Below are 56,134 nucleotides of genomic sequence, written 5' to 3'. Positions count from 1 at the left end.
GGCGAGCAGGGCCGTGGTTTCGCGCACGCATGCGCCAGGCGGTGGTGGTACCCACCGCGAAGCTTGCCGCGAGGTGGGTGAGGGGCTCGCCCTTGTACAGGTGGACCAGGACGAGCAGGGCTTGCTGCGCCGGGGCCAGGCGCCGCCGTCGGGAGCCGGCCTTGGCGCGGTGGGTGTGGATGGTGCGGGCGGCCAGGTTCGGGGTCCGGCGTGACAGGGGCAGAGCGGCACGGTAGAAGAGCATGTGGAGCCTCTGGTGGGGCAGGTTTTCTTGGTCGTTAACCGGTCTGCCAGGGGCTTCTTGCTGTCAGGGGTGGTTCCGCGCGGGTGGTACGGGCCTGTGGCCAGCAGCTTCAGGGTGAAAAGAGCTCAGTACCTGTAGGAACGCGTCCCGAGAACGTGTGGCGGGGCCGACCGGATCTTCCGGTCGGCCCCTTCCCGTGCCGGTTGTCTCCGGTCTCCGTGATGGCCGGGTGATGACAACGGTGACGGCGCTTCGCGGGCACGGGCCGGTGGAACTCGCCGAACATCTCAGGGTCGAAGCGGACCCGGAAGGGTTCCGGTCGACCGTTCGCCGGGTCCGAGAATTCATCACAGTCACCATCCGAATCGGAAAGGCGACCTGTGAACTCATGCGGAGGGCGCACCCTCTCCCGGATGGGTGCCGGGGTCGCCCGGGTCGGTCCGGTCCCGTGTTCCCCGCCGGTCCGCGATCGCTGATGCGGTCACCGGTTCCTGGGAATCGCTCCGTTAGCCGTGCTGCGCGGCCCGATCGCGTCCGGCCGACGTCGCCTGTGGCCAGTGCAGGTCGAAGGCGGGGCGGTCGCTGCGGATGCGCGGCATCGAGGTGAAGTTGTGCCGGGGCGGCGGGCAGGCGGTCGCCCACTCCAGGGAGTTGCCGTACCCCCACGGGTCGTCGCTCTCGACCGGCGCCGAGTACCGGACGGAGTACCACACGTTGTGCAGGAACAGCAGGGTCGAGGCTCCCAGCAGGAAGGAGCCGACGCTGGACAGGATGTGCATCCAGGTGAACCCGTCGGTGGGCAGGTAGTCGGCGTAGCGGCGCGGCATGCCCCGCACCCCCAGGTAGTGCTGGATCGCGAAGGTCATGTGGAAGCTGAGGAACAGGACCACGAAGTGCCACCTGCCGATCGTCTCGTTGAGCGTGCGGCCGGTGAACTTGGGCCACCAGAAGTAGAACCCGGCGAACATCGCGAACACGACCGTGCCGAAGAGCACGTAGTGGAAGTGGCCCACCACGAAGTAGCTGTCGGTGACGTGGAAGTCCAACGGGGGCGAGGCGAGGACCACCCCGGTGAGACCGCCGAACAGGAACGTCGACAGGAAGCCGATCGCGAACAGCATGGGCGGGGCGAAGGTGAGCTGTCCGCGCCACATGGTCCCGATCCAGTTGAAGAACTTGATGCCGGTGGGCACGGCGATGAGGAAGGACAGGAACGAGAAGAAGGGCAGCAGCACCGCGTTGGTCGCGAACATGTGGTGCGCCCACACCGTCATCGACAGCACCGTGATGGCCACGGTCGCCGCCACCATGCTCTTGTAACCGAAGACCGGTTTGCGGGAGAAGACCGGGATGACCTCGGTGATGATGCCGAAGAACGGCAGGGCCACGATGTAGACCTCGGGGTGGCCGAAGAACCAGAACAGGTGCTGCCACAGGATCGCGCCGCCGTGCTGCGGGTCGTACACGTGGGTGCCCACGATCCGGTCGGCTCCCAGGGCGATCAGGGCGGCGGTGAGCACCGGGAACGCGATCAGGACCATCACCGCGGTGAGGAGGACGTTCCAGGTGAAGATGGGCATCCGGAACATGGTCATCCCGGGTGCGCGCATGACCAGGATCGTGGCCATGAAGTTGACCGAGGCCAGGATCGTGCCCAGGCCGCTGACGAGGAGCCCCATCACCCACAGGTCGCCGCCCAGGCCCGGGGAGCGGACCGCGTCGGACAACGGGGTGTAGGCGAACCAGCCGAAACTCGCCGCGCCTCCCCGGGTGAGGAATCCGCCCATGACGATCAGCCCGCCGAAGAGGAACAGCCAGAAGCCGAGCATGTTCAGCCGGGGGAAGGCCACGTCCGGCGAGCCGATCTGCAGGGGCACCAGCACGTTGCCGAAGCCGACGAAGAGCGGTGTGGCGAACAGCAGCATCATCACGGTGCCGTGGATGGTGAACAGCTGGTTGTACTGCTCGGCGGTGACGAGCTGGAGACCGGGCCACAGGAGTTCGGCGCGCAGGAGCATCGCCATGACCCCGGCGGCGACGAAGAAGCCGAAGGAGGCCATGATGTAGAGGTAGCCGACCACCTTGTGGTCGGTGGAGGACAGCCAGGAGGTGACGATCCGGCCCATCGGCTGGGAACCCACCGTGGCCGCTGACGCGCTGGACTCCGTTCCCTGGCGGGGCTGTGTCACCGGGACTCCTCTGGGTTGCCGACTCGATTGACTACCCTAGGTCATGAATTTATGACTCTTAGTGTTGGTAGTGTCGGTGTCCGGGATTCCCGGGCCGAACGGGGGCGCGGCGCCGTTCGGGACCGTCCCGCTTCGCGACGAGGCGTGAAACGCCCGAGAAGACGGCACTTGGGCCACAATTGGCGCGGAAGCGTTCAAGATCGGGCCGTGGCGGATAACCTCTCATCATGAGTGTGCGGCGGATTATGGGTATCGAGACCGAGTACGGGATCTCCGTGCCAGGCAACCCCGGGGCCAACGCGATGGTGACCTCCACCCAGGTGGTCAACGCCTACCTGGCCGCCTCGGCGGCGCGGGCGCGCCGCGCCCGGTGGGACTTCGAGGAGGAGAACCCGCTTCGGGACGCGCGCGGGTTCGACCTGGCACGGGAGGTGGCCGACCCCACACAGCTCACCGACGAGGACCTGGGTCTGGCCAACGTCATCCTCACCAACGGCGCCCGGTTGTACGTCGACCACGCCCACCCCGAGTACTCGGCGCCCGAGGTCACCAACCCGCGTGACGCGGTGCTGTGGGACAAGGCCGGGGAGCGGGTCATGGCGGACGCGGCGGCGCGGGCGGGCGCGACCCCGGGGATCGACCCGATCCAGCTGTACAAGAACAACACCGACAACAAGGGCGCCTCCTACGGGTGCCACGAGAACTACCTGATGGACCGGTCGACGCCGTTCGGTGACATCGTGCGGCACCTGATCCCGTTCTTCGTGTCGCGGCAGGTGGTGTGCGGCGCGGGCAAGGTCGGGATCGGCGCGGACGGCCAGGGGACGGGTTACCAGATCTCCCAGCGCGCGGACTTCTTCGAGGTCGAGGTGGGGCTGGAGACGACGTTGAAGCGTCCCATCATCAACACACGGGACGAACCGCACGCCGATCCGGACCGGTACCGGCGGCTACACGTCATCATCGGTGACGCCAACATGAGCGAGATCTCCACGTACCTGAAGCTGGGGATGACGGCGCTGGTGCTGGCGATGGTCGAGGACCGGTTCATCAGTGTGGACCTGTCGTTGGAGACACCGGTGGCGGACCTGCGGGCGATCTCGCACGACCCGGGGCTGACGCACCGGGTCCGGCTGCGCGACGGGCGGCGGATGACGGCTCTGGAGTTGCAGGCGGAGTACCTGGACCAGGCGCGCAAGTACGTGGAGGACCGGTTCGGCACGGACGTGGATCCGGACACGGCCGACATCCTCGATCGGTGGGAGTCGGTGCTGGGCCGTCTGGGCAACGACCCGATGGACCTGGCCACGGAGTTGGACTGGGTGGCCAAGCTCAAGGTGCTGGAGGGGTACCGGTCGCGCGACGGGCTGGACTGGTCGCACCCCAGGCTCCAGCTGGTGGACCTGCAGTACTCGGACGTACGCGCGGACAAGGGCATCTACAACCGGCTCGTGGCTCGGGGGCGGATGCGGCGACTGTTGGAGGAGCCGGAGGTGACGCGGGCGATCACGGAGCCGCCGGAGGACACGCGGGCCTACTTCCGGGGCCGGTGCCTGGCCAAGTACGCGGACGAGGTGGCGGCGGCCTCGTGGGATTCGGTCATCTTCGACGTGCCGGGGTACGACTCGCTCCAGCGGGTGCCCACGTTGGAGCCCCGCCGGGGGACGAAGGAGCACGTGGGGCGGTTGCTGGACCAGTCGCCCACGGCGGCGGACCTGGTGGCGATCCTGACCGGGCAGCGGTCGTAGCCGGCTCCGGCCCGGGGCGCGTGCGGGCGGCGCCGGGGGTCAGCCGTCGGCGGCGGTGAGTTCGCGGGGATGGCAGTCGGCGCAGTCGGACCTGCACGCCGACCCGTAGTTGTTCATCGACATCGACTGACAGCGCGTGCACACCAGACGTTTCCCGCCGGGCGGGACGTGCTGCCAACGGTGCTGGCCCCGTCGGCAGATGCCGGACGGTCCGATCGTTGTCTCCTCGCGCGTGGGCATGGTGGAACGGTAGCGGAGGCACGCCTGTGGGCGCCAGCGCACTCCCGGCGGTGCCGGTGCGCGGTGTCAGGCGTGCCAGGTGCCGTCGTGGCAGGGCATCGGCTCCAGGTTGAGGGCGGTCCACAGTTCGAGCCGGGTGCGGGCCTGCCCCAGGCCGCGTCCCATGACCCGTTCGGCGACGCGCAACCGGGCGCGCAGCGTGTTGCGGTGCACGCCCAGGTCGCGTGCGGTCGCCTCCACCTGGGCGCCCTGGTCCAGGTAGTGGCGCAGGGTGTGGACGAGGTCGGTGCCGTGCCGGGCGTCGTGGTCGCGTAGCGCCCCCAGGACCGCCCGTTGGAAGGCGCGTGCGCCCTCGGGCGGGACGCAGGAGCGCAGGAGGCCCCACGCTCCGGTGTCGTCGACGTGCCGGTACCCCTCGGCGGCGGACTGGCGGGCCCGGTCCAGGGCGGAGGGCAACTCGGCGGGCCCGCGCGCCTGACAGGCGCCCGCGCCGCGGGGGGCGCCGGAGGGGTCGCGCAGGGCCGACCAGAGGCGTTCGCCGTGGCGGGGCGGCGGGCTGTGGGGCAGGACGGCCACGACGCCGCCGTCGACGGCGCACAGGCCGGCGCGGTGCGCGGCGTCGGTGTCGCCGAGGACGTCGGGCAGGGTGTCGGACACCCGGTCCGCCAGGGCGTCGGGTTCGGCGTCGGGCAGGTACACCACCTCCCAGGGCGGGTCGGGGAGGGTGAGCAGGGCGGGCGGCAGGCCGGGGGCGCCGGTGAGGGCCGCGCGCAGCAGCGGCGCGCGTTCGCGGTGCCGGATCCTGCGGGTCTGGACGGAGTGCAGGAGGTCCACGGCGAGCAGGGAGGCGGCGTCGTTGGCGAGCATCCGGGTGTGCGGACAGACCGGTGCGGGGCTGCGGAGGGCGAGCCAGCCCAGGGCCCGGCCGGTGGCGCCCAGGGTCTGGAGGAGGATCGACGCCTCGCCGTCGGCCAGGACGGTCATGCCCCGGGGGCGCCGCGCCCGGTCGAGGGCGGCGGCCCGGACGCGTGCGTGCCAGGGGGGTTCGGCGCGCGGTACGGCCGCGGAGGTCGTGCCGTCGCGGTCCAGCAGCAGGGTGTGGCCGTCGGTGGCGGAGGCGAGTTCGCGCAGCACACCGGAGGGGCCGGTGCGCAGCGCGGCGCGCGCCATGGCGTCCTGGGCGGCCAGGACCCGGTTCTGTTCGCGGGTGCGTTCGGCGGCGTGGTGTTCGGCCACGGTCTCGACCACGGCGATGAAGGGGGTGTCGCCCTCCACCTGGAGCACGGGCAGGTCGAGGCGGTCGCCCTCGGCCAGGATCTCGGGTGGGACCCCGTGGGCAGGGGTGTCGACGGCCACGGCCAGCGCCGCGCACCCGGCGTGGTGGAGGCGGCGCAGGTAGGCGCGGCGTTGTTCGGGGTCGGCGCCGAACCCCATCCCCGAGGTGAGGACGAGTTCGCCGCCGCGCAGCCAGCGCACGGGGTCGTGGAGTTCGGTGACGTGGGCCCAGCGGATGGGGCGGTCGAGTCCGCTCCGTCCGGCGACCGCCCGTACCTCCAGGTCGGGGTCCGCGGTGATGTCGCGGGCGGTGATCGTCATGACTGCCTCCCGGGGTGTGCGCCGCGCACATTTGTCACAGGGTGCCATGTGCGCCATGGCCCGGCACGCGGTGGTGGGGGGTGTTTACCGTCTCCCTGACACATCCGCTCTGGCCGGCGGCGGACCCCGAGGGGGCCGCCCGGGGCCCGGGACGTACCACGGAGGACCCATGACCGACCGGACATCCCCCGCGGCCGCGCATCCGGCGCGCGCGGCCGTCGCCGCGTTCGTCGGGACCACGATCGAGTGGTTCGACTTCTACGTCTACGCCACGGCGGCGGGCCTGGTCTTCGGCACGCTGTTCTTCCCCGGCGACATCGACCCCACGGTGGGTTTGATGGCGTCGTTCGCGACCTTCGCCGTGGGGTTCTTCGCCCGCCCGCTGGGCGGGGTGGTCTTCGGGCACTTCGGTGACCGGTTGGGGCGCAGGTCGGCGCTGGTGACCACGCTGTTGATGATGGGCGCGGCCACGTTCTGCGTCGGGTTGCTGCCCACCTACGCGCAGGTGGGGTTCGTCGCGCCGCTGCTGCTGGTGGTGCTGCGCTTCGTGCAGGGCGTCGCCGTGGGCGGTGAGTGGGGTGGTGCGGTCCTGATGGCGGTCGAGTCCGCCCCCGAGGAGCGCAAGACCTTCTACGGGTCCTTCGCCCAGCTCGGCAACCCGGCGGGGGCGCTGCTGGCGACCGGGTCGTTCGGCCTCATCACCGCCTGGGATTCCGAGCTGCTGTACACGTGGGGTTGGCGGCTGCCGTTCCTGGCCTCCTGTCTGCTGGTCCTGGTCGGTCTGGTGGTCCGTCTCAAGGTAGAGGAGTCGCCGGTGTTCGAGGCGGTGCGCGAGAGCCGTCCGGTCGAGCCCGAGGGGCCGCCGCTGCGCGAGACCCTGCGCGGCTCCTGGCGGGCGGTGCTGCTGGGGATCGGTGTCCTGCCGGTGGCCGTCGGCGGCTACTACGTCGTCACCACCTTCCTCCAGGCCTACGGCGTCACCGAGGTGGGCCTCAGCGAGCGGCTCATCCTCAACGGCCTGACCCTGGCCGCGTTCGTGGAGCTGGTCGCGACCCTGGCCACGGCGTGGCTGGGCGACCGCTTCGGCACGGCCCGGATCGTGACGGTCGGGTTGGCCGCCGTGGCGGTGCTGGCGCTGCCGCAGTTCCTGGTTCTGGGGACCGGGAGCGCCGTGCTGATCGTCGTGATGCTGTGCCTGATGCGGGTGGCGATGGCCGCGGTCTACGGGCCGATCGCGCGTGTGCTCGCGCAGATGTACCCGCCGCGGGTGCGCTACACCGGCATCTCGGTGTCCTACCAGGTCGCCGGTGCGCTGTTCGGCGGTCTGTCGCCGTTGGCCTGCACCGCCCTGTTCGCCGTGACCGGGAGCATCCTGTCGGTGGTCGCCCTGCTGGTGGTCATGGCTCTGGTGAGTATCGCCTGCCTGTCCCGGGCGCCCCGGTACAGCGACGCCGAGGCCGTCGCGGTCTGAGCCCCCTGACCTTGCACGCCCACCGCCGGGCCGGTCGGCCCGGTGCGCCGTCCCGATTGAGGAGAACCGCACCCGTGTCCGCTCTGATCATCCACAACGCCACCGTCCTGACGATGGACGACGCCAATCCCCGGGCCGAGGCCGTGGCCGTGCGCGACGGGCGGATCCTGCTGGCGGGGGCCGCCGATCCGGTGCGCGCGGCGGCCGGTCCGGGGGCGCGGGAGGTGGACGCGGGCGGCCGTACCGTCATCCCCGGGTTCATCGACCCGCACAACCACCTGTTGTCCACGGCCGAGTCGTTGGCCGCGGTGGACGCACGCTATCCCCGGGTGGGCAGTGCCGCCGACCTGGTCGCGGTGATCGCGCAGGTGGCGGCGCGCACTCCGGCCGGGCAGTGGATCCGCGCGTTCTCCATGGACGACGCCAAGTACCCGGGTGGCCGTCCCACGCGCCGCCACCTGGACGAGGCCACCGGTGAGCACCCGGTGATCGTCTACCACGTTTCCGGTCACCAGGCCGTGGTCAACTCGGCCGCGTTGGCGTGGAGCGGGATCGGTGAGGACGTCCCGGACCCCGAGGGCGGTTCGTTCGTGCGCGACGAGGGCGGCCGGTTGACCGGCATGGTGCTGGACTCGGCGATGGAGCTGCTGTTGCCGCTGGCGGTCGACATCGGCTGTCACGGGCCCAACTTCCACACCGACCTGCCCTCCGAGCAGCTGCTGGGCTGGCTGGCGGAGGCGGCGGGACCCTACCTGTCGGCGGGGGTGACCACGGTGTGCGATCCGCAGGTGTCCGCCCGCGAGCTGCGGGTGTACCGGGCGGCCCGGGCCGCGGGGACGCTGCCGTTGCGCACGTTCGGCATGCCGTTGTCCCATCAGTTGGACGCGCTCACCCGGGCCGGGTTGGCCAGCCCCTTCGGTGACGACTGGCTGCGGTTGACGGGGATGAAGTTCTACTCCGACGGGACGCTGCTGGGCGGTACCGCGAAGTTCACCGTTCCCTACGGGGAGCGCGGTGAGTTCGCGGGAAGCCTCTACCACCACCCGGACCAGTTGGTGGACCTGGTGACACGGGCGGCGCGGGAGGGGTGGCAGGTCGCCGTGCACACGCAGGGCGACGCGGCCATGGAGCACACGCTGGCGGCGATCGCCTCGGCCGCGCGGGTGTCGGGACCCGACCCGCGTCCGCGGGTGGAGCACTGCGGTTACCCCACACCCGAGCAGGCCAGGCGGTTCACCGAGTACGGGGTCATCCCGGTCAACCAGCCCAACTTCCTGCACGACAGCGGCGGTGACTTCCTGCGCCGTCTGGGCGAGCGGGCGCACCGGCTCCAGCCGATGCGCGAGGAGATCGACCTGGGGCTGCGTCCGGTGCTGTCCAGCGACTCCTTCGTCTCCAGCCTGCGTCCGATGGACACCGTGGCCAACGCGGTGTGCCGGACCACGCGGGAGGGGGAGCCGATCGGGGTTGAGCAGGCCGTCACGCTGCACGAGGCGCTGCGGGCGCACACCCTGGACGCCGCCCACGCGGTGGGGATGGAGGACCGGTTGGGTGCGCTGCGGCCCGGTTACCTGGCCGACGTGGTGGTGCTGGACCGGGACGTGGAGGCGTTGCCGAGCGACCGTCTGCGTGAGGTGGGCGCGTGGCTGACCGTCCTGGACGGGCGGATCGCGTATCGGGCGTAGGGGGAGGCGCCCGGGGCGGTCTGCGCGGCCTGACCCGGTTCGCGTCTCCGTCCGGCCCGAACGGGGGTGTCCCCGTCCGCGCGACGCGCGGACGGGGACACCTGGGGGAGGGGGTGGGGGATTGGTTTCTGGGTTTCGTCCCCCGGGGCCACCGCGGCGCGGAGGCCCTGGGGAGGCACCGCCTAGCTGGTGCGCAGCCGCACGCCCCAGGCGCGCTCCATCGGGTCGACCTCCTGGTAGAAGGTGGTGCCGCCGCTGCTGCAGTTGCCGGAGCCACCGGAGGTGACGCCCTGCGCCTGCGTGCCGGAGATGAAGGAGCCGCCGGAGTCGCCGGGCTCGGCGCACACGGTGGTGCGGGTCAGGTAGTAGACGGTGCCCTGCGGGTACCGGACGGTCTGGTTACGGGCCTGGATGGTGCCGCAGTGCCAGCCGGTGGTGGAGCCGGAGCGGCAGACGGACGAGCCGATCGGGGCCGCGTTGCTGCCCGTCACGGTCTGGTAGCCGCTGTAGCGGTAGACGAGGTTGTACAGCGTGAAGTTGGACGTGCCCCGGACGAAGGCGGCGTCGTTGCCGGGGAAGACGGAGCGCTCGAAGGTGCCCCGCCCGTTGCCGATGGTGACGCCGGTGCCGACGTTGCCGCAGTGGCCCGCAGTGACGAAGCCGGGCTGGCCGGAGCTGTTGGTGGCGGGGAAGCCGACCGAGCAGCGGCCGCCCGAGCTCATGTAGTAGGCCAGACCGCCGATGATGTTGGCGTAGGTCTGGGGCTGCTCGGAGACCTCCTGGATCTCGATGACCGCCGGGTCGACGCCCGTGCCCTCGACGAGGGAGTCGACGTCGACGCCCGTGCCCTCGACCACCTCGACGACCACGCTGTCGCTGGTGACGTCGGGGTACCAGCCGACGACGTCGCTGCCGGCGTCGGTGGCGTTGAGGTCCTCGACGATGTCGGCCAGACCGTCGGCGCCGTAGGAGACGACCTCGGCGCTTGCACCGGTGGCCTCCACGGCCTCGACCGCGTCGGTGTCGGTCACCAGGACGGTGAGCTCGTGGGTGTCGGTGTCGAAGAGCGAACCGCCGTAGGCGGCTCCGGCCGCTTCGGTGGCCTCCTCGTCGAGTTCGATGGCCTCTTCCTGCGCGTTGAGGAGTTCCTCGGCCTCGAACGGGGTGAGGTCGAGGTCCCTCTCCATCGCTTCGAGCATGGTGGCGGCCTCGTCGTCGGGGACGGGGGCCTGGGGGACGGGTGCGGTTCCGGCGTTCACGCCCGGGGCCATGGTGATGACCAGTCCGAAGGCGAGTGCGCCGGTTCCTATGGCGGAGATAACGGGGGAGGGTCGCATTGGTCCCTACTCTCCTGGGGGGATGGACGGGGGAAGGGACGGTCCGTGGGGAGGACCGTCCGAACAGGGAGGCGAGGGGGCTCGCCGCCCTGCCGTTCACCGAGACACTCGGTAAACGATTTCACACCATAAGTGGGCAAATTGGCGAAGGAAAGACCCTCTTTCCGTGAAACCATTCAGAGCTGTGTGGGATGAGCCGATGACCATCTGTATGGGTCGTGGCTACGCGTAGTCGCCGTGCGTGCGACCTTGGCTTTCCGCGTCCTCTTGCTTGCCCAGAGTGATCATCGTCTTCGTGCAAGGGGGGCTGATTGGCCGGATTCGGCCAATTGCGTTCCGGGGTGTTCGTCACTCCGCTGTCACGCGTCCGCAACACGCGAGGTTGGAGAGGTGTCCCGTGTCCACCGGTGTCCGGGATGGAGCGGGGATCGGGTGTGCCGCGGGGGAATCCGGTCGACGCACCCTTCGCGATCTGGTAAAGGGAATGGCGTCGGCGGCGGAGCGGCCCGTGTCCGGGCTCGGGGGGCGATCCCAGGTAACTAGCGAGTATCGGGCATCGGGAAGGGGGTTGAGCCGCTCGTCGTTGGGCCAAGATAAGGGCGAGAGCCCCGAACGGGAGGTAGCCAGTCATGGCGACGAAGGACACCGGCGGCCAGAAGCACGCATCACGCCGCGAGACCGAGGTCGAGGAGGCCGAGGCCGCGACGGACGTCCAGGAGAAGAAGGACAAGCTGGACGAGGAGGTCGACGACATCCTCGACGAGATCGACGACGTGCTGGAGAGCAACGCCGAGGACTTCGTCCGGCAGTTCGTGCAAAAGGGCGGTCAGTAGGCGTCCCGCGGCGGTTCGCTGACAGCGCACTCGGGCGCCGCCAGCGCCGCCGCGCGCACGACTAGGGTCGATTCCAGCGGCCGGGGACACCACCCGGCCACCGACAAGAGAGACCAGGCGTCCCATCCGCCCCCACGACGGGGTGGGACGCGAGTGGAGGGAGTCGCGTGTTCGAAGGGTTCGAGGGCGGACGGTTGCCCGCCGCGTTCATGAGTGCGGGAACCTCGTCCTTCACCGAGTTCGTCCGATCGGTCAGCCCTGAGCTGTTGCCCGGACACCACCTGCCCTCAGGCGAGGGGACCGAGCACCTCACGCCCGACGCGACGACCATCGTCGCCCTGACCTTCCCCGGGGGCGTGGTGCTGGCCGGTGACCGACGTGCCACCCAGGGCAACGTCATCGCCAACCGGGATATGGAGAAGCTGTTCCGCACGGACGAGTTCTCGGCGGTCGCCATCGCCGGGTCAGCCGGTATCGGTATCGAGCTGGCCCGCCTCTACCAGGTGGAACTGGAGCACTACGAGAAGATGGAGGGCCGCGTGCTCTCCCTGGAGGGTAAGGCGAACAAGCTCGCGCAGATGGTCCGGGGCAACCTGGGCATGGCCATGCAGGGCTTCGTCGTCGTCCCCCTGCTGGTCGGCTACGACGAGAGCACGGGCACCGGCCGCGTGTTCAGCTACGACGCCGTGGGCGGTCGCTACGAGGAGCACCGCCATCACTCCATCGGCTCGGGGTCCGTCTACGCCCGCGGGTCGATCAAGAAGCTCTACAAGGACGACCTGGACGAGACCGGCGCGATCAAGGTGGCCCTGGAGGCCCTCTACGACGCCGCCGACGACGACTCCGCCACCGGAGGCCCCGACCTGCACCGCAAGATCTTCCCCCTCGTCGACGTCATCACCGAGGACGGGCACCGTCGCGTCCCCACCGAGGACGTCGCCGCCCTGGCGACGGAGGTGGTCGAGGGCCGGGCCGCACACCCCGACGGCCCGACCGCGACGTTGCGCTGACCCGGCCGAAGACCCCACCACGACCTCTCACGACTAGGTAAGGAAACGATCCGCGGTGTCGATGCCGTTCTACGTCGCCCCCGAACAGCAGATGAAGGACAAGGCGGACTACGCGCGCAAGGGCATCGCGCGCGGCCGCAGCGCCGTCGTCCTTCAGTACGAGGGCGGGATCCTCATGGTCGCGGACAACGTGTCGCGCACCCTGCACAAGATCAGCGAACTCTACGACCGCATCGGTTTCGCGGCGGTCGGCCGCTACCCGGAGTTCGAGAACCTGCGCCTGATGGGCGTGCGGTTCGCGGACGTGCGCGGCTACCAGTACGACCGCCGCGACGTCAGCGGACGCCAGCTCGCCAACATCTACGCCCAGACCCTGGGCACCGTGTTCAGTGAGAGCCTCAAGCCGTGGGAGGTGGAGATCGTCGTGGCCGAGGTCGGTGACACCGCCGCCGAGGACGAGATCTACCGCATCACCTTCGACGGTTCGATCGTCGACGAGCGCGGTTTCGTCGCGGTGGGAGGCTCCTCCGAGAACGTCGCCACGGCGCTCAAGGAGCGGTTCGTCGCCGACGCGCCGCTCAGCGCGGCCCTGCGCGCGGCCACGCGCGCCCTGTCCAGGGAGAACGGCGAGGAACGTGAACTGGAGGAGGCCAACCTTGAGGTCGCGGTCCTGGAGCGGGACCGCCAGCACCGGAAGTTCCGGCGTATCCACGGCCGACGTCTGACCGCCCTCCTGGAGGAGGGCCGGACGGGCGGCAACGGGTCCGCGGGCGCCTCCTCCGGTGGGGCCGCCGGGTCGTCGGGTGGCGGCTCGGGCAGCGACGCTGACTCCGGTGCGGACCAGGCCGACGAGTGACCTGAGAGACGATCGCGGTGCGGCGCGGCGGACGCGCCACACCGGCCGGGTGGGTGTGGACGGCGCGGCCCCGTCGTCCACACCTCGGTGACGGGAAGTTGGTGAGGCCGCGTGGAACGACGGATCTTCGGTCTGGAGAACGAGTACGGAGTCACGTGCACCTTCCGGGGGCAGCGCCGCCTGTCGCCCGACGAGGTCGCCCGGTACCTGTTCCGAAGGGTGGTCTCGTGGGGGCGCAGCAGCAACGTGTTCCTGCGCAACGGCGCCCGGCTGTACCTGGACGTGGGCAGCCACCCCGAGTACGCCACACCCGAGTGCGACAGCCTCGCCGACCTGGTGGCCCACGACAAGGCCGGTGAGCGCATCCTGGAGGGGTTGCAGGTCGACGCCGAGCAACGCCTGCACGAGGAGGGCATCGCCGGGGACATCTACCTGTTCAAGAACAACACCGACTCGGCGGGCAACTCCTACGGTTGCCACGAGAACTACCTGGTGGGCAGGCACGGCGAGTTCGGCCGCCTAGCCGACGTGCTGATCCCCTTCCTCGTCACCCGCCAGATCATCTGCGGGGCGGGCAAGGTCCTGCAGACCCCGCGCGGCGCCCTGTTCTGCGTCAGCCAGCGCGCCGAACACATCTGGGAGGGCGTGTCCTCGGCGACCACGCGCTCGCGCCCCATCATCAACACCCGGGACGAACCCCACGCCGACGCCGAACGCTTCCGCAGGCTGCACGTCATCGTCGGCGACTCCAACATGAGCGAGACCACCACGCTGTTGAAGCTGGGCTCGACCGACCTGGTGCTGCGGATGATCGAGGCCGGGGTGGTGATGCGGGACTACACCCTGGAGAACCCGATCCGGGCGATCCGCGAGGTCAGCCACGACATGACCGGTCGGCGCAAGGTGCGGCTGGCCAACGGGCGCGAGGCCAGCGCGTTGGAGATCCAGCGCGAGTACCTGGAGAAGGTGCAGAGCTACGTCGACCGGCACGGCACCGACGCCGTGGGCAAGCGGGTGCTGGAGCTGTGGCAGCGCACGATCGAGGCGGTCGAGACGCAGAACCTGGAGCTGGTGGCGCGGGAGATCGACTGGGTCGCCAAGTACCTGCTGCTGGAGCGCTACCGGGACAAGCACGACCTGTCGTTGTCCTCACCGCGCGTGGCCCAACTGGACCTGACCTACCACGACATCCACCGCGACCGCGGACTGTTCTACCTGATGCAGAACCGCGGGCAGATGGACCGGGTGGTGGGGGATCTGAAGATCTTCGAGGCCAAGTCGGTGCCGCCGCAGACGACCCGCGCCCGGCTGCGCGGTGAGTTCATCCGCCGCGCCCAGGAGCAGCGGCGCGACTTCACCGTCGACTGGGTGCACCTGAAGCTCAACGACCAGGCGCAGCGCACCGTGCTGTGCAAGGACCCGTTCAAGTCCGTCGACGAGCGGGTGGAGAAGCTCATCGCCGGAATGTGAGCGTCGCGGGTTCCGCCCGGGGGAGGTCAGGGTGGCTCCGGGCGGGGCCGCGCCGTCCGGACGGGGTTCTCGGGGTGGCCGCACGCCGACCATTCGGTAGTGTGACCCTGTCCTGAGCCCGAAACCAGAGGTTGTGACCCATGCACCGACGTGCTGCCGCCCTCGCGGTGCCACTGACCGCCCTCACCCTGGCGGTCTCCAGCTGCGGATCCATCCCCGAGGAGTGGCGCACGCCCGCCTTCCTCAGGATGGACGAGGAGCAGCTCGACCCCCGGATCCCGGAGGTGACCGGGGAGGTCGGGCAGGAGCCCGAGATCACCTTCCCCGACGTCGAACTCCCCGACGAGGAGATCTCCGGCGTGGTCGCCACGGGCTCGGGCGAGGACGAGCTGGTGCGTGCCGACGACCTCCTCGTCGCCAACGTGGTCCAGTACCAGTGGACGGCGCCCGGCGAGGGTGAGGCGGTCGAGGGACAGTCCAGTTACGAGACCGGGGCGCCCGACCTCATCCGGATGAACCAGATGCCCGAGTACATCACCGACTCGCTGGTCAACCAGTCCGTCGGCAGCCGGGTCGTGTACGTGTTCCCGCCGCTGTCGGAGGAGGAGCGGACGCAGGCCGAGGCGGCGGGTCAGGAGGCCCCCGAGGGGGCCAGCGTGCTGGTTCTGGACGTGATGGAGCGGTTCGGCAACGGCTCGCTCGTCCCCGGCGAGCAGACCAGCAACGGCGGTGGCGACCTGCCGACGGTCACGCAGGACGACGTGAGCGCGCCGGTGATCGACATCCCCGACACCGACCCGCCCGAGGACCTGACGGTGGAGCCCCTGATCGAGGGGACGGGCCCCGAGGTCGAGGAGGGGCAGCAGGTCATCGTCCAGTACACCGGCATCCGCTGGGAGGCGGACGAGGACGGCACCCACGAGCCCTTCGACTCCACGTGGAGCCGGGCCGGTGAACCCTTCGACGCGACCCTCGCCGAGGGCAGCCTCATCGAGGGCTGGGTCAAGGGCATGGTCGGCCAGCGCGTGGGCAGCCGTCTGCTGCTGGTGATCCCCGGGGACATGGCCTACGGGGAGACCGCGGAGGAGGCCGGGGGCGGCCCCGCCGGAACGCTGGTGTTCGTGGTGGACCTGCTGGGCGCCTACGACAACCCGCCGCCCGCGGAGGAGACCGAGGGCGAGGGGTCGGCCGAGGGCGAGGAGGGCGCGCAGGACGAGCCCTCCGAGGAGCCCTCCCCCGAGGACGAGCCGTCGGAGGAGCCCTCCGACAGCCAGGAGTAGGACCGGACGGACCGACACCCGATCGTCGGGAGCCCCCGCGCGGATCCGCGCGGGGGCTCCCCGTGTGTCTACCGGTCGGACGCCGCCCGTGTCCGGGACGGGGTGAGGCGACGGCGGTCGCGGTCGAGCCGCGTGACGGTGACGGTGACCGGGTCGCCTACCCGGACGGCCTCGTCGGGCGTTTGGACGGGAGGGTGGGCGAGTTGGTCGAGGGGCACCAAGCCCACGATGTCATCCGCGACGCGCACGAAGGCTCCGATGGGTGCGAGTTTGATGACCGTGCCCGTCAGGAGCGTCCCCTCACCGGCGGTGGCGGCGAACTCCTGGAAGGGGTCCGGTTCCAGGTCACGCAGGGAGAGGACGGCCTCGCCCAGATGAGTGTCGGAGAAGAGGTGCCTGGCGGTGACCCGCTGTCCGACCTCGACGACTTCGGACGCGTCGTCGAACCACCGCCAACTCAGGTAGGGGCCTTGATGAGTTCCACACCCGGGTAGAGGGGGTGCGGTGGTCCGTCGTCCAGCGCGACGAACACACCGAAGGGTCGTAGGTCCGCCACGACACCGGACAGGAGGTCACCCGGGCGCAGTGAGGTCAGGAAGGCCCGGAGTTCGGGGTTCTCGGTGGCGGCGAGGGAGAGGCGGATCCGCCCCTGGTCCGGGCCGAGGCCGATCACCTCGGCGCTGACGCGCTGCCCGAAGCGCACCACGTCGGGGGAGGCGCCCCGCCAGGACAGGTCCAGGGGTCCGATCCGGGCCGTCGTGTCCGGGGGGAGGCCGTCGAGGTGGCAGACGACAGCGCCCGCCTTGGTCACATCCGTGACGGTTCCCGACCGGATCTGCCCGGCCCGGACGTCTGCCACCGGGTCGTTCGCGTTCGGGGGGCGTGGGGCCGTGGCGTTCGTGTCCGGGGGGTCGTCGGCCGGTGTCCGGCGCTCAGCCGCTCTCGGAGGTTCTTCAGGGGGTCATGCGCGTCCGGTGGTCGGTCGGCTTCACGGCTCCCACCCTCTCATGAGGGGGAGGCCGGGCCGTCGGGTTCGTCCCCGCGCCGACCGCCGCCGCCCGTCCGTCCACAGGGCGGCAGGTGGGGCTTGCACGGCTGGTCGATGTCGGGGGAGGCTCGGATTCGGGGGCGCTCTCGCCGCCGCGGCGCTGCTCAGGCGCCCCCGATTCCCAGACTAACGGGCACGTCGCCACCTCCGCCGGTGCCTGTGGACAGCCACGCGAGTCAACGACCGGGGCGCGGACACCCCCTGTCTGTCGCCCTCCGCCGCCCCCAACCGACGCCCGCCGCGCGGACACGCCCTTGGCACGGTCATCCACGCCGTGGCGGGGAAGGATACGTAGAGTCGGTCCCATCGGTCCACGGGCGAGGGGGGAACCATGCCAGACCGACGACGTTACTGCTACGTGTCCGGGCTGCGCCTGGGCGTCCCGGCGCTGGAGGAATTGTGCGCCCGGGGGCGCCCGCCCAGCCTCGTCGTGTCCTACAACGCCGAACTCGCGCACCGCTGCGGCTACGCCGACTTCGATCCGCTGACCCGGCGGTTGGGCATCCCACACCTGCGCGCCGCCGACATCAACTCCGACGAGGTGCGCGACGCCCTGTCCACGCACGGCATCGACCTCATGATCGTCGCGGGCTGGTCGCAGCTGGTCCACGAACAGCTCCTGGACTCCCTGCCCCTGGGCGGCGTCGGGCTGCACCCCTCCCCGCTGCCGGTCGGGCGGGGCCGCGCCCCCATCCCCTGGACCATCCTGCGGGACATGCGCGCCAGCGCCGTCACCCTCTTCCACCTGAACCACGAGGCCGACTCCGGCGACATCGTCGACCAGCTCTGGTTCGACGTCGCCCCCGACGTGACCGCCACCGGCCTCTACGAGCGCGTCGCCCACCTGCAGGCCGAGCTGCTCGTGCGCCACCTGGACGGCCTCCTGGACGGCACCGCGCCGCGCCGCCCGCAGACCGGTCACGTGTCCGTGTGGCCCCGTCGGCGCCCCTGTGACGGCCTCCTGGACTTCACGGCCTCCGGGGCCGACGTCGACCGCATGGTGCGCGCGCTCGCCGACCCCTACCCGGGGGCCTTCGCCCGGTTCGGCGGCGCCCACATCACCCTGTGCGGGGGCGTGTTGACCGACGCGATCGCCGGGGGCGCCCCCGGGCAGATCGTCTCCGCCGGCCCCCGCCGGGAGTGGGGTGTCACCTGCGGCGACGGCACGGTGTTCGTTCCGGACGCGCTGCGGGTGGACGAGGGGGTGCGCGCCGACCCCACGTCGTTGGCGATGTTCCGCCCGGGCGCCTACTTCGACGTTCCCTCACCGCACATGCTCACCTCCGCGCGGCCCGGTTCGGTCCCCCACCCGGCGCCCGACAGCGACTCGCTCCTGCGCGCCTGAGCGCCCCTCACCCCTCCAGGAGGGCCGCGGCGTGGCGTCCCGCCGCCGCGGCGCTGAGGAAGGCCGCCCGGTCCTGCTCCAGTCCCCGGCCCATCGTGGACACCTTCACCGGCAGCGCCCGCAGGTGTTCCTCCAGGCCGGTGACGTCCACCTCCACGAGGGTGTGCCGACCGGCCAGCGCGGCGGCCTGGACGCGCAGGCGCTCGCCGAAGGCTCCGGGCAGCCGGGGAACGACCACGTCCGCTCCGGCCAGGGCCACCCGGCCGTAGGCGGTCAGGCTGTGGTGGGACACCCCGCGGTGTCGGTCCCTGGGGTCGGCCTCACTGACCCGCAGTGACGCCACCGCCCGCCCGTCCAGGGCGGCGACCGCGTTGACCGCCTCACCGCAGGCCACCCCGGAGAACCCCCACGGGGTGCCGGTGCCCAGGTTTCCGGGCCCCTGGCACACGACCGCCACATCGGCCGCCAGCACGTGCCGGGCCGCCAGGAGCCCGGAGTGCACGGTCACGGTCTCCAGGTCGCCGCCGAAGGACTGTCCGGTGGTCACGCACCCCGCCAGCAGCCCCTCCTCCCGCAACACCCCCACGGCCTGTGAGAACGCCGCGGGTAGGGCGCCGCCGTCGAGCATGACGTGGACGACGCGCGCCTGGGGGAGCGCCGCGCGCACCCCCGCCACGACGGCGGGCAGCGCCGAGTGCAGGTCGGCGACGACGACGGGCATGCCGTCGACGCCGGTGGCCTCGCGCAGTGTCGCGTGGTGGGGGGAGCCCTGTTCGTCGGCGCCCAGGACGGTCGCCTGCAACGGGGTGTAGCGGGCCTTGACCAGGTGGCCGGGGCCGCGGGGGTCGGTGGGAAGCCGGTCGGGAACGGCGATGACCAGCGCGTATCCACCGGTGCCCAGGCCCAGGTCCAGGGCGCTGGTGTTGAGCAGGACCGTGTCGCCCACCCGGGGGTGTCCGACCAGGTCGGTGTAGGCCAGCGCGCGGCGGGTCGCCGTCTCCGGTCCGTCCCCGCCGTCCAGGGCCACGACGCACGGGAGGACCCCGGGCCAGGAGGGCAGGAGCTGACGGACTTCACCACGGCGCCACCGGATCATGTTGGGCACGGTACCTTCGTTGCTGACACCGGTGGCGGAGCGACGCGCGAGGCGCGGCCCGCGCCGGTCGATCCACCACACACGTCGAGAAGGGTGCTGGCGATGTCGCGCAGGAAGACGGAACGGCAGCTGAACCTGGTCATCTGTCTGCTGTCCACGCGCCGCCATCTCACCGCCCAGGAGATCCGCAAGACGGTGCTGGGGTACGCGGAGGCCGAGAGCGAGGCCGCGTTCAAGCGCATGTTCGAGCGCGACAAGCGCGAGCTGCGCGACAGCGGTATCCCCATCCAGGTGGGGACCGGTGACGCGGTCAGCGGCGAGGAGGGCTACCGCATCTCGCGCACCGACTACGAGCTTCCCGAGATCGAACTGCTGCCCGACGAGGCGGTGGTGCTCGGTCTGGCGGCGCGCGCCTGGCGGCACGCGGCCCTGGGCGAGGCGGCGGCCAACGCCCTGTTCAAACTGCGGTCGGCGGGGGTTCCGGTGGACAGCGAGGCCGCTCCCGGGCTGTCCCCGGCCATGCGCACCGACGAACCGTCCTTCGGCCCGGTCTGGCAGGCGGTGCGCGACCGTCGGCCGATCGCGTTCGACTACCGCAAGCCGGGCCAGGAGACCGCCGAGCGGCGCGAGATCGAACCGTGGGGCATCGTGAACCTGCGCGGTCACTGGTACGTGGTGGGCCACGACCGCGTGCGCGGGGCGCGCCGCGTCTTCCGGCTCGGCCGGGTGCGCGGCGAGGTGACGGTGCTGCGCGGCGGCCCCGACGTGGTCGTTCCCGAGGGGGTGGACCTGCGGTCGGTGGTGGCGGGCCAGCGCGCCGAACCGGAGCGCTCCGCGGTCCTGCGGGTGCGTACCGACGCCGCCCACGAACTGCGGCGCCGTGCCCAGCGCGTGGTTCCGGGGGAACGCGACACCTCCGGTGGCGGTTGGGACACCCTCACCCTGCCCTACGCGGACACGCCCGACCTCGTGCGGCGGGTGGCCTCCTACGGCGCGCGGGCGGTGGTGGTGGAACCGGCGGAGGCCCGCGCGGCGATCGCCGAGCACCTGGCCGCCACGGTCGAGGCCGGTGACCGGGCCGACGGGGCCGAAGGGGTCGTGCCCGACGAGGCTCCGGGGGCGCCGGCGCGGGGTCCGCGGTCGGCGGACCAGCTGCGCCGCCTGCTCATGCTCGTGCCCTACGCCCTGGGACGCGACGTGCGGGTGCCCGAGGTCGCGCGGCACTTCGGGCTCAGCGAGAAGCAGGTCGTGGCCGACCTGAGCCTGCTGTGGATGTGCGGCCTGCCCGGGTACACGCCGGGTGACCTGATCGACGTGGACCTGGACGCGGCCAGGGAGACCGGTGAGATCATCATCGGCAACGCCGACACGCTGGCGCAGCCGCTGCGGTTGACCGCGGACGAGGCCGCCAGTCTGGTGGTGGGCCTGTCGCTGCTGGAGGCGCTGCCCGAGGCGCAGGGCCTGGAGGGTGACGCGCTCAAGCGGGTGGGGGAGAAGTTGCGGACGGCGGCGGGGGCGGCGGTGGCCTCGTTGGCCGACGCGGTGCAGGTGCGGGTGGAGGTGGACGAGCAGGTCGCCGACACCCAGCGGCGCTGCGCCGACGCGCTGGCCTCGGGACAGCGCCTGCACCTGCGCTACCTGTCGGGCTACCTGGACCAGGTGACCGAGCGCGACGTCGACCCGATGGGGCTGGTGGTGCAGGACGGGTACCCGTTCCTGGAGGGCTACTGCCACCTGCGCGGGGACGTGCGCCTGTTCCGTCTGGACCGGGTCCTGGACCTGAGCGTCCTGCCGTACGCGGCGCGGGTGCCCGAGGGGGTGGGGCGCCGCGACCTGTCGGCGGGGGTGCTCCAGCGCTCCGAGCGCGACACGGTGGTCACCCTCGACCTGGAGCCGTCCGCGCGGTGGGTCACCGAGGACTACGTGTGCGAGTCGGTGGCCGAGCTGCCCGGGGGCGGGGTCCGCGCGACGTTGCGCACACCCGCACCCGCGTGGGTGGTCCGGTTGGCCCTGGGGCTGGGGCCCGCCTGCCGGGTGGTGGCCCCCGCCGAGGTCGCCGAGGAGGTGCGCGCCGAGGCCCGGCGGGCGCTGGCGCACTACGGGGCGGGCGCGCCCCGGTAGGCGCGGAGGTTCCGCCGGCCGGGACCTCCCCGCTGTTCACCGGGGGGTGGGGTGTAGGTCATGGCGAAACGGATATGGTGGTGAGCATGATCGCCCTCGCTGTCCTTTTCGGTACGGTTCTCGCCGGGGCCGTCGTCGTCGGGGCCCTCACCGCGAGGGCCCTCCGACACGCGCGCGTGCTCTCCGCCGAGGTGAACCGGGCCACGGGCGCGTACCAGGCGAGCACAGCCGACCTACGCGAACGCGTCAACCGGAGCGGAACGTCGACGTGATGTCCGCGAAGCGCGGGACGCGTACTATCGAAGGCGCTCGGTTGCGCCCCACAGAGAGGTAGAACCATGGGAGCCATCAACGGACCCACCATCGCCATTCTGGTGATCCTGGCGCTGTTGCTGTTCGGCGCCAAGAAGCTGCCCGACCTCGCCCGGTCGGTGGGTCGCAGCGCGCGCATCCTCAAGGCCGAGAGCAAGGGCCTGATCGACGAGGACAACAACGAGTCCGGCGACGACAAGTCCGCCCAGCAGCACACCGCCGACGCCCAGCAGCAGCCGCAGCAGGGGTACCCGCAGCTGCCCCCCGGCCAGCGGATCGTCAACGAGTCCGGTGAGGCCCAGTCCCGCACCTACGGCAACTAGCGCGCGGTCCGCTGGACCGGCTCCGCTGGCGCCGGTCCGGACCCCTGTGCCCGGAGGGCGCCGCGGGCGGTGCCCGTCGGTGGGACCCGTGCGTTCCCGGGGCCCGGTACGCGCGGTCGGTTCGGGCGCGCGGCTGATGGAGTAAGCGGGGTTCCGTCCGCGCGGGGCGGAACCGGACGAGAGAGAGTGACCACACGATGAGGGCACGAGGCCGGGCGGCCAATCCTGAGGCCCGGATGCCGCTCATGGACCACCTGCGTGAGCTGCGCGGCCGCCTGACCAAGGCGCTGATCGGCCTCCTGCTGGGGGCCGTCATCGGGTACGTGTTCTACCAGCGGGTGTGGGCCTTCCTCACCGAGCCCTACTGTTCCCTGCCGGAGTCCTCGGCGTTCGACGCCGAGGGCTGTTCGCTCATCGTCACCGGCCCCTTCGACGCGTTCTTCGTCGCGATGAAGGTCTGGCTCGTGGTCGGGGCCCTGATCTCCGCGCCGATCTGGCTCTACCAGCTGTGGGCGTTCGTCGCCCCGGCCCTGCACAGCCGGGAGAAGAAGTACGCCTACATCTTCGTCCCGCTCGCCGCGGTGCTGTTCGTCGGCGGTGCCGTGCTGGCCTACAACATCACCTCCCTGGCGCTGACCGTCCTGTTCGGGTTCCTGCCCGAGGACGCCGACCCGATGCTGACCGTCGACCAGTACCTGGACTACATGATCATCATGATGGTCATGTTCGGGTTGGGCTTCGTGATGCCCCTGTTGGTCGCGCTGCTCAACCTGGCCGGGGTCCTGTCGCACGCGACCCTGGCCAAGTGGCGCCGGGCCATCATCTTCGGCGCCTTCGCGATCTCGGCGGTCATCACCCCGGCCGAGCCGATCTCGATGCTGGCGCTGGCCGTGCCGCTCGTGGTCCTGTTCGAGATCGCCGAGCTGTTCGCCTTCCTCAATGACCGCCGCAAGCGCCGTGACGACCCGTTCGCCGGCCTGGACGACGACGAGATCTCCGAACTCGACGACACGCCCTCGGACCTGGACGAGCCGGACGTGGAGGAGAACTCCTCCAAACGCCGTTGAGCGGTCCCGCGACGCGTTAGGGTCTGGCTGGGGCCGGATGGTGCGGCCCCGGCACCCCGGGTCGGTCCCGGGGACCGGTTCGACGTTGTGAAGGGCCAGTGCGATGACTGAGCAGTCCCAAGCCAAGCGTGAGCTTCCCCCCGAGGCCATGGGCAACGAGAAGTGGCACGACACCACGCACGCGGTGTGGATGCGGTCCTCGCTGTCCAAGGAGGAGTCCGAGGCCATCGTCGAGGTCGCCACGTTCGACGACGGTTTCCGCGCGGTGCGCGACGGCAAGTCGCCGGAGAAGGGCACGCTGTTCTTCACCCCGGCGGAGTGGGAGGCGTTCGTCCTGGGCGCCCGCGACGGCGAGTTCGACATCCCCGAGGAGTACCTCACCGAGGAGGAGCGCCGGATCCAGAACCGCGAGGTCGACGTCGAGGTCGCCTGGGTGCCCTCCCCCCTGAACACGCCGGAGGCGATGGAGGAGTACCATCGCCGCCAGCGCGAGGAGGCCGAGCAGGCCCGCACCGACGGGTCCTGACGGGCCGGGTACGCCCGGGCGCGAGGGCGTGCGCGGTCCCGGTCACCCGTGCGCCCTCAGACCCCCCGGGTAGGACAAGGACCTGTTGATGACCCCCGAGATCGACCTTCTGGTCAACCCCTGCTCCGGACGGGGCCGCGCCGCCGTCACCGCCGTCCGGCTCAAGGAGCGCCTGCGTGAGGCGGGTGCCAACGTGCGTGTCCTGGTCGGTCACTCCGCCGCCGACAGCCGCCGCCTGGCCCGCCTGTCGGCCGCCGACCGTCCCCGCGCCCTGGTGGCGGTGGGCGGTGACGGACTGGTCCACCAGGCGGTGCAGGGGGTCACGGGCACCGGGGTGCCGCTGGCGGTGGTTCCCACCGGGACCGGCAACGACATCGCCCGGGCGTTCGGCCGTCCCGGGCGGTCGGTGCGCGACACCGCGGCCGCGATCCTGGCCGGGCGCACGCGCGCGGCCGACGCGGTGCGCCTGCGGCTGGACGACGGCACCGAACGGTACTTCCTCAGCGTGCTGGCGTGCGGGTTCGACGCGCGCGTCAACGAGCGGGTGAACGGTTTCCGGTTCGGTGTGGGCCGGGCCGGATACGTGGTGGGCCTGCTGGCGGAACTGCGCTCCTTCACACCCACGGACTTCACCGTGGAGGTGGACGGGCGCCGGATCGAGGAGCCGGGGATACTGGTGGCGGTGGGCAACACCAGCGCCTACGGGGGCGGTATGCACATCTGCCCCGATGCTGTCCCCGACGACGGCCTCCTGGACGTGGTGTTTCTCAGGGCGGCTCCGCTGGCGCGGTTCGTGCGGCTCTTCCCCCTGGTGTTCAGCGGCGGTCACACCGGGCTGGACCAGGTCGTGGTCGAGCGCGGCCGGTCGGTCACCATCCGCGGGCAGGCCGGCGCCGCCTACGCCGACGGTGAGCGGATCGGCCCTCCGCCGCTGGTCTGTGACGTCGTTCCGGGGGCGGTCGAGATGTTGGACCTGACCTCATAGGCTGAGAGGCATATGAGTACGCACGCTGAGCGGTACGCCGCCTTCCGTCGGCGCAAGAGCGCCTCCAGTGCCGCTATCGAGGCCTTCCAGGGGCTGTACGGGTTCGAGTTCGACCCCTTCCAGGTCCGTGCCTGCAAGGCGTTGGAGTACGGCCACGGGGTCCTGGTCGCCGCGCCCACCGGCTCCGGCAAGACCGTGGTCGGCGAGTTCGCCGTCCACCTGGCGTTGAGCCAGGGCACCAAGTGCTTCTACACCACGCCCATCAAGGCGCTGTCCAACCAGAAGTACAACGACCTGGTCAGCCGGTACGGCACCGAGAAGATCGGACTGCTGACCGGTGACAACAGCGTCAACGGTGAGGCGCCGGTGGTCGTGATGACCACCGAGGTGCTGCGGAACATGCTCTACGAGGGGTCCTCGACCCTCGGCGGGCTGGCGTACGTGGTCATGGACGAGGTGCACTACCTCGCCGACCGCTTCCGTGGCGCGGTGTGGGAGGAGGTGATCATCCACCTGCCCGAGTCGGTGCGGATGGTCGCCCTGTCGGCCACGGTGAGCAACGCCGAGGAGTTCGGCGAGTGGCTCCAACAGGTGCGCGGCGACACCACCGTCATCGTCGACGAGAAGCGGCCGGTCCCGCTGTGGCAGCACGTCATGGTGGGCGGCCGGATCCACGACCTGTTCGCCGAACCGGTGGAGGAGGAGACCGACACCAGCCGCGAGGAGGACCAACGCCGCGGCGGGCGCAAACGCAGGCGGAACCGTCGCGGCGACGACCGGTCGTGGCGGCCGAGGGAGATCGTCGTGGGCGGACAGAAGCTCGCGATCAACCCGCGCCTGTCCCGGATCGCCGAGGAGGACGCGCGCACCACCCAGCTGGCGCACCGGCGCCGTTCGGCCCAGTCGCGGGCGCGCAGGAACAACAACATACGGCCCCGCACCCGGTACGCGCCTCCGTCGCGGCCCACGATCATCGAGAAGCTCGACGACGAGGGCCTGCTGCCCGCGATCACGTTCATCTTCAGCCGTGCCGGGTGCGACGACGCCGTGCGCCAGTGCGTGGCCTCGGGGCTGGTGCTCACCACCCCCGAGGAGGCCGCCCAGATCCGCGAGTACGCGGAGACGCGGTGCGCCGACATCCCGCCGGCGGACCTGGCCGTGCTGGGCTTCGAGCAGTGGCTGCGCGCCCTGGAGGCGGGGATCTCCGCCCACCACGCGGGCATGCTGCCCACGTTCAAGGAGATCGTCGAGGACCTGTTCTCCCGGGGCCTGATCCGCGCGGTGTTCGCCACCGAGACCCTCGCCCTGGGGATCAACATGCCCGCCCGCACGGTGGTCATGGAGAAGCTGGACAAGTGGAACGGTGAGGCCCACGTCCAGCTCACCCCGGGCGAGTACACCCAGCTGACCGGGCGCGCGGGGCGGCGCGGGATCGACGTGGAGGGCCACGCCGTGGTCGTGTGGCAGGCCGGGACCGACCCCGAGTCGGTCGCCAGCCTGGCGGGCACCCGCACCTACCCGCTCAACTCCAGCTTCCAGCCCTCCTACAACATGGCCGTCAACCTCGTCGGCCAGGTGGGGCGCCGCCGCAGCCGCGCCATGCTGGAGGAGTCCTTCGCCCAGTTCCAGGCCGACCGGGCCGTGGTGGGGCTGGTCAAGCAGCTGCGCAAGCACGAGGAGGCCCTGGAGGGGTACGCGGCCTCCGCCGAGTGCCACCTGGGCGACTTCATGGAGTACGCGGCGCTGCGCCGCGCCCTGAGCGACCGCGAGTCGATGTTGGCCAAGACCAGGTCGGTCCGGCGCCGCGACGAGGCCCTGGAGAGCCTGGAGAGGCTGCGTCCGGGCGACATCATCCGCATCCCCTCGGGCCGTTTCTCCGGGCACGCGGTGGTGCTGGACCCGGGTCTGAAGCTGGACCTTCCGGCTCCGCTGGTGCTGACCGTGGACAAGCAGGTCAAGCGGGTCAACGCCAGTGACTTCACGGTGCCCGTGCACCCGTCGGGGCGGATGCGCATCCCCAAGTCGTTCTCGGCTCGGTCGCCGCGCTCGCGGCAGGACCTGGCCTCGACCCTGCGCAACAAGCTCCGGGAACAGGGCGACACCCCCAGGGCCGGGCGCGCCCCGCGTGACGTCGGGGAGGACGAGGAGGTGCTGCGGCTGCGGTCCGAGCTGCGTCAGCACCCGTGCCACGGGTGCGACGAGCGCGAGGAGCACGCCCGCTGGGCCGAGCGCTACTTCCGGCTGAGCAAGGAGGCCGAGGGGCTGCGGCGCCGGGTGGAGGGGCGTTCGCACGTGATCGCGCGCACCTTCGACCGGGTGTGCGGGGTCCTGGACGACCTGGGCTACCTGACCGGCGACACGGTCTCCGAGGACGGGGCGCGGCTGGCCAAGGTGTACTCCGAGCTGGACCTGCTGGTCGCCGAGTGCCTGCGGCGGGGGTTGTGGAAGGACCTGACCCCGCCGGACATGGCGGCCGTGGCCGCGGCGCTGGTCTACGAGCCGCGCCGCAACGACGACCCGTTCCCGAGGGTGCCCGCCGGTCGGGTCGAGGAGACCCTCGACGAGATGATCCGGTTGTGGGGCGACCTCAACGACGTCGAGTCGCGGCACCGGGTGTCGTTCCTGCGCCAGCCCGACCTGGGGTTCGTGTGGACCGCCCACCGCTGGGCGAGGGGGGACCGGCTCGACGCGATCCTGCGGCAGGCCGACATGCCCGCCGGTGACTTCGTGCGCACGGCCAAGATGCTGGCGGACATGCTCAGCCAGATCGCCGGGGCCACCGGGGACCCGCAGGTGCGCTCCACCGCGCGCAAGGCCACCGACCTGGTGCTGCGCGGGGTGGTGGCCTACTCGTCGTTCAACTGACCGCCGGTTCCCACGTGCTCGCGGAACCGCGCGGGCACGGGCCTCAGCGCGGCGGCGCGATCTCCCCGGAACCGCGGACCACCAGCGTGGTGGGTACGCGCTCCTCCCGGGGCGGGGCGTCGTCGCCCGCGATGCGCTCGAAGAGCCGCCGCACCGCCAGGGTGCCGATCCGCACCACGTCCTGGGCGACCACGGTCACCCGAGGGACGAGCAGGTCGGCCAGGGGGAAGTCGTCGAAGCCGACCACGGCCACGCGTTCGTGCAGGCCGCGTTCCTGGAGGGTCTGGATGGCGCCGATGGTCACCAGGTTCTGCGCGGTGAACAGGGCGGTGGGCGGGCGGTCGGAGTCGAGCAGGGCGGCCACGGCGCGGGCGGCGCTGGCGGTGTCGGGCAGGTCCGTGACGACGCGTCCGGGGCGTTCGGGCAGGCCGCGTTCGGCCAGGGCGGCCCGGTAGCCCGCGACGCGTTCGCCGACGGTGCTGATGGTGCGGGTGTCGCCGAGGAAGGCGATCTCGGTGTGTCCGTGGTCGGCCAGGTGCAGGACCGCCTCGCGGGCGCCCTCGGTGTTGGTGGCCAGCACGGCGTCGGCGGCCAGCCCGCGCGGGGGCCGGTCGACGAACACCACCGGGGTTCCGGTGCGGATCTCCCGGTGCAGATACCCGTGGTCGGGGGCGGCGGGGACGATGACGATGCCGTCCACCCGGTGCAGGGTGGCGGCCCGGACCAGCTCCAGTTCGCGCTGGGGGTCCTCGTCCAGGCTTCCGGCGAAGACGAGGGAGTCGTGGTCGCGGGCGACGTTCTCCACCGCGCGGCTCAGGGTGGCGGAGAAGGGGTTGGCCACGTCCTCCAGCAGCAGGGCGATCTGGCGGGTCGCGCCGTCGGTGCGCCGCAGGCTGGAGGCGGCGAGGTTGGGCTGGAAGTCCAGCTGGACGATGGCGCGGGTGACGCGGTCGCGCAGTTCGTCGGAGACGGTGGAGACGCCGTTGATGACGCGGGAGACGGTCTTGATGCTCACCCCCGAGAGCGCGGCGACGTCCTTCATGGTGGCCCGGCGGACCGGTTCCCCGGACGCGGCCTGCGGACCTCTGCCACTGTGCTGCACCGACACTCGAACTCCGGCCTCTCTCCGCGACGCCTTGACCGTGGTCCCCGTGCGCGGGCGGGGCGGCGCCGAGTGGCACCGCCCCCGGGCGCTCATCGCCGTCCTGCGGCGGGAGGGGACGGTCTCATTGTGCCGCACCCGTCCCGTCCGGGGTGAGCGGTCGGACGGTGACCTCCTCGGCGAGACCGTTTCCTCCCCTGGTGTAGAGGGTGACGCCGGTGGCGGAGGGGTCGGGGAAGGCCAGGTGGGTGAGCGCCGCGCGGCCGTCGGCGGCGAACACCTCCACCGACGAGGTGTCCACGACCACGCGCAGGCGCAGCGCGCCGTCCTCCAGGGGCAGCGGGACGATGCTGCGGCCGGGGAAGTCCGGGTGGAAACCGGTGTTCCCGGAGTCGGTGCGGTCGACGAACAGCTCCCCCGCCTCGGTGTCGTAGCCGATCACGGTCGCCTGGTCGCCGTCGTCGTGGACGCGCAGGCCGATCTCGTCGGACCCGTTCGGCCGGAGCGTCACCTCCACCTGGTGGGCCTGGCCGGGTTCGGGGCTGGCCAGGTGGCGGCCGAGGGGGCTGGCGGGGACGCGGGCGCGCTGGTAGAGCGGTGCTGCGTAGACCTTCTGGAGCTGGTCGACCGGATGCTGGACGAGCTGGGGCCGTCCGTCGACCGTCTCCAGCTCCAGCCGGCGGGGCAGGGCCATCTGGCCGCGCCAGGGGGTGGTGGGCACAGCTCCGGCGTACTGCCAGTTGCTCATCCAGGCCATGATGACGCGGGCGTCGTCGGGGGTGTCGTTGTAGGACACGGCGGCGTAGTAGTCGCGGCCCCAGTCGAGCCAGTCGTAGTCGGCCAGCCCCGGCACCGGGTCGTCGGAGAACGTCACGTGGTCGAGCAGGATGTGCCCCCAACCCCCGGTGGCGTCGTCGTTGACGCGCAGGCGGGCGGTGCGGCCGACCAGGTCGCTCACGTCCCAGGACACCCAGTCCAGGCTCTCGCTGTCGCGGCCGGTGGCGGTGCGCACGACCTCGCCGTCCACGACCAGGTTGACCGAGGCGTCCCCGCCCTGGCCGGTGTTGGGGTGGTCGCCCCCGCCGACGAGGAGGTTGACGTGGTCGCGGTCGATGGTGAACTCGGGTGAGGTCGCGTGGCCGCGCGGCGCGTCGCCGCCGACGAAGCTGTTGAGCAGGCGCTCGCCGAGGTGGCCGCTGACCGGCTGCTGCCCGGGGAGGGTGCCCTGGGCGGGTTCGGTGCCGAAGGGGCCGTCGCCGCCGGTGCCGTCGAGGTCGTTGACGACCTCCCAGCCGTCGTAGCCGCTTTCGAAGTCGGCGAACACCTCGCCCTCGGGCGGCCCGGAGTCGACGAGGCGCTCCGGGGTGAAGGTGGTGCCGTCGAAGTCGCCGACGAAGTACTGGGCGCCGGACCCGCCGGCGACCGAGCCGGGGTTGAGGTTGACCACGAGCACCCAGCGGGTGTCGTCGGGGTCGCCGTCGACGGGGAGCTCGAACAGGTCGGGGACCTCCCAGATGCCGCCGTCGGCGTGGGCGGGGCCGAAGTCGCTGAGGAACTCCCACTCCAGGAGGTCGTCGGAGCGGTAGAAGTGGACGGTGTGGTCGGTGGCGACGACGGCGGCCATCACCCAGTAGCCGCCCTCCTCGTACCAGAACACCTTGGGGTCGCGGAAGTCCGGGTCGCCGATGTCCAGGACGGGGTTGCCCTCGTACCGCTCCCAGGTGTAGCCGCCGTCGAGGCTGTAGGCGAGGGACTGCGCCTGGATGCCGGGGCGGTCGGAGGCGTCGGTGTAGGCGCTGGTGTAGACGGCGACCAGGGGAGGGTTCTGCGCGGTACCCAGGCCGCTGGTGTTGTGCTCGTCGAAGACGACGCCGCCGGAGAAGACGTGCTCCTGGTCGGTGTAGGGGATGGCCAGCGGCTGCTGTTCCCAGTGGATCAGGTCGGGGCTGGTGGCGTGCCCCCAGGACATGTTGCCCCACTGGTCGCCTTCGGGGTTGTACTGGAAGTACAGGTGGTAGCGGCCGTCGTGGTACACGAGGCCGTTGGGGTCGTTCATCCAGTTCTCGGCCGGGGTGAAGTGCAGCTGGGGCCGATGGGGGTGGTCGGTGGCCGCGGAGCCGGGGGCCGCCGTGGTGAGGGTCAGGGCGGTTCCGGTGGCCAGGGCGGTCACGGCGGCCAGGGCGGCGGTGCTCCGGGGGCGTTGACGGGGGGTGCGGTGGCGCGGTCGTCGGTGCATGTGCCTCTCCGATCTCGACCCCTGGGGGAAGGGCGGGCCGCGGTCGGGCGGCCCGTGGGTTTCCGGGATGCTCCGGGTCGGTGATGTGGCTCACCATGCATCTGCTGAGTCAACGTTGTCAACAGGGTCTTCCTGAGGGGATTGGTTGATTTAACTGCTGTTACTTGGGGGGTTGACACGGGCTCGATGTCTCGATGAAACTTTCGGGACATCGTTGTCTCGGTGATGCGAGTCACGTGGCAGCGCACCGATCCCCCGCCTCGCGTCCGGCGTGGCCGCGCAGAAGGAGAAACCCATGACGAACGCACCGTGGACACGTCGGGTCCTGGCCCTCACCGCGGGACTGGGGCTGGTGGCCCCGCTGGCCGCCTGTTCCGGCGGTGGCGGGGGCGGTGACGACACGGTCCTGGTCGGGCTCGTCACCAAGACCGAGACCAACCCGTTCTTCGTCAAGATGCAGGAGGGCGCCGAGGCCGCCGCCGACGAGCACGGCGTGACCCTGCAGACCTTCTCCGGCGAGTACGACGGCGACAACGAGAGCCAGGTCCAGGCGGTCGAGAACCTCATGGCCGCGGGCGCCGACGGCATCCTCATCACGCCCAACGACTCCGAGGCGATCGTGCCGGTCCTGGACCGCGCCCGCGCCGCCGGGATCATGGTCATCGCGCTGGACACCCCCACCGAGCCCGCCGACGCGGTCGACGCCACCTTCGCCACCGACAACTTCCTCGCCGGGGAGCTCATCGGGCGGTGGGCGGCCCAGCGGTTCGAGGAGGAGGGCGAGGAGCCGCGTGTGGCCATGCTCGACCTCAACCCCAACCAGATCGCCGTGGACGTCGCCCGCGACCAGGGCTTCCTCCAGGGGCTGGGGGTCGACATCGCCGACCCGGGCCAGATCGGTGACGAGGACGACCCCCGGATCGTCGGCCACGAGGTCACCGAGGGCGCCGAGGAGGGCGGACGCACCGCGATGGAGAACCTCCTCCAGCGCGACCCCGACCTCAACCTCGTCTACACGATCAACGAGCCCGCCGCCGCCGGGGCCCACGAGGCGCTGCGCGCCGCGGGCCGCGCCGAGGACGTGACCATCGTGTCGGTCGACGGCGGCTGCCCGGGGGTGGACAACGTCGCCAGCGGTGTCATCGGCGCCACCTCCATGCAGTTCCCGCTGGACATGGCGGCCATGGGCGTCGAGGCGGTCGTCGGGTACGCCGAGTCCGGCCAGACGCCCGAGGCGTCCGAGGGCCTGGACTTCGTCAACACCGGCGTCGAGCTCATCACCGACGAGGAGGTCGAGGGTCTGGAGTCCCGGGACAGCGCCTGGGGCCGGGAGAACTGCTGGGGCTGAGCCGGTCGGAGACCGCCCGCCACGAGACCAAGGAAGAGCCGAACCACCGTGACCACCTCGAACACCCCTCGGGTGACCACAACCACCCCCGAACCGCCACCGCTGGGGCCGGAGGCCGACGTACGTCCCCAGAGCCTGACCGACCGGGTCCAGCACCTCCTGCACGCCCAGGCCACCCTCGGCCCGGCCGCGGTCCTGCTGCTCACCGTCCTGGCGTTCGCCCTGATCAGTCCCAACTTCCTCCAGCCCGCGAACCTGTCGCTGATCCTCCAGCAGACAGCCGTCATCGGCACGCTGGCGCTGGGGCAGACCCTGATCATCCTCACCGCGGGCATCGACCTGTCGGTGGGCTCGATCATGGTGCTGTGCTCCATCATCATGGGACGCCTCTCGGCCGACCTGGGGGTGCCCGCGCCGGTCGCCCTCCTGGTGGGCCTGGCCAGCGGCATGGCGTGCGGCCTGTTCAACGGCTTCCTCGTCACCAGGGTCAAGCTGCCGCCCTTCATCGTCACCCTGGGCTCGCTCAACATCTTCTTCGCGCTGAACCTGTGGATCTCCCGCAGCGAGACGATCCGCGGCGCGGACATGGGGGACCTGCTGCTGTGGACCGGTCGCGTGGTCACCATCGGCGGCACCCGGGTCACCTACGGCTCCATCCTCATGCTGGTGATCGTCGCGGTGCTGGCCTACGCGCTGCACCGCACCCAGTGGGGGCGGCACGTGTACGCCACCGGTGACGACCGGGAGGCCGCGCGCCTGGCGGGCATCCGCGTCAACCGGGTGCTGCTGAGCGTCTACGCGGTCGCGGGACTGGTGTACGCGGTGGGCGCGTGGATGCTCATCGGCCGGATCGCCTCGGCCAGTCCGCAGGCGGGCGTGATGGACAACCTCGACAGCATCACCGCCGTGGTCCTGGGCGGCACCAGCCTCTTCGGCGGGCGGGGCATGATCATCGGAACCGTCATGGGCGCGCTCATCGTGGGCGTGTGCCGCAACGGTCTGTCCCTGGCGGGGGTGGACGTGCTGTGGCAGAACTTCGCCGTCGGCGTCCTGGTGATCCTCGCCGTCTCCCTCGACCAGTGGATCAGAAAGGTTCGACGATGACCCAGCCGACCCCGCGGACCGACCCCGCCGAACCGGCGGAGGAGACGGTGCCCGACCCTTCCACCACGCGACCGGTTCTCCAGGCGCGCGGCCTGGTCAAGCGCTACGGCGGGGTGACCGCCCTGGCCGGGGCCGACCTGGAGCTCTACCCCGGGGAGATCCTCGCCGTCATCGGCGACAACGGCGCGGGCAAGTCCAGTCTGATCAAGGTCCTGTCGGGGGCGATCGTCCCCGACGAGGGGGAGATCCTGGTGGACGGGGCGCCCGTGCGGCTGCCCACCCCGATCGCCGCCCGGGAGGCGGGGATCGAGACCGTGCACCAGAGCCTGGCGGTCGCACCGTCCCTGGACATCGCCACCAACCTCTTCCTGGGGCGGGAGCTGCGCCGCCCGGGGGTGCTCGGGTCGGTGTTGCGGATGCTGGACCGGGCGCGGATGCGGGCCGAGGCCGCCCGGCACCTGGACGACCTGGGCATCATGACCATCCAGAACCCCAACCAGGCGGTGGAGACGCTCTCGGGCGGCCAGCGCCAGGCGGTCGCGGTGGCCCGTGCGGCGGCCTTCGGCAACAGGGTCGTGATCATGGACGAGCCGACCGCCGCGCTGGGCGTACGCGAGTCCCGGGCGGTCCTCGACCTCATCCTCCGGGTGCGCGACAAGGGTCTGCCGGTGATCCTCATCAGCCACAACATGCCGCACGTGTTCGAGATCGCCGACCGGGTGCACGTCCAGCGGCTCGGCCGTCGGATCGCCGTGCTGGACCCCTCCGGCTGCGCGATGTCCGACGCGGTCGCGGTGATGACCGGTGCGCTGGACCCGGCCGAGCTGCCCGAGGGCGCCCTGGCCGGGCGGGCCGCCCGATGATCCTCGTGTGCGGTGAGGCCCTCGTCGATCTGGTTCCCCAGACCGGCGGCGACCTGTGGCGGGCGGTGCCCGGCGGCGGTCCGGCCAACGCCGCGGTCGCCCTGACCCGGCTGGGGGAGGAGGCCGCCCTGGTGTGCCGCCTGTCCGGTGACGTGTTCGGTCAGAGGATCCGGGACCACCTGGTCGAACGCGGGGTGGACCTGGGGTTGGCCGTGGCCGCGCGCGAGCCCGCCACGGTGGCCGTGGTGGGCCTGGACGCCGACGGGGCCGCGGAGTACTCCTTCTACCTGGAGGGGACCGCCGACTGGCAGTGGAACGCAAAGGAGCTGCCCGAACCGTCCGGGGGCGTCCGGGCGATCCACACCGGTTCCCTGGCCGCCGCGCTGGAGCCGGGGGCGGGGGTGCTGCGGGAGTGGGCGCGGTCCCACCGGGGCCGGGTGGCGGTCTTCCACGACGTCAACGCCCGCCCCGCGGTGGGCCTGGACCGGGCCGCGTTCGCCGAGGGCGCGGGACGGTGGATGGACGCGGCCCACGTGGTGAAGGTGAGCGATGAGGACCTGGCGTGGCTGGAGCCGGGGCGCGACCCGGTCACGGTCGCCGAGCGGCTGGTCGTCCGGCACGAACTCGACCTGCTGCTGCTCACCCGGGGCGGCGACGGGGCGGTGGCGCTGTCGGCGCACTGGGGCGACCGCGTGGCGGTGCCGGGGGCGCGGGTGCGGGTCCGGGACACCGTGGGCGCGGGCGACACCTTCGGCGCGGCCGTGCTCGCCCGCCTGTCCGACCTGGGGTACCTGGACCGTCCGGGCAAGCTCGCCGCGCTGGACCCGGGCACGGCGGCGGAGGTGTTGGGGTTCGCGGCCGCCGCCGCGGCGCTGGCCTGCACGACCGAGGGCGCCGATCCTCCCGACCGGGCCGGGGTGGAGCGGTTCCTGCGCGGAACAAGCGAGTATCGGTGAGTGTTGCGTGCGTAGTGGGACCCCCGTGGTCACAGAGACCTTCGGGTGAGGCCATCATGGGGGGAGCACGGGACCCGTCCAGGGGTCGTGCGGTGGACTCGGTCCGCCGCGTCCGCCCTGGGGGCCTGTAGTCCGCGACACACCCGAAGCGAGGATTGAGCAGTGCTGCGCACCCTCATCAACGGCAAGATCCACCGAGCCACCGTGACCCAGGCCGACCTGCACTACGTCGGTTCGGTGACGATCGACGCCGACCTGATGGACGCCGCCGACATCGTCGACGGCGAGCAGGTCCACATCGTCGACATCGACAACGGCAACCGACTCGTCACCTACGCGATCACCGGTGAGCGCGGCAGCGGCGTGATCGGCATCAACGGTGCCGCGGCGCGGCTGGTCAGCCCGGGCGACCTGGTCATCATCATCTCCTACGCCCAGGTCACCGAGGCCGAGCGGGCCGAGCACGTCCAGCACATCGTGCACGTGGACCGCGACAACCGGATCGTGGCGCTGGGCAACGACCCGGCCGAGCCGGTCCCCGGGAGCGAGCTGGTCTCCGGGCGCTGACGTCCTCCCACCGGGCCGGAGCCCGGTGACCGCACACCCGCCGCCGGACGCGCACGCGTCCGGCGGCGGAGTGCGTTCGGTTCGGCCGCCTTCCCCGTCCGACCCCGTCCGACGCCGCGCGGGGTGGCCGGTTCCGGCCTGCTCGGTGCCGTCCCGGGGCGGGTACGTCCAGCGACGGCATGGACGGTGCGGACGAGGAACGGCGGAGGGTCGCCGAGTACATCGAGTGGCAGAAGCAGGGGGCGTGGACGGTCCTGTGGGGTGTCTACACCCGTTGTTTCTGGGCGTACGCGTGCTGGCCGGTGGTGCCCGAGGAGGGGCTCGTGATCAGCGCGCGCGATCCGCACACGCTGTACGCGCTGATGCGCTCGGTGGAACGTGAGCACGGTTACCTGAGGTGGCGCTACGGCCGACGATGACAAAAGTCTACGATTCATCCGTTGTCGGGACGAATCGAAGGGCGGGCCTCGTGACCACGGAACACACGCTGAGCGGTCGGGGGCTCACGGAGGACCGACGCGTCCGCCTGCAACGCCGCACCGTTCTGGTGCTGATGCTCACCCAGGTCGTCGGCGGCGTCGGGATGGGCTCCATGCTGGCCGTGGGCGCGCTCATCGCCCGGGACCTGACCGGTTCGGACACCTGGTCGGGTGCGGCCACCACGATGATCACGCTGGGCGCGGCCGTGTTCGCCCTGCCCCTGGCCTCGATGGCCGCGCGGCGCGGACGCCGTCCCGGACTGGCGCTGGGGTGGGCCCTGGGCGGGGTCGGCAGTTCCGTGGTCGTCGCGGCCACCGTCCTGGGGTGGTTCGTCCCGTTCCTGGTCGGCATGGTGCTCATCGGCGCGGGGACCGCCACCAACCTCCAGGCCAGGCACGCCGCCGCCGACCTGGCCGACGAGGACAGCCGGGGCCGCGACCTGTCGATCGTGGTGTGGGCGACGACCGTCGGCGCCGTGCTGGGCCCCAACCTCGTCGGTGTCGGGGGGCGCGTGGCCGCCCTGGTCGGGCTGCCCGCGCTGCTCGGTCCGGTGCTGTTCACCACCGCCGGGTTCGTCCTCGGCGCGGTGCTGACCCTGACGCTGCTGCGCCCCGACCCGCTGTTGGCGAGCGCCGCGCGGGCGGAGGCCCCCGGCCCGTCCGCGGCGGTCCCGGCGCGGCGGAACCCGTTGGCGGGGCTGGCCGAGGTCACCGGTAACCCCCGGGCGCTGTTGGCGGTCGTCGGGATCATGGCCAGCCACACCGTCATGGTCGCGGTCATGACCATGACCCCCGTGCACATGTCCCACCACGGGGCCGCGCTGACGGTCGTCGGGCTGACCATCTCGCTGCACATCGCCGGGATGTACGCGTTCTCCCCGATCGTGGGCTGGCTCACCGACCGCCTCGGCCGGGTGCCCGTGCTGTTGGCCGGACAGGGTGTGCTCCTGGCGGCCGTGGCGGTCGCCGGTACCGCCGGAGACGACGAGGTGCGGGTGACGCTCGGCCTGGTGCTGCTCGGTCTGGGGTGGTCGTTCGGTCTGGTGTCCGGGTCGACGCTGCTGGCCGAGTCGGTGTCCGACGACGCGCGTCCGCGGGTGCAGGGCCTGAGCGACCTGCTCATGAACCTGGGTGGCGCGTCGGCGGGCGCGCTGTCGGGGGTCGTGCTCACCCAGGCCGGTTTCGGTGGCCTCAACCTGTTCGCCGCTCTGTTCACCCTCCCGGTCGTGCTGCTGGCGGTGCGCGTGCTCGTGGCCCGACGTGCCGAGCGCCTGCCCGGGGTCTGAGCGGCCACGCCGAAAACTCGGCCGGACCTTTACCGGAAACACGCTGGTAGCGCCCCGTGCGCGGGGGCCCGTGCGGTTACGGTGCAGTTCGGAAGACGTCTACCGGCCCCGGTGGGCGGACGCGGCTGGACGAGGGGTGTGCTCATGACCGACCGAGAGCCCGAGGAGGGACCGGAGGAGCGGCCGGGGCCCCACCCGGCCGAGGGCGGTGAGGACCCCTCCGGAGGGGAGCCGGAGGAACCCCGGGGTCGGTCGGAGGAGCCCGAGGAGCCAGGTCGGCCGCCCGGCGGGTTCCCGCCGGGGGAGCACCCCACCGGGGCGCCGCCGGAACCGGTCACCGGTGAGCCGTCGGAGGGTCCCAGCGGGCGGGCGCAGGCCGGGTTCGAGCACGCCGGATACGCCCCGGGGTACGGCGAGACAGACATGGCCGGAGCCGGGGTCGGCAGCTACCCCGGCGGTCCGCCGCCTCCGCCGCCCCCGCAGGGGCCGCCGTGGGGCGCGCCGCCGCCCGGAGGGTACGGTCCGCCGCCGCCCAAGCCCACGCCCTGGGGCAAGATCATCGGCATCGGTTGCGGCGTCCTGCTGCTCCTGCTGCTGCTCCTGGGCGGGTGTACCGCGCTGCTGCTGGTCGCGGCGGGGGGCGGCGGGACGTCCCCGGACGTGTCGGAGACGGTGGGGCCCGGGGACACGCCCACGGCGGAGGACGTGACCGAGGAGATCACCGCGCGGATGACCGACTTCGAGCCCAGTCCGCTCTACTCCGACGGGGAGTACACGAGTGTCGAGGTGACCATCACCAACGACGGTGAGGAGGAGATCGACATCAACCCGCTGTACTTCTCGATCGTGGACACCGAAGGTGTCGAACACGAGACCGGTGAGGCCATCGCCCTGGACGACAACGCGCTGGATGTGCAGAAGCTCGACCCGGGGGAGACCGTGAGCGGGACGATCACCGTGCGCGGTGCCGTGGACGTGGACCGGATCGTCTTCGACCCCTTCTACCACGGGCCGGTGGAGGTTCCGGTGGCCCGGGAGTGAGGCGGGCGAGTTGGGGCGAAAGGGCCGGTCAGGGCGCCAGTGCGGGGTCGCGCAGCCACTCGGACAGGTCCTCGCGGCGTTCGGCGTCGCACTTGAGCGGGCACGTGGTGCAGAACCCGTGTTCGGGGTCGCCCTTGTAGTCGAAGCAGCACGTCCCCCGGACCGCCCATGTGCCGCGCGGGTCCTGGGGGGCGAAGGGGAACAGGCGCGGGCGTCGGCGGGTGACCGCGCCCGCGGCGATCACGGCGTCGCCGAGCCGGGTGGCCAGCTCCCATGCCTGGCGGGCGTCGCGCCCGAGGTAGCGGGCCGGGTTGAGCATGTAGAAGTGCAGGGTGTCGACCACCCACCCCCACAGGGTGCGCAGACCCGCGCGCGAGTGGGCGTGCAGGGCGCTCAGCGGCGGGCCGAAGGTGGCCACGACCCCCTCGGCGGCCAGTCGCAGCTGTTCGTCCCGGTCCCGGGCCACGACCGTGTCCGCGCGCGCGGCGGCGGGGTCGTCGGGCAGGACGATCCACCGGGCGCCCACCACGGCCGGGGTGGCGAAGCGCGACCCGGCCGTGTCCCAGGGCAGGTACAGGGTCTGAGGGGTCAGCAGTGGTATCCGCCCGGTCAGGTACAGGGAGGCCGCGACGAGGAAGATCGGTTCGCGCAGGGTCACGCGGAGGAAGTTGGTGGCGGCCGGCAGGCGGTGGCCGGGGCCGTGCTCGGTGCGCAGCTTGTCGTGCAGGACGGGGAGCCAGCCCTCGTCGACCAGGCGGTCGGACCGGTGCCAGTGCGTGGTGCCGGGGAGGCCCGGCGCCGGGAGGCTGGTGGTGGCGAGGTCGGGCAGTGGCGCGAACCTCAGTGGTGCACACGCCTCACGCAGCGCCTCGAGCGGATCTGGAGTCACCGCTGGAACCTGCCCTTCGTCGCATGGAGCCGTCACGTCCGGGGGTGGTCGCAGTTCCCTCCGGGGACGGGATGCGCCTCTTAAGTGAGGCTACCCTAATGCGCGGCGCGCGGGCAACGGTCGGTGCGGGTGTCGTCGCGCACCACGGAGTGGTGAACGCGCAGGTCCGAGCGGGTGTGTCCGGTTCTGTCGGGGGTCAGCGCGCGGCGGTGCGGGGCGAGCACGCCGACGAGCGGGAGGCCGATCGCGACGCAGACTCAGCCGCTCCACCGGTGGGCCGCCGGGTGGCGGCGGCGCGCCCACGACCGCACCTGGACGATCACCGGGAGCATGAGCACGGCCCCGGCGAGGATGGGCGTGACCAGCGGCGGGGAGGGCCAGGCGGGGTCCTCCCGGGGGCGCGTGGGGAACTCCGCGGGATCGTGCGCCATAAAACTGTGTATTAAATACATTTAATAGTGTGGGGCATACACATATTGAGGATGGTGTCGAGCACACGGACGACGACTGGCGGGGCATGAGCGAGCGACGGCCGGAATCCGGTATGGCACGGGAGATCGAGCTCCTGTGGGGGTTGCGCGAACCCGGCAGGCGCGGCCCCAGACCCAAGCTCAACCGGGAGGCGGTCGTCCGGGCGGCCGTGGCCGTCGCCGGCGCCGAGGGGCTGGAGGGCGTCTCCATGCAGCGGGTGGCCCGGGAACTCGGCTACACCACCATGTCCCTGTACCGCCACGTGGACAGCAGGGAGGACCTGCTCGTCCTCATGACCGACGCGGTCATGGCCCAGTCCCCGCCCGTGCCCCGTGCGGACGGGGACTGGCGGGCCGGGATCAGGGCGTGGGCGTCCGGGTGCCGGGAGATGTACCTCCGACACCCAGATGCTCATGACGGTCTCGGGGGCGGTCCGCGACACCTGCCGCGTCGAACTCGACATGCGGCGGGCGGCCGAGGAGGCGGGCAGCACCCTCGCCGAGCGCGAACGCGCCCACGCGCTCAGCCTGCGCCGGGTGGTCACACCGGAGCGCTTCCCCACCATCGCGGCGATGCTGGACGACGGGGCCATGGCGTCCTCCGGCAGGGGGGAGGAGGCCGCGCCCGCCGACGACATGTCCTTCTCCCCGGAGCGCATCCTGGACGGCGTCGAGACCTACGTCCAGAGCCAGCGGCGGCCCGAGGCGAGCACCCGCTAACGCACGACCACCAGGTGGTGCCGGGTCAGCGCGGAGACGACCCGGGCGGCCTCGGCGGTGTCCACGCCCGCCCGCCCGGCCAGGGCGGACACCGTCAGCTCCCGGTGCTCGGCCAACGCCGCCAGCACCGGTTCGACGGAGCCCGGGAGGCGGTAGCGGCGGCCGGACACCGTGATCGCCACCCGGTCCCCCTCACGGGTCAGCGGCGGCGGCAGGATCGGCACGAACTCCACGCGCGCCTCGGGCCCGGGGACCTCGTCCCCGACCGGCCAGGGCAGCGAGAACGACGTGCGCCGGGGAAAACGGGCGTCCCGCCCGGCCAGGAAGGCGTCCAGGTCGTCCGCCTCGGCCAGCTCCACCAACCGGGCGACCAGCTCGTGCTGGTGCTTGCGCCGGGCGTCGGGGTCGGCGAACCGGGGCAGGTCCCGCCGGAACAGCTCCTCGTCGACCAGCCGCCGCACCAGCGCCTCGGCCCAGTCCACCCCCGTGGCACGGGTGAAGCCGAAGGTCAGGTGCATACTCACCCCGCCGGTGCCGGTGACCGTGTGCCACCAACCGCGGGGCACGTGGATCACCTCGCCGGGGGAGAGCACACCCTCCCACACCACGCGGAGTCCGCCGTCGGCGTCACGCGGCGGCGTGTGGGAATGGTCGGTGTCGTTCTTCATGGGATGGGGGCGCGACCCGGGGCCGTGCACCACCCAGTGCTTGACGCCCTCCACCTGGACGATCACCGTGTCGTGGTCGTCCCAGTGGGTGTCGAAGCCGCGCGACCCACCCCAGATCAGGTACAGGTTGGCCTGCACCTTCTCCCGCACCAGGCGCATGAGGTCGTCCGCGGCGGCGGCGACGGGCGGGTGCATCCGGTCGACGCCGTCCAACACCAGGCTCGCCCCAGCGCGCAGTTCGGTGTAGAGCGACTCGGGGCGCACCACCCGGCGCGCTGAGCGGGAGGCGCTCGCCCGGTCGGTGTAACGGTCGACCGGAACCGGGGAGCCGTCCCGGTGCAGGCGCAGGCGCGGTGGTTCGGGCGCGCACGTGGCCAGCAGGTGGTTGAGGTCGTCGAAGGTCAGCAGGCGGCGCACGGCGTCCGCGCCCAGGTCGGCGTGGACGAACTCCTCCGACAGGTGGGACGTGAGGCCCGCCGGACCCACGTTCTCTGACAGGGCACGCGTGAACAGGCGTCCGGGGTCGGTCACCGGGGTCCTACCTTCTTTCGTGAGGGCCCGCCCGGCCCCGCCGGACAGGCGCGGGACCGGGCGGGACGGGGTCAGATGAAGTCGGAGCTGGAGTCGGTACCGTCGCTGTCGCCACCCGCGGTGATGTCGCGGGAGGTCACCTCCGCCAGGTCCTCGACCTCAACCTCGATCGGATCCATCTCGCACCTCGCTTTCCGTGTGCCGTTGTCCACTTTCTTCCGTGCGGGGGCCGTGCCGGGCCTCAGGGCGCGGCCAGCCCCGTCTCGTGGGCCGCGAACGCGTGCGCGTCGGCGGCCAGCCCCACCGCCCGGCTGACCGCGCGCGGGCCGTGCCCCACGCCGCGCTCGTACCGGAGCAGGACCGCGGGTCGCCCCCCGTCCGGCGCCGCCGCGCGCAGCGCCGCGCACATCTTGCGCGGGTGGGCGGCGTCGGTGCGGGTGTCACCGTGGAAGCCGGTGAGCAGGACGCGGGGGAAGGGTCGGTCGGGCGTGCGGGCCGCGCTGTCCAGGGCCCGGTGGTAGGGGGAGTAGGACATCAGGGCGGCGAAGTCGTCGGGGTCGGCGACGCTGCCGAACTCGCGTGTCCACATCCGACCGAGCCCCAGGCGCTCGAACCGCGCCATGTCCGCCAGCGGCGCGGAGGCGATGACCGCCGAACACAGGTCCGGGCGGGACACGGCGGCGGCCAGGACGAGCAGGCCGCCCGCGGAACCCCCCGACAGGCAGAGCTGGTCGCGGGTGCACAGACCCCGTGCCACGAGGGTGTCGGCCGCCGCGACCAGGTCGGCGACCGCGCGCGGCTTGTCGCGGCCCGAACCGCGCAGGTGCCAGTCGCGTCCGGCGTCGCCGCCCCCGCGCACGTGCGCCACGGCGTAGCGCCCGCCCGACAGCAGCCAGGCCAGGACGGTCGCGCTGAACCCGAACTGCCGGGGGCGGCCGAACCCGCCGTAGGCGTGCAGGATGGTCGGGCCGGGGCCGGGCTCGCGCGCTCCGCCCGGGCCGGTGAAGACGGTGACCGGGACCCGGGTGCCGTCCGGTGAGTGGCACCACAGCACGGTGCGGGTGATCGCCGGTGGCGGCGGGACGGCGGCGGCCCGGTCCGGCCAGGGGCGGGGCCGCCGCTGGCCGGGGGCGAGTCGCAGCACCCTGTGCTGGGTGGCGACGTCGGCGTAGCCCAGGTGGACGGAGCCGTCCGGTGCGGGCTCGGGGTTCGAGACCATGCCCTGGCCGGGCAGGTCGACGGTGCCCGTGCACCTGCCGGAGCGGGCGTCGTGCAGGGTCACCTCGCTGATCCCCAGCCGGGTGCGCACCACCAGCAGCGCCGGTCCGTCCGGGCCCGCGTAGGGGGTGAAGGCGTCCAGGGTCGCGTCGGCGTCCTCCGGAACGACCTCGCGCCAGTGCCCCACGCCGGGTTCCTCCGGGGCGACCGCGCACAGGCGGCGGCGCGGCGCGGCGAGCGTGGTGCGCAGGTAGAGCAGACCGTCCGGCCCCAGGCGTGCCTCGGTCTCGGCCTCGGGGCCGACCTGGACCGGGCGCGGGGCGATGCCGTGCCGGTCGGGGTCCCGGTGGGCGGGGTGCGCGGTCAGGTCGGCGAGCCACAGGTCGGTGCGGTGGCCGGTGCCGTGGCTCTCGGTGACCAGCAGCCACCGTTCGCCCAGCACGCGCACGCCCGGGACGGTCGCGGGCGCGGTGCATGCGTGCACCAGTGCCTCCGCTCCGTCGGCGACGCGGCGCAGCCACACGCCGCGCACGCCCCGGGCGCCGTCGCGGCGGACGTAGAGGAAGGAGGCGGGCCCGTCCCCGGGGATCCACGCCACGTGGGAGTAGCGCACCCCGGAAACGGGAGGGCCGACCGCGGCGCCGGTGCGGGCGTCCACGACGCGCAGTCCGCCGCGTTCCACGCCGCCGGTGGAGGTCTGGACGGCGACCAGGCGCCCGTCGGGGCTGGGTTCCCAGGCGTCGAGGGTGGTGCGCCCGGTGGGGTCCTCGGCGGCGGGGTCCAGGACCGTGCGCGCGGGGCCGTCGCCGTGCTCGGGCAGGGCGACCAGGCGGGGGTGTTCGGCGTCCGGGTCGCGCACGGTGGTGAAGAGCACACCGGGCCGGTGCCGGGGCGGCGTCCACAGCTCGGTGCGCACCAGGGCGCGGATGCGGTCGGCCAGGGGGGCGCGCAGCGGCCACGTCGCGGCCTCGCGTTCGTACTCCCGGGACCGCTCCGCCAGCCAGCGCTCGGTCGCGGGCGAGTCGGGGTCTTCCAGCCAGCGGTAGGGGTCGGGTACGGGGCGGCCGTGGAGGGTGTCCACGACCGGCGGGGGGTCGTGTGCGGGGGCGACTCCGGGGGCTCGGTTACGCACCATCACATCGTTGGTTCGCCCCCACAGGCCGGTCAAGGAAGACCTGTCTGACCGGTGGGCACGCGAGTGTGGCCCAACGGTCAGGTTTGGCGCGACGGTGAGGGCCGCGCCGGAGGCGTCGGTCGAGGGTGCACCGCCCGGGCCGCGGAGCGGCCCCTCGGGCGGTGACGGGCGGGCGGAGGACCGCGCCACAGCCGCCGGACGGGAGCGGCCCCCGACCGCGGTCGGGGGCCGCCGGGGCACCTACGCACGTGGCCTACGCGTGGTCGGGGTGGCCGATGGCCAGGCCGCTCTCGTGGTCGAAGAAGTGCAGCTGGCTGACGTCCACGGACAGGCTGATCTCGCTGCCGGACCGGACCTGGCTGCGGGGGCTGACCCGGGCGGTGAACTGGGTGCGGTTCTGGGACAGCGGCAGGGAGTCGCCGTCCTCCTCGCCGTCACCGGCGGCGTCCTTGGCCAGCGCGGTGGCGTCCTCGTGGCGGATCGGTGGGGAGTCGACGGAGAAGATGACGTTGATCTCGGTGCCCAGCTCCTCGGTGACGTCCGCCTTCACCTGGATGGTGGGGTCGCCGTTGCCGTCGAACTCGGCGTCGTTGAAGTCGGAGGGGCGGATGCCCAGGATGATCCGCTTGCCCAGGTACTCGCGCAGCGCCGGACGCGACTCCAGCAGGGCGGCGGAGACGGGGAGCTTGTGCTCGGCGAAGGTGAGCACGGCCCCCTCGCCCTCGGCGGTGAGTTCGGCGTCGACGAAGTTCATGGCGGGCGAGCCGATGAACCCGGCCACGAACAGGTTGACGGGGGCGTCGAACAGCCGCTTGGGGGTGTCGACCTGCTGGAGGCGGCCCTCGCGCAGGACGGCGACCCGGTCGCCGAGGGTCATCGCCTCGACCTGGTCGTGGGTGACGTAGACGGTGGTGACGCCGAGGCGCTCGTGGAGCTGGTTGAGGGAGGCGCGCATCTGGACGCGCAGCTTGGCGTCGAGGTTGGACAGCGGCTCGTCCATGAGGAAGGCGCGGGGCTCGCGCACGATCGCGCGGCCCATCGCCACGCGCTGGCGCTGACCGCCGGAGAGCATGCCCGGCTTGCGCTTGAGGTAGGGCTCCAGACCGAGCATCTCCGCCGCCTCCTTGACGCGGCGTGCGATCTCGGACTTGGAGACCTTGCGCAGCTTCAGACCGAAGGCGAGGTTCTGCTCGACGGTCATGTGGGGGTAGAGCGCGTAGTTCTGGAAGACCATCGCGATGTCGCGGTCCTTGGGCGGGCGGTCGTTGACGATCTCGTCACCGATCACCAGCGTGCCGTCGGAGATCTCCTCCAGACCCGCGATCATGCGCAGCGCGGTGGACTTGCCGCAGCCGGAGGGGCCGACGAGCACCATGAACTCGCCGTCCCGGATCCGCAGGTTGAGGTTGTCGACGGCCTTGACGCCGCCTCCGTAGATCTTGTCGACGCCCTCGAGGACGATCTCCGCCATGATTCAGCTCCCGCGCTGGGTCGTGTGGTGGGGGATCTCGCGGGAGACCCCGACACCCTGTGTTCTTTCGAAGTTGATCGAAGCAGGAAGATTTACTGATCACATGAGACACGATTCTGATCGAAATGTCCAGAGCTGGTTGTCAAACGATCAGATTGCGGTCAGTCACAAACCCGTCCGGTCCGGCTGGCGTGGCAGCCTCAGGTGCGTTAGCCTGTCCGACGGTTCATCACGTTCTCCCCACGCGGTCTCGGCGCGGTCCCCACGACACGGCAGCCGGGTTGAGGCATCGGGTTGGGGAGTCTGGGTAACCTAACGACCAGTCCAGCACTGGACGGACCGGTTGTGTGTCCCCCACTCGTCCGATCGGACGCTGCATCACGCGCCAGGTGCAGCCGGGGTCGGGTGAGGGGCGGATCGCCACAGCCGGGCGGGGGGTTGGACCCGGAAAAGGCCCGAACATCCAGTAGACAACGGTCTTCCGAGCTCGCCGCCGACGGGACGGAGCCGGTCCGAAGGGTGGCTCGGGCCTTTTCCGCGTCCCCCCATATGCTGACCACGAGCACTCCCGTCCCCAGCGGAAAGCGAGCAGCCGACGTGGTCGCCGAGAACACCGAGCAGGACACAGCCCCGGCGTCCGGCGGACCCGCGTCGCTGGCGGAGGCCCCCTGGGCGGCCCGCCCGCCGTCGGGCCGGTGGAGACGGGCCACGACGATCCCCGCGGGCCACCGCTGGGGACGCCGCGACCTGTTCTGGCGCCTGTGCGCCGCCGTGGGTTCCGGTCTGGCCCAACTCCTCGCCCTGCCCCCCTACGGCTGGTGGTGGCTGGGGCCGGTCAGCGCCGCGCTGTTCCTCCTCGCCGTCGCCGGGACCCGCCCGCGCCGTGCCGCCTGGCTGGGCCTGCTCGCCGCCGCGACGCTCATGGTGCCGCTGGTGAGCTGGCAGGACATCTTCGGCGTCGACGTGTGGTTGGTCATCGCCGCCGCCGAGTCCGTGTACTTCCTGCCGCTGGCGATGGGCCTCACCCTGGTGGCCAGGCTGCCCCTGTGGCCGGTGTGGACCTCCGCCCTGTGGGTGGCGCAGGAGGCGGTGCGCGCCCGCTGGCCGCTGGGCGGCTTCCCCTGGGGCAAGCTCGCCTTCGCCCAGCCCGACACCCCCTTCGTCGGCTACGCGGCCCTGGGCTCCTCCCCTCTGGTGACCTTCGCGGTCGCCCTCACCGGCGGACTGCTGCTGTGGAGCGCGCTGCGCGTCGCCGGGGCCGTGCGCGGCCCGGGCGCGGGCCGGGCCCGTGCGTTCGCGGCGGCCGCCGCGGGCCTGGCCGTGAGCGCGGCGATCGTCGCGGGAGGGACCCTGGCCCCGGCGGTCGGGCGGCCCGCCGAGGCCGGAACCGTCACCGTGGGCATGGTCCAGGGCAACGTGCCGGGCGTCGGTGAGATGTCGATCACCGGCGAGCGCATGCAGGTGCTGCGCAACCACGCCGAGGGCGTCCGCGACCTGGCCGACGCGGTCGAGGCCGGGGAGTACCCCCAGCCCGACATGGTGCTGCTGCCGGAGAACGCCACCGACATCGACCCCTACCGCGACCCGGAGGCCGAACGGCTCATCACCGAGGCGGGCGACGCCATCGGCGTCCCGATGCTGTGGGGGATGAGCCGGTTCAACGACGACGGCACCCGCTACGTCCAGAGCGTGGTGTGGGACCCCGAGACCGGACCGGGGGAGCGCTACGTCAAGCGCTACCTCGTGCCGTTCGGCGAGTACATCCCCTACCGCGACTTCTTCACGCGCTTCGTCGCCCGGCTCGAACAGGTCTCCTCCGACGCCGTCCCCGGAACCGATCCCGGAGCGCTCGACGTGGCGGGCACCATCCTGGCCGTGGGGATCTGCTTCGACGTGGCCTTCGACCGGCCGGTGCGCGAGGCCGTCGCCGAGGGCGGGCAGATCATCGTGATCCCCACCAACAACGCCAACTACAACTTCACCGGGCAGTCCAACCAGCAGCTGGCCATCACCCAGCTGCGCGCGGTCGAGCACGGGCGGTCCGCCGTGGTGGTCTCCACCAGCGGCATCAGCGCCGTGGTCAACCCCGACGGCACCACCTCCTACACCTCCCCCGAGGCCGAGCCGGACATCCACGTCGCCGAACTGACCGCAGCCGAGGGCACCACCGTCGCCACCAGGCTCGGCGCGGTCCCCGAGACGGCGCTGAGCGTCCTGGGGCTGGGCACGGTGGCCGCGGCCGTGATCGCGGGCCGACGCGCCCGGAACGGAGGGTGACCGGGCGCGTCCGGGGAACCCTGAGTGGTGCGGGCGCGTTCTCCCAGAGAGGGACGACCCGTGCGGGCCGACGATGGGATGGTGTTCGATGCCGCTGCTGACAGTGCTGGCGCTCATGGCGCTGCCGTTCCTGGAAGTGTGGCTGATGATCGCCGTCGGCGGATGGATCGGTGTGCCGTGGACACTGGCGGTACTGGTCTCGCTGCTGGTGCTGGGCGTGGCGGTGTTGCGCCGGGCGGGCACCAGGGCCTTCCGGGACGCCGACCAGGCCATGCGCTCGGGTGAGCCGCCGCGCGGGGGCCTGCTCGACCCGCTCATGGTCATGGCGGGCGGTGTCCTGCTCATCGTCCCCGGTTTCCTCACCGCCCTGCTCGGCCTGCTGATGGTCCTGCCCTTCACCCGGCCCGCGCTGCGCTGGGCCTTCGCCGGGTGGGCGCAGCGGCGGATGCGCCGGATGCGGGAGCGGATGGACCGCGAGTTCGCCGCCCAGGGGGTCAACGTGCCCGGCCAGGGCGGGACCGGCGGCCCGTTCGGCCGCGCTCCCGGCGGCTCCGCGGGTCCCGGCGGTGGCGCCGACCGGCCCGCTTCCGGGCGCGGCCGGGTCATCCAGGGGCACTTCGAGCCGGTCGACCCCGACGACTCCCGGGACCGGCCCGCCGACTAGGGTTCGGGCATGACCGAACCCCCCTTCCTCACCGCCACCCGCTCCGCCTACGACGCCCTCGCCGAGGACTACGCCGTCCGCTTCGGCCAGGAGCTGGCGGGCAAGCCGCTGGAGCGCGCGCTGCTCGCCCTGTTCGCCGAACTCGTGCGCGCCCGGGGCGGCCCCGTTCTGGACGTCGGCTGCGGCAGCGGCCAGGTCACGGCCCTCCTGCGCGACCTCGGCGTGGACGCGTCGGGGATCGACCTGTCCCCGGGGATGCTGGCGGTGGCCCGACGGGACCACCCGGACCTGGAGTTCCGCGAGGGGTCGATGACCGACCTGGACGTGCCGGACGCCTCCCTGGGCGGGATCGTGGCGATGTACTCGACCATCCACGTGCCCCTGGCCGAGCTTCCGGAGGTGTTCGCCGGGTTCCGCCGGGCGCTGGCGCCGGGCGGCGAGTGCCTGGTCGCGTTCCAGAGCGGTGAGGGGACCCTGCACCTCGACGAGGGGTTCGGGCACGAGATCTCGCTCGACTTCCACCGGCGCACCCCGGAGGCCGTCGCCGACCTGCTGGAGGACGCCGGGCTGGAGGTCCACGTCCGGACGTGGCGCGCCCGCGCCGAGGGGGAGCGCACCCCGCACGCCTTCCTGTTCGCGCGCCGACCGGTGTGAACCGGGCCCGACCGGGGGCGGGGGCCGACCGGCCCCGGTCAGCCCACGCCGTGGAAGCGCGCCTGGAGCCCCCGGACCTCCTCGGCCAGCTCCGGTACGGGGCCCTGGACCGCCACCCCGGGGACGACGTCGCGCACCGGCAGCGGGCGCACCGGCCCCGGAGGCACCCCCCACTCCGCCAGCCAGGCGGACAGCTGCGCGGAGGAACTCGCGTACACGATCCTGCCGAGCCCGGCCCACCCGTGCGCGGCGGAGCACATCGGGCAGTGCTCGCCGGAGGTGTACACGGTCGCGGCGGCGCGTTCGGAGACGGTCAGGAGCGTGGTCGACCACCGGGCGATCGCGAACTCCGGGTGCCGGGTCGCGTCCCCGGAGGCCACCCGGTTGTGGTCCGCCATGAGCACGGTCCCGTCCGCCGCGACCAGCAGGGAGCCGAACGGCTCGTCCCCGGCGGCCAGGGCCGCCTCCGCCAGCTCCACCGCGCGCCGCAGGTGCCGCAGGTCCGCGTCGTCCACCGTCACCGTTCCTCCTCCTCGGGCCGTCCGGGCCACGATACGGCCGCGGACCCGCCCGGGTCGCCCCGCGGACCCGCCCGGGTCGCCCCGCGGACCCGCCCGGGTCGCCCCGCGGACCCGCCCGGGTCGCCCCGCGGACCCGCCCGGGTCGCCCCGCGGCGCCGACCGGAGGGCCGCTCAGGGGGCCGCGGGGACCCGTTCCTCCTCCGGCTCCCCGGCCGTGGTCCGTGCCCGGGACCGCGCGTCGATCCGGTCGTCCACCACCCGGATGACCGTGATCACCGCGATCGCCACGCCCGCGACCGCCAGGCCGGTGAGCAGCTTGCCGGGGTCGCTCACGTCCAGGTCGAAGAACCACCGGCCGAGCGGGGTCACCAGGGCCAGGGTCAACAGCCCCACCATGGACGCCACCAGCACGACCTTCCACCACACATACGGCTTGGCCACCAGCAGCAGCACCCACAGGGTGGTCGCGCACAGGGTGATCACCACCGCCGTGCGGTCGGCCGGTTCGGGCACGGTCCGCCCGCCGAGCACCAGCAGGTAGGTCGTCACCGCCGCCAGACCGGCCACCAGGCCCGCCGGGAGCGCCAACCGGAGGGTGCGCGCCACGAACCCGGGCCGGGCGATGTCGGTGTTGGGCGCCAGCGCCAGGAAGAACGACGGGATGCCGAACGTGACCGCGTTGATCAGGGTCGCGTGCCGGGGGAAGAACGGGTAGGCCACCGCGAGCAGCCCCACGACCGTCGCGAGCGTCATGGTGTACACGGTCTTGGTCAGGAACAGCCCCGCCACCCGTTCGATGTTGCCGATCACCCGTCGGCCCTCGGCCACCACGCGCGGCAGCACCGCGAACCGGTCGTCCATGAGCACCAGCTGGGCGACCGACCGCGACGCCGGACTGCCCGAACCCATCGCCACGCCGATGTCGGCCTCCTTGAGCGCCAGGACGTCGTTGACCCCGTCCCCGGTCATCGCGACCGTGTGCCCGCGCTCGCGCAGCCCGCGCACCATGTCGCGCTTGCGCTCGGGGGTGACCCGACCGAACGCCGAACCCCGCGCCACCTCCTCGGCCATCCGGTCGGCCGCGTCCGGCAGGTCGCGGGCGTCCACGGGCCGGTCGGCCCCCGCCAGGTCCAGTTCGCGGCCGACGGCGCCCACCGACGCGGCGTGGTCGCCGGAGACGATCTTGACGGCCACGCCCTGCTCGGCGAAGTAGTCCAGGGTCGGCGCCGCGTCCGCGCGCACCCTTTGGTCGAGCACCACCAGTGCCGTCGGCCGCACCGGTCCGGGCGCGTCGTCGGCGTCGACCCGCCCCTGCGCGCGCGCCAGCAGCAGGACCCGGTGCCCCCGCGCGCCCAGCCGCGCCGCCTCGGCCGCCGCGGGGTCGTCGGGGGCGGTGAGCACGTCGGCGGCCCCCAGGACCCAGTGCTCCTCCCCGTCGGGGGTGCGCAGGCCGGCGCCGCTCCACTTGCGGGCCGAGGAGAAGGGCGCCAGGGCGGTCACCGGCCAGTCGGGCGCCGTCTGGCCGACGGCCTCGCACCCCCGCGCGATCGCGGCCATGCTCGGGTTGGGGTCGGGGTCGCTCGCCGCCAGCGCGGCCAGGATCCGGGTGGTGGCCCCCGTCCCGTCCCCGCCGCCCAGGTCGCGGATCCACGCCAGGCGCATCCCCGCCTCGGTGAGCGTGCCCGTCTTGTCGGTGCACACCACGTCCACCCGGGCCAGCCCCTCGATCGCGGGCAGCTCCTGGACCAGGCACCGGTGGCGGCCCAGCCGGATCACGCCCACGGCGAAAGCGATGCTGGTGAGCAGGATCAGGCCCTCGGGGATCATCGACACCAGCGCCGCCACCATGCCGCGCAGCGCGTCCGCCAGCGGCCCGGACAGCTGGCCGCCGGCGACCGGCTCCTCCAGCGTGACGTGCCCGCCCAGGAACAGCTGGCTGTACACCAGCAGGCCGCCGATCGGGAACAGCGCGTAGGTGATCCAGGTCAGGATGCGGTTGATCCCCGACCGCAGTTCCGACCGGACCAGGGAGAAGCGGCTGGCCTCCTCGGCCAACCGTGCCGCGTAGGCGTGCCGACCCACCTTCGTGGCCCGGAACCGCCCGTTCCCGGCCACCACGAAACTGCCGGACATCACCGTGTCGCCCGGCCGCTTGACCACCGGGTCGGCCTCCCCGGTCAGCAGCGACTCGTCGACCTCCAGTCCCGCCGCCCAGGTCACCGTGCCGTCGACCACGACCTGGTCGCCCGTGCCCACCTCCAGGACCTCGTCCAGGACGATCTCCTGGGTGGCGACGCGCACCGCGGCGCCCTCGCGGACCACGCGAGGCCGGGCGGCGTTGACGATCGCGAGCCGGTCCAGCGTGCGCTTGGCGCGCAGCTCCTGGACGATGCCGATGAGCGTGTTGATCACGATGACCATCGCGAACAGCCCGTCCTGGACGGGGCCGATGACCGCGATGATGGTGAAGAGCACCGCGATCATCGCGTTGATCCGGGTGAACACGTTGCCGCGGATGATCTGGCCGACGGTGCGGCTGGCGCGGACCGGCACGTCGTTGGTGCGCCCGGCGGCCACGCGTTCGGCGACCTGTTCCCGGCTCAGTCCGGGCTCGGCGGGCGGGATGACCGGACCACTCGGGTCGGGGGAGGCCAGGGCCGAGGCCGCGGCGGGTCGGAGGCCGGTGGTGTCCGCTCCGTCGTCGGGCTGGTCGGGCACGCGAAACTCCTGTCGGGAAGCGAGGGGCGGGGGCGTCGGTGGCCGTGTCGCGTCCGGTGGATCGGACGGGGTGGGACGCCTCACGTCTGGGAGGACCTCCAGACTAGAAGAACCGGGGCGCGGGTGCGTTGCGGCTGGCACCCGAACCCGCGGTGGGCTCACCACCACCCCGGGAACGATGTCCGGTGACGACGTGCGGTTGTATGAACGGGGACGTTGTCGAGGGACAAGTCGGGAAGGGCGCCATGTGCACCGTCATCGTCGGATTCGACCCCGGAGCGGACACGCCGCTGGTCGTCGCCGCGATCCGCGACGAGATGAGGGACCGCCCCTGGGACGGGCCCGGGCGCCACTGGCCCGACCACCCGGGGGTGGCGGGCGGACGCGACCGGTCGGCGGGCGGTACGTGGTTGGCGGTGGATCCGGCCCGAGCGCGCGTCGCGGCGCTGCTCAACGGGTGGCCGTGGGACGGGCGGATGCCCTGGGAGGGGGCCTATCCGGCCAGCCGGGGCGACCTGCCCCTGCACTCCCTGGCCACCGTCGAACGCGACCCCCTCGACGGGGTGGAGCTGTCCAGGTACGCGCCCTTCCACCTGTTGACGGCCGACGCCCGCGGGGCCGTGCTGCACAGCTGGGACGGCGCCCGGCTGGACGTCCGCCCGCTCCCGGTCGGGGTGCGGATCATCGTCAACACCGGGCTCGACCCGGCCGACCCGCGCGCGCTGCGCCACACCCCCGAGTTCGCGCGGACCCGGCCCGACCCGGCGCGCCTGGCCGAGGCGACCGGTGTGGACCAGATCTGGGGGCGGTGGCCGGAGCTGATCGCCGCCGCGGCCCACGACGCGCCGCGTTCGGCGGGCACCGACGAGACGGGTGACCCCTCCGGGCTGATCGCCCACGCCGACCTCGGCGGCGGCCGGGTCTGGGCCACCGGGTCGGTGACGCTGCTCGCGGCCGACGCGCGCACGGTGCGTTACGCCTTCACCGACGCTCCGGCCGATCCGGACGCCTGGCGGATGATCGACCTCTGAGCCGCGGCGTCGAGGCCAGGAACCGGGCGGCGGAGCGCGACGGGTCATCCGTGTCATCACGGATTGGCGGAGTCTGTGGGCGGCCGTCGCGATCGGGGTAGGAAAAAAGCTCCGAAACCGCGTCATAAGCGGTGCGCAGGACCGTGTTCTCGGTGAACGGGGTCCACGGGCGCGTCTGCGGCGCGTTTCGTCGGCCCCGATCGCGATCCAGACCCGTCCCGGAAGGACCACTGATGAACGCCAGCCCCGCTCACGAGCTTGCCCACGCCCCGACCGCGCGGACCCCGCACCACGACCCCGTCGAACTCGTGGGCCGGTGGACGCGTGTGCACGACGGCCGCGCCGACCGGGTGGGGGTCCTCCTACGCGCCACCCGGGCCGTCAGCGCCGGAACGCAGGGGTGGGAGTGGGCCCTGCGGACCCCGGACGGCGTCGTCACCGGTACCGGAGAGCTGAGCGCGGCCCCCCTCGACGCGCACGCGCCCGGGGAGGCCCGGTCGGCGCGGCGCAGACTGCGCGCGGCACGCGCCGACCTCGTCGAGTTCGCCGACCCCGGTGACCCCGCGCTGGGCGAGGCGGCCGAGGACCTGGACCTGCTGGAACTGGAGTTGGCCGCCCAGCCCTGAGAAGCGTGACCGGGTCGGCGCCCGTGCCCCGTCTCCCCCACGACGGCGGGGCGCGCCACCCCTGTGACACACACCGCGCCCCGTGTTTTCCCGACCGGTAAACTCTCTGCGTGACCAGAGCGTCTCTCTGGGAGACGGCACGAAGGTCGTCGCACGCGCCACCGGGCGCGGTCGGATTCGAGGGGCGGCCATGAGGAGCGGACACGGCGGGCGGTGGGAGAGCGCCGCGTACTGGTTGCTCTACGTGGTCTCGGTGAGCGGGGCCCTGTTGCACTGGCGGCTGGGCGGTGTGCTGCTGGCCGTCGCCTGCGCGGGTTCGGCGGTGCTGAGCGCCGTTCTGATCGCCCGGACCCGGCCGGGGCTGGCCTCCGACCCCTGAGGGCTGTTGGGGTCCTTGTCCTGCTACCGTCCCGTACCGCCTCGGCGGGGGAGCGGCGGGACGTGCCCCGCGCGGGTCTCGATCACCTGTTCCACCAGGACGTCCAGTCGGTCGCGCTGGACGTACTTCCAGGTCCCGTCGCGGTCCTGCCATCCCCGGGACCAGCCGTCCTTGAGGCCGACGGCGACGTTGCCCAGGTAGGAGGGGCCGACCAGGGCGCGTTCGACGTCCCACCCCCTCGTCCAGGGGAAGCGCCGCCATTCCAGGGTGAAGGCGATCCCCCGCCGGGTGAGGAAGGCGTCCCGGGCTTCGGTGAAGGGATCGGTTTTTCCCGGCGTCGTGAGTCGACTGCCCGGATTGGCGGGTATTTGCCCGTTTTCTGTGTTTCGGTGCTCGCCGCGTTCGGTGTCGTTCATGGTTCCAGGGTCCGGCCGAAAACCCGTGTTCCCCAGGAACTGGTGTGTATCTCTAAGGACATAGATCACAGAGCGACGATCGCGATAGCCTCAGCGACATGGTGCAACAGAATAGCGAACCTCAGGAACAGACGTTCGGCTCATACCTCCTCTTTGAGCGTAAACAGGCTGGTCTGACCCTGCGGGATCTCGCGAAGGTCTCGGGTCTGGCCGCGTCAACACTGTCCCGCTGGGAGAACGACAAAGTAGCTCCATCGCGTGCGGACGTGATCAAGGTTGACAGGGGGCTCAAGGCGGACGGCCGGATTCTCGCGCACTGGGAGCTCGCGACGTCGATCGGGTTCCCTCCGTGGATGAAGAACGTTTCGCGTCTGGAAGAGGCCGCGAAGCTCATCGAGCTGATCTCGCCCCACTTGATTCCCGGGTTGTTGCAGTCTCCGCGCTACGCGCGCGCGGTACTTCGAGAGGGGCTGCACCCAGGAACCCCCGAAGAGATCAGCCGACTGGTCGCGCTTCGTTGTGGCAGATACAAGCACTTGCGCAACCGGAACAACCCTCGTATCACCGCTGTTTTCCCGCTCACCGCCTTGACCTGTCTCCCTTGTTCCGTCCGGGGCGAACAGGTTGCACACCTTCTCTCCCTGGCCGGGAACGAAGAGGTGTCGATTCACCTGGTTCCGGAGGAAACCACCTTGTTAGGGGTGGTGTCCATGCTGATCATGTTCCACCTGGCCGACGGTGGTAAAGCGGCTGTGAGTGATCATGTGGACGGCGCTACGCTCTACGAAGACAAGCGGAGCTACGACCGGTTGCATGGACTGGTGAAACACGCGTTGGGCAGCGCCCTCCCTCCCACGCAATCGCTAAAGGTACTTAAAGGAATACAGTGAGTGATCGAACGTTTCACAAATCCTCCTACTCAACGTCGGGGAGTCACTGCGTAGAGGTGTCGGAAGGTCTAGACACCCTGGTCCGCGACACCCAGAACCGGGATAAGGGAACGTTGTCCTTCCCCGCCTCCGAGTGGTGCGCCCTGCTGGGAGCCTCCCGAGGGCCTTAGAGCTCATCTCATTTGGTGAGTCTGCGGTAACAGATCCGTATGCAGGCGATGCCAGCG

Annotated in this window: 51 protein-coding genes and 1 pseudogene; 34 read left to right on the top strand and 18 right to left on the bottom strand. The window is 72.1% G+C overall.

Going from position 1 to position 56,134, the window contains the following annotated elements:
• Both DVR05_RS26410 and ctaD read right to left on the bottom strand, forming a co-directional pair.
• The coding region (locus DVR05_RS26410) for a transposase family protein (protein WP_232832358.1) at nt 1-244 on the bottom strand (244 nt) is incomplete at its 3' end.
• Nucleotides 245-750: 506 nt separating this feature from the next.
• Nucleotides 751-2,370 (bottom strand): cytochrome c oxidase subunit I, encoded by a 1,620-nt coding sequence (gene ctaD, locus DVR05_RS26405; RefSeq protein WP_116248624.1) that lies wholly within the window; start codon nt 2,368-2,370, stop codon nt 751-753.
• Nucleotides 2,371-2,660: 290 nt separating this feature from the next.
• On the opposite strand from ctaD, the gene dop reads away from it, so the two are divergent.
• Nucleotides 2,661-4,181: a depupylase/deamidase Dop gene (gene dop / locus DVR05_RS26400; RefSeq protein ID WP_116248617.1), complete on the top strand. Its 1,521-nt coding sequence runs from the start codon at nt 2,661-2,663 to the stop codon at nt 4,179-4,181.
• Nucleotides 4,182-4,220: 39 nt separating this feature from the next.
• On the opposite strand, the gene DVR05_RS26395 is transcribed toward dop, so the two are convergent.
• Together DVR05_RS26395 and DVR05_RS26390 are read right to left on the bottom strand one after the other, a co-directional pair.
• Nucleotides 4,221-4,421, bottom strand: a complete 201-nt coding sequence (locus DVR05_RS26395) for a hypothetical protein (protein ID WP_116248616.1) — start codon at nt 4,419-4,421, stop codon at nt 4,221-4,223.
• 66 nt (nt 4,422-4,487) lie between these two features.
• Complete coding sequence (locus DVR05_RS26390; RefSeq protein WP_116248615.1) at nt 4,488-6,017, bottom strand: PucR family transcriptional regulator; 1,530 nt, start codon at nt 6,015-6,017, stop codon at nt 4,488-4,490.
• A gap of 169 nt (nt 6,018-6,186) precedes the next feature.
• Here DVR05_RS26390 and DVR05_RS26385 point away from each other — a divergent pair, with 169 nt between their 5' ends.
• Together DVR05_RS26385 and DVR05_RS26380 are read left to right on the top strand one after the other, a co-directional pair.
• Nucleotides 6,187-7,488 (top strand): MFS transporter, encoded by a 1,302-nt coding sequence (locus DVR05_RS26385; protein ID WP_116248614.1) that lies wholly within the window; start codon nt 6,187-6,189, stop codon nt 7,486-7,488.
• Nucleotides 7,489-7,562: 74 nt separating this feature from the next.
• Nucleotides 7,563-9,173: an amidohydrolase gene (locus DVR05_RS26380; protein ID WP_116248613.1), complete on the top strand. Its 1,611-nt coding sequence runs from the start codon at nt 7,563-7,565 to the stop codon at nt 9,171-9,173.
• 182 nt (nt 9,174-9,355) lie between these two features.
• Here DVR05_RS26380 and DVR05_RS26375 read toward each other — a convergent pair whose 3' ends face one another.
• The gene (locus DVR05_RS26375; RefSeq protein WP_116248612.1) at nt 9,356-10,510 is read right to left on the bottom strand and encodes a S1 family peptidase; all 1,155 of its coding nucleotides are present in this window, start codon (nt 10,508-10,510) and stop codon (nt 9,356-9,358) included.
• Between the two features lie 629 nt (nt 10,511-11,139).
• Here DVR05_RS26375 and DVR05_RS26370 point away from each other — a divergent pair.
• From DVR05_RS26370 to DVR05_RS26350, 5 genes are all read left to right on the top strand, one after another.
• Nucleotides 11,140-11,343 carry a ubiquitin-like protein Pup gene (locus DVR05_RS26370; protein WP_116248611.1) on the top strand — a complete coding sequence of 68 codons (204 nt, stop codon included), beginning with the start codon at nt 11,140-11,142 and terminating at the stop codon, nt 11,341-11,343.
• Nucleotides 11,344-11,510: 167 nt separating this feature from the next.
• On the top strand, nt 11,511-12,353 hold the full coding sequence (gene prcB, locus DVR05_RS26365; protein ID WP_116248610.1) for a proteasome subunit beta: 843 nt from the start codon (nt 11,511-11,513) through the stop codon (nt 12,351-12,353).
• A 55-nt stretch (nt 12,354-12,408) separates the two neighbouring features.
• Nucleotides 12,409-13,209, top strand: a complete 801-nt coding sequence (gene prcA / locus DVR05_RS26360; RefSeq protein WP_116248609.1) for a proteasome subunit alpha — start codon at nt 12,409-12,411, stop codon at nt 13,207-13,209.
• 111 nt (nt 13,210-13,320) lie between these two features.
• A complete protein-coding gene (gene pafA, locus DVR05_RS26355; protein ID WP_116248608.1) occupies nt 13,321-14,679 on the top strand; it encodes a Pup--protein ligase in 1,359 nt (452 codons plus the stop codon).
• Nucleotides 14,680-14,819: 140 nt separating this feature from the next.
• A complete protein-coding gene (locus tag DVR05_RS26350) occupies nt 14,820-15,959 on the top strand; it encodes an FKBP-type peptidyl-prolyl cis-trans isomerase (RefSeq protein WP_116248607.1) in 1,140 nt (379 codons plus the stop codon).
• 68 nt (nt 15,960-16,027) lie between these two features.
• Here DVR05_RS26350 and DVR05_RS27680 read toward each other — a convergent pair whose 3' ends face one another.
• Both DVR05_RS27680 and DVR05_RS27675 read right to left on the bottom strand, forming a co-directional pair.
• The gene (locus DVR05_RS27680; RefSeq protein WP_232832357.1) at nt 16,028-16,207 is read right to left on the bottom strand and encodes a S1 RNA-binding domain-containing protein; all 180 of its coding nucleotides are present in this window, start codon (nt 16,205-16,207) and stop codon (nt 16,028-16,030) included.
• 209 nt (nt 16,208-16,416) lie between these two features.
• On the bottom strand, nt 16,417-16,770 hold the full coding sequence (locus tag DVR05_RS27675) for a hypothetical protein (protein WP_232832356.1): 354 nt from the start codon (nt 16,768-16,770) through the stop codon (nt 16,417-16,419).
• Nucleotides 16,771-17,338: 568 nt separating this feature from the next.
• Between DVR05_RS27675 and DVR05_RS26340 the strand changes: the two genes are divergently transcribed.
• On the top strand, nt 17,339-18,352 hold the full coding sequence (locus DVR05_RS26340) for a methionyl-tRNA formyltransferase (protein WP_116248606.1): 1,014 nt from the start codon (nt 17,339-17,341) through the stop codon (nt 18,350-18,352).
• A 7-nt stretch (nt 18,353-18,359) separates the two neighbouring features.
• Here DVR05_RS26340 and DVR05_RS26335 read toward each other — a convergent pair whose 3' ends face one another.
• Nucleotides 18,360-19,448 (bottom strand): DUF3866 family protein, encoded by a 1,089-nt coding sequence (locus DVR05_RS26335; RefSeq protein ID WP_116248623.1) that lies wholly within the window; start codon nt 19,446-19,448, stop codon nt 18,360-18,362.
• A 102-nt stretch (nt 19,449-19,550) separates the two neighbouring features.
• On the opposite strand from DVR05_RS26335, the gene DVR05_RS26330 reads away from it, so the two are divergent.
• The 7 genes from DVR05_RS26330 (at nt 19,551) to DVR05_RS26300 (ending at nt 27,647) form a co-directional block, all read left to right on the top strand.
• A complete protein-coding gene (locus DVR05_RS26330; RefSeq protein ID WP_116248622.1) occupies nt 19,551-21,569 on the top strand; it encodes a YafY family protein in 2,019 nt (672 codons plus the stop codon).
• Between the two features lie 86 nt (nt 21,570-21,655).
• Entirely contained in the window at nt 21,656-21,841 is a 186-nt protein-coding gene (locus DVR05_RS26325; RefSeq protein WP_116248621.1) for a hypothetical protein, read from the top strand.
• Between the two features lie 66 nt (nt 21,842-21,907).
• The gene (tatA, locus tag DVR05_RS26320) at nt 21,908-22,204 is read left to right on the top strand and encodes a Sec-independent protein translocase subunit TatA (RefSeq protein ID WP_116248605.1); all 297 of its coding nucleotides are present in this window, start codon (nt 21,908-21,910) and stop codon (nt 22,202-22,204) included.
• Between the two features lie 236 nt (nt 22,205-22,440).
• A complete protein-coding gene (gene tatC / locus DVR05_RS26315) occupies nt 22,441-23,271 on the top strand; it encodes a twin-arginine translocase subunit TatC (RefSeq protein WP_116248604.1) in 831 nt (276 codons plus the stop codon).
• 103 nt (nt 23,272-23,374) lie between these two features.
• The gene (locus tag DVR05_RS26310; RefSeq protein ID WP_116248603.1) at nt 23,375-23,797 is read left to right on the top strand and encodes a DUF397 domain-containing protein; all 423 of its coding nucleotides are present in this window, start codon (nt 23,375-23,377) and stop codon (nt 23,795-23,797) included.
• An 88-nt stretch (nt 23,798-23,885) separates the two neighbouring features.
• Nucleotides 23,886-24,782, top strand: coding sequence for a diacylglycerol kinase family protein (locus tag DVR05_RS26305; RefSeq protein WP_116248602.1), 897 nt, complete (start codon nt 23,886-23,888; stop codon nt 24,780-24,782).
• A 12-nt stretch (nt 24,783-24,794) separates the two neighbouring features.
• The gene (locus DVR05_RS26300; protein ID WP_116248601.1) at nt 24,795-27,647 is read left to right on the top strand and encodes an RNA helicase; all 2,853 of its coding nucleotides are present in this window, start codon (nt 24,795-24,797) and stop codon (nt 27,645-27,647) included.
• 43 nt (nt 27,648-27,690) lie between these two features.
• On the opposite strand, the gene DVR05_RS26295 is transcribed toward DVR05_RS26300, so the two are convergent.
• Nucleotides 27,691-28,689 carry a LacI family DNA-binding transcriptional regulator gene (locus DVR05_RS26295; RefSeq protein ID WP_232832355.1) on the bottom strand — a complete coding sequence of 333 codons (999 nt, stop codon included), beginning with the start codon at nt 28,687-28,689 and terminating at the stop codon, nt 27,691-27,693.
• 184 nt (nt 28,690-28,873) lie between these two features.
• Entirely contained in the window at nt 28,874-30,985 is a 2,112-nt protein-coding gene (locus DVR05_RS26290) for a glycoside hydrolase family 32 protein (RefSeq protein WP_116248599.1), read from the bottom strand.
• Nucleotides 30,986-31,280: 295 nt separating this feature from the next.
• Here DVR05_RS26290 and DVR05_RS26285 point away from each other — a divergent pair, with 295 nt between their 5' ends.
• The 8 genes from DVR05_RS26285 to DVR05_RS26250 all read left to right on the top strand — a co-directional run bounded on the left by DVR05_RS26285 (nt 31,281) and on the right by DVR05_RS26250 (nt 38,629).
• Nucleotides 31,281-32,333, top strand: a complete 1,053-nt coding sequence (locus DVR05_RS26285; protein WP_116248598.1) for a sugar ABC transporter substrate-binding protein — start codon at nt 31,281-31,283, stop codon at nt 32,331-32,333.
• Between the two features lie 72 nt (nt 32,334-32,405).
• Nucleotides 32,406-33,437, top strand: a complete 1,032-nt coding sequence (locus DVR05_RS26280) for an ABC transporter permease (RefSeq protein WP_232832354.1) — start codon at nt 32,406-32,408, stop codon at nt 33,435-33,437.
• On the top strand, nt 33,434-34,300 hold the full coding sequence (locus tag DVR05_RS26275; protein WP_116248597.1) for an ATP-binding cassette domain-containing protein: 867 nt from the start codon (nt 33,434-33,436) through the stop codon (nt 34,298-34,300). The genes DVR05_RS26280 and DVR05_RS26275 overlap by 4 nt, the downstream gene beginning before the upstream one ends.
• Entirely contained in the window at nt 34,297-35,256 is a 960-nt protein-coding gene (locus tag DVR05_RS26270; RefSeq protein ID WP_116248596.1) for a carbohydrate kinase, read from the top strand. Before DVR05_RS26275 ends, DVR05_RS26270 begins: the two co-directional genes overlap by 4 nt.
• A 162-nt stretch (nt 35,257-35,418) precedes the next feature.
• Nucleotides 35,419-35,823, top strand: coding sequence for an aspartate 1-decarboxylase (gene panD, locus DVR05_RS26265; protein WP_116248595.1), 405 nt, complete (start codon nt 35,419-35,421; stop codon nt 35,821-35,823).
• 179 nt (nt 35,824-36,002) lie between these two features.
• On the top strand, nt 36,003-36,242 hold the full coding sequence (locus DVR05_RS26260; RefSeq protein ID WP_116248594.1) for a hypothetical protein: 240 nt from the start codon (nt 36,003-36,005) through the stop codon (nt 36,240-36,242).
• Nucleotides 36,243-36,376: 134 nt separating this feature from the next.
• Nucleotides 36,377-37,588 carry an MFS transporter gene (locus DVR05_RS26255; protein WP_369974588.1) on the top strand — a complete coding sequence of 404 codons (1,212 nt, stop codon included), beginning with the start codon at nt 36,377-36,379 and terminating at the stop codon, nt 37,586-37,588.
• Nucleotides 37,589-37,732: 144 nt separating this feature from the next.
• Nucleotides 37,733-38,629, top strand: coding sequence for a DUF4352 domain-containing protein (locus tag DVR05_RS26250; RefSeq protein WP_116248592.1), 897 nt, complete (start codon nt 37,733-37,735; stop codon nt 38,627-38,629).
• Nucleotides 38,630-38,657: 28 nt separating this feature from the next.
• Here DVR05_RS26250 and DVR05_RS26245 read toward each other — a convergent pair whose 3' ends face one another.
• On the bottom strand, nt 38,658-39,518 hold the full coding sequence (locus DVR05_RS26245; RefSeq protein WP_116248591.1) for a (2Fe-2S)-binding protein: 861 nt from the start codon (nt 39,516-39,518) through the stop codon (nt 38,658-38,660).
• Between the two features lie 257 nt (nt 39,519-39,775).
• Complete coding sequence (locus tag DVR05_RS26865; RefSeq protein WP_157982567.1) at nt 39,776-39,949, bottom strand: hypothetical protein; 174 nt, start codon at nt 39,947-39,949, stop codon at nt 39,776-39,778.
• A gap of 86 nt (nt 39,950-40,035) precedes the next feature.
• Between DVR05_RS26865 and DVR05_RS28060 the strand changes: the two are divergent.
• Together DVR05_RS28060 and DVR05_RS28055 are read left to right on the top strand one after the other, a co-directional pair.
• Nucleotides 40,036-40,215: pseudogene (locus DVR05_RS28060) on the top strand (TetR/AcrR family transcriptional regulator); the annotation flags it as partial.
• 187 nt (nt 40,216-40,402) lie between these two features.
• Nucleotides 40,403-40,708 (top strand): hypothetical protein, encoded by a 306-nt coding sequence (locus DVR05_RS28055; protein WP_369974587.1) that lies wholly within the window; start codon nt 40,403-40,405, stop codon nt 40,706-40,708.
• Here DVR05_RS28055 and DVR05_RS26235 read toward each other — a convergent pair.
• The 3 genes from DVR05_RS26235 to DVR05_RS26225 all read right to left on the bottom strand — a co-directional run bounded on the left by DVR05_RS26235 (nt 40,705) and on the right by DVR05_RS26225 (nt 45,731).
• Nucleotides 40,705-41,907: a JmjC domain-containing protein gene (locus tag DVR05_RS26235; protein WP_116248590.1), complete on the bottom strand. Its 1,203-nt coding sequence runs from the start codon at nt 41,905-41,907 to the stop codon at nt 40,705-40,707. The genes DVR05_RS28055 and DVR05_RS26235 overlap by 4 nt on opposite strands.
• A 241-nt stretch (nt 41,908-42,148) precedes the next feature.
• A complete protein-coding gene (locus tag DVR05_RS26230; RefSeq protein ID WP_116248589.1) occupies nt 42,149-44,260 on the bottom strand; it encodes a prolyl oligopeptidase family serine peptidase in 2,112 nt (703 codons plus the stop codon).
• Between the two features lie 253 nt (nt 44,261-44,513).
• Nucleotides 44,514-45,731, bottom strand: coding sequence for an ABC transporter ATP-binding protein (locus DVR05_RS26225; RefSeq protein ID WP_116248588.1), 1,218 nt, complete (start codon nt 45,729-45,731; stop codon nt 44,514-44,516).
• A 597-nt stretch (nt 45,732-46,328) separates the two neighbouring features.
• Between DVR05_RS26225 and lnt the strand changes: the two genes are divergently transcribed.
• The 3 genes from lnt (at nt 46,329) to DVR05_RS26210 (ending at nt 49,326) form a co-directional block, all read left to right on the top strand.
• Complete coding sequence (gene lnt, locus DVR05_RS26220) at nt 46,329-48,008, top strand: apolipoprotein N-acyltransferase (protein WP_232832352.1); 1,680 nt, start codon at nt 46,329-46,331, stop codon at nt 48,006-48,008.
• Between the two features lie 88 nt (nt 48,009-48,096).
• Nucleotides 48,097-48,672, top strand: a complete 576-nt coding sequence (locus tag DVR05_RS26215; protein WP_116248586.1) for an FxsA family protein — start codon at nt 48,097-48,099, stop codon at nt 48,670-48,672.
• Nucleotides 48,673-48,681: 9 nt separating this feature from the next.
• Entirely contained in the window at nt 48,682-49,326 is a 645-nt protein-coding gene (locus DVR05_RS26210; protein WP_116248585.1) for a class I SAM-dependent methyltransferase, read from the top strand.
• Between the two features lie 38 nt (nt 49,327-49,364).
• Here DVR05_RS26210 and DVR05_RS26205 read toward each other — a convergent pair whose 3' ends face one another.
• Together DVR05_RS26205 and DVR05_RS26200 are read right to left on the bottom strand one after the other, a co-directional pair.
• Entirely contained in the window at nt 49,365-49,847 is a 483-nt protein-coding gene (locus tag DVR05_RS26205) for a nucleoside deaminase (RefSeq protein WP_232832351.1), read from the bottom strand.
• Between the two features lie 171 nt (nt 49,848-50,018).
• Nucleotides 50,019-52,565, bottom strand: coding sequence for an HAD-IC family P-type ATPase (locus DVR05_RS26200; RefSeq protein ID WP_116248584.1), 2,547 nt, complete (start codon nt 52,563-52,565; stop codon nt 50,019-50,021).
• Between the two features lie 245 nt (nt 52,566-52,810).
• On the opposite strand from DVR05_RS26200, the gene DVR05_RS26195 reads away from it, so the two are divergent.
• From DVR05_RS26195 to DVR05_RS26185, 3 genes are all read left to right on the top strand, one after another.
• Entirely contained in the window at nt 52,811-53,596 is a 786-nt protein-coding gene (locus DVR05_RS26195) for an NRDE family protein (RefSeq protein ID WP_116248583.1), read from the top strand.
• Nucleotides 53,597-53,829: 233 nt separating this feature from the next.
• Nucleotides 53,830-54,222 (top strand): hypothetical protein, encoded by a 393-nt coding sequence (locus DVR05_RS26190; RefSeq protein WP_116248582.1) that lies wholly within the window; start codon nt 53,830-53,832, stop codon nt 54,220-54,222.
• Nucleotides 54,223-54,412: 190 nt separating this feature from the next.
• A complete protein-coding gene (locus DVR05_RS26185) occupies nt 54,413-54,601 on the top strand; it encodes a hypothetical protein (protein ID WP_116248581.1) in 189 nt (62 codons plus the stop codon).
• Between the two features lie 23 nt (nt 54,602-54,624).
• Here the strand turns inward: DVR05_RS26185 and DVR05_RS26180 are convergent, their stop codons facing one another.
• Nucleotides 54,625-55,017 (bottom strand): hypothetical protein, encoded by a 393-nt coding sequence (locus DVR05_RS26180; RefSeq protein WP_232832350.1) that lies wholly within the window; start codon nt 55,015-55,017, stop codon nt 54,625-54,627.
• 98 nt (nt 55,018-55,115) lie between these two features.
• Between DVR05_RS26180 and DVR05_RS26175 the strand changes: the two genes are divergently transcribed.
• Together DVR05_RS26175 and DVR05_RS26170 are read left to right on the top strand one after the other, a co-directional pair.
• Nucleotides 55,116-55,907 carry a helix-turn-helix transcriptional regulator gene (locus DVR05_RS26175; protein WP_116248580.1) on the top strand — a complete coding sequence of 264 codons (792 nt, stop codon included), beginning with the start codon at nt 55,116-55,118 and terminating at the stop codon, nt 55,905-55,907.
• Nucleotides 55,904-56,077: a DUF397 domain-containing protein gene (locus DVR05_RS26170; RefSeq protein ID WP_116248579.1), complete on the top strand. Its 174-nt coding sequence runs from the start codon at nt 55,904-55,906 to the stop codon at nt 56,075-56,077. Before DVR05_RS26175 ends, DVR05_RS26170 begins: the two co-directional genes overlap by 4 nt.
• The last annotated feature ends 57 nt before the right edge of the window (nt 56,078-56,134 follow it).

It is taken from the genome of Nocardiopsis sp. FIRDI 009, from assembly GCF_003386285.1.
Classification (GTDB): Bacteria; Actinomycetota; Actinomycetes; order Streptosporangiales; family Streptosporangiaceae; genus Nocardiopsis.
Note: the sequence above shows the minus strand (reverse complement) of the source record. Positions and strands in the feature narration are given on the sequence as shown.

Coding starts and splice junctions, on each gene's coding strand:
- ctaD (WP_116248624.1), bottom strand. CDS start 2,370: ATGGGCCGGATCGTCACCTCCTGGCTGTCCTCCACCGACCACAAGGTG.
- dop (WP_116248617.1), top strand. CDS start 2,661: ATGAGTGTGCGGCGGATTATGGGTATCGAGACCGAGTACGGGATCTCC.
- DVR05_RS26395 (WP_116248616.1), bottom strand. CDS start 4,421: ATGCCCACGCGCGAGGAGACAACGATCGGACCGTCCGGCATCTGCCGA.
- DVR05_RS26390 (WP_116248615.1), bottom strand. CDS start 6,017: ATGACGATCACCGCCCGCGACATCACCGCGGACCCCGACCTGGAGGTA.
- DVR05_RS26385 (WP_116248614.1), top strand. CDS start 6,187: ATGACCGACCGGACATCCCCCGCGGCCGCGCATCCGGCGCGCGCGGCC.
- DVR05_RS26375 (WP_116248612.1), bottom strand. CDS start 10,510: ATGCGACCCTCCCCCGTTATCTCCGCCATAGGAACCGGCGCACTCGCC.
- DVR05_RS26370 (WP_116248611.1), top strand. CDS start 11,140: ATGGCGACGAAGGACACCGGCGGCCAGAAGCACGCATCACGCCGCGAG.
- DVR05_RS26350 (WP_116248607.1), top strand. CDS start 14,820: ATGCACCGACGTGCTGCCGCCCTCGCGGTGCCACTGACCGCCCTCACC.
- DVR05_RS26340 (WP_116248606.1), top strand. CDS start 17,339: ATGCCAGACCGACGACGTTACTGCTACGTGTCCGGGCTGCGCCTGGGC.
- DVR05_RS26335 (WP_116248623.1), bottom strand. CDS start 19,448: ATGATCCGGTGGCGCCGTGGTGAAGTCCGTCAGCTCCTGCCCTCCTGG.
- DVR05_RS26330 (WP_116248622.1), top strand. CDS start 19,551: ATGTCGCGCAGGAAGACGGAACGGCAGCTGAACCTGGTCATCTGTCTG.
- DVR05_RS26325 (WP_116248621.1), top strand. CDS start 21,656: ATGATCGCCCTCGCTGTCCTTTTCGGTACGGTTCTCGCCGGGGCCGTC.
- tatA (WP_116248605.1), top strand. CDS start 21,908: ATGGGAGCCATCAACGGACCCACCATCGCCATTCTGGTGATCCTGGCG.
- tatC (WP_116248604.1), top strand. CDS start 22,441: ATGCCGCTCATGGACCACCTGCGTGAGCTGCGCGGCCGCCTGACCAAG.
- DVR05_RS26310 (WP_116248603.1), top strand. CDS start 23,375: ATGACTGAGCAGTCCCAAGCCAAGCGTGAGCTTCCCCCCGAGGCCATG.
- DVR05_RS26305 (WP_116248602.1), top strand. CDS start 23,886: ATGACCCCCGAGATCGACCTTCTGGTCAACCCCTGCTCCGGACGGGGC.
- DVR05_RS26300 (WP_116248601.1), top strand. CDS start 24,795: ATGAGTACGCACGCTGAGCGGTACGCCGCCTTCCGTCGGCGCAAGAGC.
- DVR05_RS26295 (WP_232832355.1), bottom strand. CDS start 28,689: ATGAAGGACGTCGCCGCGCTCTCGGGGGTGAGCATCAAGACCGTCTCC.
- DVR05_RS26290 (WP_116248599.1), bottom strand. CDS start 30,985: ATGCACCGACGACCGCGCCACCGCACCCCCCGTCAACGCCCCCGGAGC.
- DVR05_RS26285 (WP_116248598.1), top strand. CDS start 31,281: ATGACGAACGCACCGTGGACACGTCGGGTCCTGGCCCTCACCGCGGGA.
- DVR05_RS26275 (WP_116248597.1), top strand. CDS start 33,434: ATGACCCAGCCGACCCCGCGGACCGACCCCGCCGAACCGGCGGAGGAG.
- DVR05_RS26270 (WP_116248596.1), top strand. CDS start 34,297: ATGATCCTCGTGTGCGGTGAGGCCCTCGTCGATCTGGTTCCCCAGACC.
- DVR05_RS26260 (WP_116248594.1), top strand. CDS start 36,003: ATGGACGGTGCGGACGAGGAACGGCGGAGGGTCGCCGAGTACATCGAG.
- DVR05_RS26255 (WP_369974588.1), top strand. CDS start 36,377: ATGCTCACCCAGGTCGTCGGCGGCGTCGGGATGGGCTCCATGCTGGCC.
- DVR05_RS26250 (WP_116248592.1), top strand. CDS start 37,733: ATGACCGACCGAGAGCCCGAGGAGGGACCGGAGGAGCGGCCGGGGCCC.
- DVR05_RS26865 (WP_157982567.1), bottom strand. CDS start 39,949: ATGGCGCACGATCCCGCGGAGTTCCCCACGCGCCCCCGGGAGGACCCC.
- DVR05_RS28055 (WP_369974587.1), top strand. CDS start 40,403: ATGACGGTCTCGGGGGCGGTCCGCGACACCTGCCGCGTCGAACTCGAC.
- DVR05_RS26230 (WP_116248589.1), bottom strand. CDS start 44,260: ATGGTGCGTAACCGAGCCCCCGGAGTCGCCCCCGCACACGACCCCCCG.
- DVR05_RS26225 (WP_116248588.1), bottom strand. CDS start 45,731: ATGGCGGAGATCGTCCTCGAGGGCGTCGACAAGATCTACGGAGGCGGC.
- DVR05_RS26215 (WP_116248586.1), top strand. CDS start 48,097: ATGCCGCTGCTGACAGTGCTGGCGCTCATGGCGCTGCCGTTCCTGGAA.
- DVR05_RS26210 (WP_116248585.1), top strand. CDS start 48,682: ATGACCGAACCCCCCTTCCTCACCGCCACCCGCTCCGCCTACGACGCC.
- DVR05_RS26195 (WP_116248583.1), top strand. CDS start 52,811: ATGTGCACCGTCATCGTCGGATTCGACCCCGGAGCGGACACGCCGCTG.
- DVR05_RS26190 (WP_116248582.1), top strand. CDS start 53,830: ATGAACGCCAGCCCCGCTCACGAGCTTGCCCACGCCCCGACCGCGCGG.
- DVR05_RS26185 (WP_116248581.1), top strand. CDS start 54,413: ATGAGGAGCGGACACGGCGGGCGGTGGGAGAGCGCCGCGTACTGGTTG.
- DVR05_RS26180 (WP_232832350.1), bottom strand. CDS start 55,017: ATGAACGACACCGAACGCGGCGAGCACCGAAACACAGAAAACGGGCAA.
- DVR05_RS26175 (WP_116248580.1), top strand. CDS start 55,116: ATGGTGCAACAGAATAGCGAACCTCAGGAACAGACGTTCGGCTCATAC.